Consider the following 57,671-nt stretch of genomic DNA (forward strand, 5'->3'; position numbering starts at 1 on the left):
CAGGAGTGATTGTTAATTTAGAATAATCTTTCCATTTGTCCGGATAAGCAACTTTTACAGTGAATTTATTCAACTTATTCAATGCTTTTTCCTTGGTTACAGAAGACATCCAGGCTAAATTATTGATGTGAACAACAAAACTTTTCTTTAAGTAATCGATTAGTTCGACCATCTGAGCTTTAGCTTCTGCAGGGAAATACTTTTCAACATATAATTTTCCAAAAGCTTCTCCTAGAGAACTGTTGATCAACTCATATCCTCTTTTATTCAATGCTCTTTGTTCCTGCTGACCTCTCAAATATTTACCATAGAAAGCAAATTTCATGTTTCCAAGATTTTCACTCAGATAAGATGCACTTCCACTAATCAGGTGGAACTTCAGATAATCTTTAATTATTGGAAGGTTCTGAGCACTCACCAATTTATCGAAGTTTTTATAATATCCAATTTCTCCGATGATCACCTTATCCGTATTCACTCCTACTTTTTTCAAATAAGCAGGCAGATCAACATTTTTCACCAAAGCAGAAAGTTCTGCCATTGTTTTAGGATTATACTGAAGGTTTGAATCACGGATCTGCTCATTGGTCAGATAAGTCTGAGCAACACTTTTCTCATAATCTACAATTCCTTTTGCTGCTTGATCAGCATTTTTATACCCTAATTCTTTCAGCATAGAAGCTACATACTTCTGATATTCCGCAAGAGCTTCTGTATTCTTTTCATTAACCTTTTGATAGTAATCTCTTCCCAATCCTAATGAAGCATCACCAAGGTATACGGCATTCATTTTAGAGTCTTTAAGATCAGCATCTATTCCCCAACCGTATAATGTATTTTCTCCTTCTTTCGTTACGGAAGTAAGGTAGTTTTGCAGGTCAGTCAGGTTTTTGATCGCGTCAATTTTAGTCAGGTTTTCCTGAATAGGCTTGATACCGTCTGCATTTCTCTTTTGCATATTCATGTATGTAGCATACAAATCCTGGATCTTTTTCCCTTCGCTTCCATCTGCAAACTTGTCTTTTAGAAGCGAATTTAAAATTGTCATTGAATTATTGTCTGTATCATCAGCCAATTTGTTGAAACTTCCCCAAGTTGGTTTATCAGCCGGAATTTTAGCTGTTTTCATCCACGTTCCACTCACGTAGTTATAAAAATCATCCTGTGGACGTACAGATTTATCCATCAGGCTAAGGTCTAAACCTTTATCTGTTGTATTCATTACTGTTTTGGTTGTTTTAGCCTGAGCGTTCACCGTATTTTGTGAACAAATTCCTGCTAATAAAAACAAAGAAAGCGTTAGTTTTTTCATTATAATAACAATTTATAATAATAAGTATCTGTTTTTTTTAATTCGTTACTTTTAAGAAAACAAATTTAATTAAAAGCTATATAAACTTATTAAAATTACAAAAGATATGATCCTAACGCTTAAAAAACCCTACATATCAAGTGGTTACTATTTCTTTCACATTCCCTGTTCTTTTTAAGAACCCCCAGGACTGCATTTCACCTTTTAAAGCTTTTCGCAAGCTTCTGAATAATACGATGTACATCAACCATCTGTAACCAAACCTTTGCGGAATGACGTAGATCAAATTGATCAACTTTTCTTTTTGCATCATAAACGCAATGATCGCCAGTGAAGCATCTACCAGCAGGAATAACAGATAGTAAACAAATATTTTTTCTCCGTTCCCTGACAGGATTCCAAAAAACATAATCAAATCGGCAAGAGGCGAGAAAAACGGAATAATATATTGGAATAATAAAATATTCGGCATCGCCCAAAGTCCCAATCCTTTATATTTTGGATTTAAAAACGTTTGTCTCTGCTTCCAGAACATCTGCATAATTCCGTAAGTCCATCTGAAACGCTGTTTTAAAAACTGTTTCACAGTCTCCGGAGCTTCCGTTACAGCTACGGCTCTGTTTTCATTAGCCACCGTATATCCTTCTCTTAAAATTTTCACTGTAACATCACAGTCTTCAGCCAAAGTATCGGAAGAATAGCCGCCAACCTCATCAATGACCGACTTTCTAAAAGCGCCTATAGCCCCTGGAATAACAGTTATGGCATTAATATGAGCATACGCCAATCTATCAAAATTCTGACTGGTTGTATATTCTATCGCCTGCCATTTTGTAAGCCAGTTAACCTGATTCCCTACTTTTACATTACCTGCTACTGCAGCAATTTTTTCGGAAGGGTCGGCATTTAAAAATCTTCCGATAAGATGCTTTACAGCATCCTGCTCAAGTTTTGTATCTGCATCAATACAAACAACATATTCTGCATCAGTCTGTGAAATCCCGAAATTTAAGGCTGTTGCTTTCCCGCCATTCACTTTGGTGAAAATTTTCAATTTCGGATGGTTGGAAAATGCAGCCATAGCCTTTTCATATGTTGAATCTTTGCTTCCGTCATCCACCATGATCACATCAAAATTCGGATACGTTTGTTTTAGTAGATTATTCAGGGAAGACACAATATTGACTTCCTCATTATAAGCAGGAACAATAACAGAAACTTTAGGATAGTTTTCCAAAACAGGAAATCCGCTCAACTTCTTCTCTTTTTTTCTTTCCCTGAAAGCCCAATAAGCCATTAAAAGCAATCTTATCAGACCCAATGCAATAAAAATGGTAAATAATGCAACAAGGAAATGGCTTACTCCATAGATCACTGTAGCTAAAACCAGATTAAGCTGCATAATATAATATGACTTGGTTTTAGGAACTGCCGGCATAAGTTCATTTTTACTTTTATGTAAAATACTGGCCAGATTGGTAAAGTGATATCCTTGTTTCTGCAATGTAGGAATTAAAACCTTAAGTGCTTTTATAGTTTCTTCGCGGGTATCTCCTCCTGCATCATGAAGCAGAATAATATTTCCCTTCTCCTGTTTTACTCCCTGCAAAACACGTTTTACTATTTCATCTGCTTTTATTCCCGGTTGCCAGTCTTCAGGGTCTATACTTTCTCCAATATCCAGGTAATTCTGCTGTCTTGCTAAAGCTACAGGAATAATCTCTTCCGATGTCGTAGGTTCGGAATCCGCATTATATGGGGCACGGAACAAAATTGTACTGTGTCCGGTGATGCATTCAAATAATAATCTTGTGAGTTTTAATTCCAGCAATGCTCTTTCCGGGCTTACTTTTGCAACATTTTCATGGGTAAACGTGTGATTTCCGATTTCGTGACCTTCCCTGTAAATCCGTTTTACCAGGGGAAGATTCTTTTCCGCATTTAAACCTATTAAAAAGAAAGCTGCCGGAACATGATATTTTGACAGTATATCCAGAACCTGGGGTGTATAGGTTTCATCTGGCCCGTCATCAAAAGTTAAAACCAACTCTTTTTGCGGAGCTTGCCCATATTTTTTCACCTCATAAGAGCTTGGATACGTTATATAATTTTCATCTGTAATAATCTTTTCTTTCGGATCTATTTCCAAAGCTATTTTTCCATCATGGGGAGTATTCAGCACGTCTAATACTTCTCCATCTCCGATATAATCTACCATAGTTTGCCCTTTTACATTTTCCAGCTTTTTTAAATCCAGTTTAGGTAAGCCTGCAAAGGTGAGGTCTTTATCGTAGAAATTCCAGATTCTGCTGTCTTCGCTTCCCAATCTCCAAAGTGCAGTTCCTGCCAACGGATATTCTGACGAAAAACGCATGGTATTGAAAATAGAAGCTGCATCATTGAAAAATACAGTATGCATATTATTTTTAAAGTCCTTATATGAATAATTGAGATTAAAAGTATTATCGTCAAAATTCATATTAGCCTTACTTGCACTCGCTTTTGTAATCGCCTGCATATAAGAAACGGAAACATTATCATCCGGGTTGGAACTCCAGTCATAACCATAAGCACCTAGTCCTAAAATAATTTTGTTGGCTGATGTTTTTTGTAAAATTTTTCCGGTCTGAGCTTCAATCCATTTTTGAGAAGAGATGGGGCCTGCATCTCCGGACGCAGAGTACTCATCATAAGCCATCAGTACAAAATAATCTACATATGGATCTAAATTCTGGATATTGTAATCATCATTATCCGTCATAATATCCATCGTAACCAATAAACTATTTTGCTTAAATGTTTCGGAAAGCTCTTTCATAAAGGCAATAAGGTCTACATCCGAATCCAGATTCATTTCCTCAAAGTCAATATTAATTCCCTTGAAATGAAATTTCACACATTCCTGGGTGATTTTCCGGATAAGTTGTGTTCTTTTCTTCGGATCTTTTAAAACTTTCCCCAGTCCTTCAGACCGGAACTCGCGATCAAAATTATTACTAAGGATAGGCATTGCTGCAACACCCGTCCGTTTAATCACTTTATAACCCTCGGGATCAATGTTTGTTCTCAAATCTCCCGTTTTAGGATCAAGGAAAAACCATTCCGGAAAAACCAGATTCACATGCTTGATATTTCTTTTCAGAGACATTAAAGACTGGGCATCCCAGGCAACATAAAATGCCGAACGAATCCCCCCGGGAAACTGGGACCAGTTTTTATTCTGATTTTTAAGCCTTTCTGCTCTTGCTTTTTCTATTTTAGCAAGGCTGGTATGTATTGTTTTTTCAGAAATAAAGTTTCTGAATCCTTTATATTCTTTTGAAATTTTGTTCTCCTGAAGATATGGTTTTCCTGCTGTAATGACAGCTTTATAGTCTTCATGAAAAGGTATTTTGGGACTTTTATCCAGCTTCATCATTACGCCTAATGCCAGAATCAGCAATACGCCAACGAAGATAAAAACACGAGATCCCCACTGCACATTTCTCCAACGCTTTTTATTAGTCGTTTGAAAAACCTGTTTTGAATTTTCCACTTATATCCTTTTTGTCAATGGATCTCAAAAAGTGTGAAAAACTGCTTCAAATTAAATTAAAAAAAAATTAAAAATTCAACACATTTATTGAATATTTACCAAAATACTAACTAAATCCTGAATAATTTTCTGAGACACAAAATGCATAAAATCATGTCGATCCAAATGAGGCATGTACAATTTAAATGTTTTATCCTGATCGTTGACTCTAATAGTATAGAAAACAGTGCCTATTTCCTTACCGTCTTCTCCTTTTCCAGGACCGGCAACTCCAGTCGTAGATAGCGAAATACGGGTATCAAATAATTGTTGACAACCTTTCGCCATTTCCTGAGCAACCTGCTCACTCACCACGGTAAATTCATCTACTGTTTTTTGAGAAACTTTTAGAATTTCTACTTTTTTTTCTGTAGCATAAGGGATAATTCCTCCTAAAAAGTATTTGGAGCTTCCTGAATTAGAAGTGATCATTTTAGCCAGTTCTCCGCCGGTACAACTTTCAGCAGTAGAGATGGTCAGCTTTCTTTCTGTTAAAAGCTCACCCAGTATTTTTTCAATTTTGTCTTCCGTAGTGGCAATAATATGCTCTCCTACCAAAGGAAATAACTTTTGTATTTCCTCTTCCAGCTGCTGTTTCAGTACAGACTCGTCATCACCGGATGCTGTCAATCTCAATTTCACACGGGTTCCTATAGGAAGATAAGATAAAGCAAGATTTTCAGGAAGGGCGAGCTCCCAATCTTCAATAATATCTGCTAAGACACTTTCAGGAATACCAACAACGGAAACAATTCTGGTACAAATATAATGAAGGGCAAATTTGTTTTTCAGATAAGGAATGATCTGATCTTTAACCAACGGCTTTACTTCATAGGGTACTCCAGGAAGGCTGAACGATAATTGTCCGTTTTGTTCCATCATCATACATGGTGCCGTTCCATAATGATTCTGGAAAACAGTCGATTTTGTGGGAACAAAAGCCTGCTCTTTGTTTCTTTCCAATATTTCAGATCGCCCTCTTTTCTCCATATAGCTTTTCAAATGCTCAAAAGTAACATCATCCAAAGCAATCTCATCATCAAAAAACTCAGCAAGAGCTTTTTTGGTCTTATCGTCACGTGTAGGTCCTAAACCACCAGTAGTAATGACCAGATCTCCAATTTCAAAGGCAGATTTGAGGGTTTCCTTAATCGTTTCAATTTCATCTGAAATCGTAAAAATTTGTAAAACTTTTATCCCTATGTTTTTGAGTTCGGTCGCAATAAAGTTAGAATTCGTATCCACGGTATTTCCGGAAAGGATTTCATCTCCAATAGTAATCAGAACAGCGTTTTCCATATTGTAATTCTTGAAAAAAAATCTATTACAAATGACGGGAAAATCTCCGGTTGAAGCAATATTTATGATGAAAATTATGAGTTGTCGAATTCATGAAGGGTAAAAGCAGGTTGGGCAGCTGTGAAATCGGTGAATTGTGAAATCGCAAAACTGTAAAATCGTAAAACCGTAGAATAGCGAAATGGCAAAAAGGCTAAATTGCCCGTAATCTCCTGAAAATTCCAACAAAAAAAATTACATTTAACGATTTTGCTGTTTTACGATTTTTCAATTTAGCTCCTTTAGCTTTTAGGCAAATCCACGATTTCGCCGTTCAGCCGATTTTACGGTTTTACGATTTCACAAATCATGCTTCACCCAGATCAGATCATCAGTATGATATCCTATTTTTCTTGCTTTTTCTAAGAATCGTTGTTTTATGCTTTCAGGAATGGTAGTGGAACGGGATAATATCCAAAGGTATTTTAAATTGTTTCCGGCTACCAAAGCGTATTGATAGTCATCATCAATATCTATTACATTATATCCTGCCCATATTGGCTTAAAGAAAGAAACTTTCAAGCGTGCCTCAGTCTTATCTTTGACAAATCTCGCTTCTCCAATAGACTCCTTCCATTCTTTCTTTACATAATTATATCCCTTATTATCAACACGAATACTTCCGTCAGGATTTTTAGAATAGGTAGCCGTTACGTTATCCATATCTTTCTCAAATTTATAATCGAAACGGGCAATTTCATACCATTTTCCAAGATACTTGTCTGCGTTAAAATGGTTGACGGCAACTGCACCTTTTGGGATTCTTACCGAACATGAATGAATAAGTAGGGCTCCTAAAACACCCAGAGAGATTGGTATCGCAATTTTCTGAAAATTTTTCATAATAATACAGGTTTATGGTTATTATAAAAAAGTCCAAAAATAATGCCTTTAGTCTGTTAAGGGACACTAAAATCTAAGAAAACACTTTTAGAAAAGCATCTTTAAACGTATTAGAGACTTCAATTTCTGCATCATCCGAAAGAGTAACTGTTCCGCTTTTGTGATATGATTTCACAAAATGTATATTGATAATATGGGAACGATGTACTCTGACAAATGGTGTTTCCAACAAATCATCAAAATGTTTCAGAAACCGGCAGACCATCTTTTTGGAACCATCGACAAGATAAACCTGTGTGAAATTACCATCTGCCTGCAACCTGAGAATATCTTCTGTTTTCACCACATCAAATCCCTGTAACGTAGGAAGAATCAGTTGTTGCTTTTCAGGTTTCAATTTTAAGTTTTCAAGTAAAATCTTATTCCGGTTCAGTTCTTCTTTCTTTTCCAGACTTTCCGCCACTTTATTAACTGCTAAAATAAGCTCCTGAATATCAATCGGCTTCAAAATATAATAGCTGGCCGATTTATTAAGTGCCTGTAAAGAGTATTGTGAAAAAGCAGTAATAAAAATGGTTTCATAAGAAAAGTCTTTGGTTGCTTCCAATACATCAAAGGCATTTCCATAAGGCATTTCAACATCCAGAAAAACAAGCTGCGGCTGTTTTTCAGCTATGAGAGGTACCGCATCTTTTATATTCTCAGCTTCTCCAAGAATTTCAATCTGAGGACAGTATTTTGTGAGATAGTTCCTTAGAACATCCCTGGCAATAGCCTCGTCATCTATAATAACAGCTTTTATTTTCATTGAAACAGATCCGGGTAATCTCCGGTTTTCAAGTAAAAATATGAATATTTAGTTTTTTATACAACTGAATAATGGTTGATAGTTGATAGTTGATAGTTGATAGTTGATAGTTGATAGTTGATAGTTGCAAAATTACAAACTCATAACTTATAACTTACTTCTACTGTAACCCCTTGTTTATTTTGCTTGTCAATTATTTTACAATTGATATCTTTTTTATACAAATCGTTCAGTAAGGTAATCCTTTCCAGGGTATTTTTCATTCCCCGTCCTTCTCTGGCTTTTTGATGTTGCGTCTTTAGCTTTTTGCTTTCTTCAATACCAATTCCATTATCTTCAATAATGATTTTCAAATGATCATTACTTTTTTCAAAGCGTAATTTTAAGAATCCTTTTTCTTTCCTGTACCTTAATCCATGCCAAATGGCATTTTCTAAAAACGGCTGCACGAGCATTCCGGGGATCTGAAGACTTTGCTGATTTAAATTTTCATCTACTTCAATTTCATAATCAAACTTATCCGAAAAACGTGTTTTTTCCAATGCCAGATAGTTTTGCAGCAGATCTATTTCCTGTTGAAACGGGATAAAATCCTCAGCCGAGTTTTCCATGACACCTCGCATCAGTTTTGAAAACTTGGTGAGATATTGATTTGCTTCGAGTTCATTGTTGGTTGCAATAAACTGGTTAACACTATTCAGGCTGTTAAAAATAAAATGGGGATTCATTTCCCGACGAAGCGACTGCAGCGCGATTTTCTTATTTTTAGTCTGGACTTTTCTCAGTGTCCAGAAAATAAAGCCTATTAAAGCTAATAATACCACCAATGCTCCGATGAGACTATAATTAAAAACATTTTTCTTACGGATTAATTCATCTTTGAGCTCCCTCTCCTTTTCCAGTTGAGAAATTCGTTGTTCTGTATCTTCAAGGATTTTATTATCAACCAGGCTTCTGTCTTTAGATACCAGATCCGGCAACTTTCCTAAAAAATCTCTGTACAACGTTACTGAAGCATTCGTATTACCAGAAACATTATAAAGACTGTCCAACTTCTTCACACTTTTTTGTGCTTCCATGGTATGTCCTTTTTCTATAGCGATATAATAAGCATTTTTAAACAGGCCTATAGCTTCTTCTGTGTCATTTTTTTTCAGATAAATGTCGGCTAGCTCCTGGAGCTGCTCAACCTTTTTTTGTGAATTATCTTTTACAAAATCTTCTTTTAAAACTTCTTTTTTAGCTTTAATGGCCTTATCAAATTTTTTGTTTTCTATGTAAAAATTAGTGAGTTTCTGATTAATTTCCAACGCTTGCTGAGGAGCCTGTTTTTTAGAAAGCTGAAAGGCATTATTTAGATTCTCTTCAGCTTTTGGAATGTTATTCTGCTGGATATTGACATCCGCCATCTGGCTGTAACTTGCAGCAAGCTCTCCTTTTTCACTTTCTTTCTGACTGATATCAATATTATTTTGAATAGCTTCTAATTTCACTTCCTGCGAAGGAGAAGAAAGCCTGGCTGCATCGTTTGAGTTAACCGCCTGATTTTCTTTAGAGTATCCTATTTTAGCAGCACGCCCGTAATTCATTATAGCAGGTGTTATTTTATTTTGCCTTTCCTGGGATTGTGCCAGTCTTCGGGTTACCTTTTCAAGATTTTGTTTATCATTAAGATTTTGATATAGATTTCGGGCTTTGATCAGATACTCTTCACTTTTAGGATAATTTCCCTGGTTGTAATAATCATTAGCCATTCCTACGTAGGTATCTGCAACTGCCTTATTATCATTATTATCAACTGCCTTTTGAAATTTTGAAGCCGATTTAAGGGCTTTTGAAACCCTTGTAGAATCCTGTGCGAAGGAAAAACTTCCCATCGCCAACGTCATGATCAATATAATTTTTAAAAATAGTTTCACCGGATTCAAATCTGTACTGCAAAGTAAGTAAAACTTTAAGAATCATTGATCATCATTCACCAAGTCAAAGCTCTGTTTCATCAAGTTGAAAGAAAATCAAAAATCAATACGTTCGTTTTCATATCTTTAGGAATTATACAATCAAATAAAACGAATACTCATGAAACCACATTATTATCTACTATTCACCCTATATTTTCTCATTAATAAGGCTTATGCACAAACTTATATCCAAAACGTAACGGTAGTAGATGTGATTAATAAAAAACTAATTCCTGCCCAGACTGTTGTTATTAAGGAAAACATTATTGCAGAAATCAAGTCTGCCAAAAAGATCAAAACACCACAAAATGTAACGGTTATTAATGGTACAGGTAAGTTTTTAATGCCCGGAATGACGGATGCCCATGTGCATTTTTTTCAAAGTGGTGGTCTATATACAAGACCGGATGTACTGGACCTGAGAAAACATGTTCCTTATGAAAAAGAGATCGATTTTGTCCATCATCATATGGAAGATTTTTTATTGCGTTATCTTAAAAGTGGAATTACCTCCGTAGTAGATGCCGGTGCGACTTACAATTTTCTCACTCTTCGTAATTCGTTTGCAAAGAAAGCTGATTTACCGTCAGTATATATGACCGGACCTCTTATTACGACTTATGAACCGGAGGCATTCAAAAACCTTGATAAAAATGAACCTTTTAAATTGGTTCATTCTATTGAGGAAGCCAAAAAACTGGTTCAGGAACAGCTTCCATACAAGCCGGATTTTATCAAAATATGGTACATCGTCACTGCAAAAGGAAAGGAAACCGAAACTGCAGCCCGAAAATATGAACCTATTATAAAAGCAATTATTGATGAAGCACATAAAAATAATCTTAAGGTAGCCGTACATGCTACTGAAAGAATCACTGCTCAAATTGCAGTAGAAAACGGCGCTGAATTTCTGGTTCATAATATAGAAGATGAGGTCGTACCGGACAGCTTTATAAAGCTCCTGCAATCCAAAAAAGTAATATTAAGTCCCACTTTAACAGTAATGGATAATTATTACAAAACATATGCACAGAAAAAGAATTATAATACATACGAATTAGAAAATGCAAATCCGGATGCCATCGGCTCTATGTATGATGTAAAGCATTTGTCCGGCACAGCGGATTCCATCATGCTGAACAAGCTGAAGAAACGCTTCAACCTCCCTCAGATCAATGCATACACATCAAAGGTAGATTCTATCCGGTTTATTAATTTGAAAAGACTTGCTGATGGCGGGGTAACTATTGCCGCTGGAACAGATGCCGGAAATATAGGTACCCAGCACGCTTCCTCTTTCATAGCTGAGCTTAAAGCTATGAAAGAAACTGGAATGAGCAACTGGCAGGTTTTACAATCTGCAACCATTAATCCTGCTAAAATATTTAATAAAGAAAATACTTCCGGAAGTATTGCTGCCGGCAAAACTGCAGATATGGTTCTTCTCAGCTCTGATCCCTCAAATAACTTAGACCACCTTACTCAAATAGAAATGGTCTTCAAAAACGGACGGCCCATGCAAGTTGATAAGATTGTGAAAATAATTCCCGAAACTCTTGTACAACAACAGGTAAACGGTTACAATGCCAGAAATATTGAGGCCTTTCTTGAACCTTATGCAGAAGATGTTGAGCTTTACACCTTTCCGAACAAGTTAATAAGTAAAGGAAAAGAAGCCATGAGAAAAAGTTATGACGCTATGTTCCAAAGATTACCTGATCTTCATTGTGAAATTGTAAACAGGATTATCAATGGCAATTTTGTGATCGACAAAGAAAGCGTTTCCGGATTAAACCGCCCGGGAAAAATAGAAGCAACCGCTATTTACGAAATTAAAAACAACGCAATTTCAAAGGTTTACTTTTTACCTTAAAAAGGCTTTTCATCATAGATTTTAAAAGACAACACGATAGTGCTGTCTTTTTTTATATGTTTTACCAAGTGAAAACTTCATTTCACCAAGTCTCTCCTTTTTCGGTTTTCAATCCTGCTAATTTTACTTCAGAATTTAAAACCAGAAATTATGAAATTAAGACATTTTTTATTAATCGGACTCTTTACAGCAGGTAGTTTTATCAATGCGCAGGAAGTAAAGAAAAATGCAATTGAAGTAACAGGCGTTGCTGAAATGGAAGTGGAACCGGATGAGATTATCTTCAATATCGGAATAAAAGCTGACAATAAAAATGAGCTTGCCGATAACGAAAAGAAATTATTTGAAACCTTAAAAAGTAATGGGGTAAAAAACGAAGACATCACCTTCAAATCGATGTACCAGAATATTTATTCCAAAACAACAAAATTTACTAAAAGCTTCCAGTTTAAGGTAAATGCCAAAACAAACCTCAGCAAGGTTTTTGAAGGTCTCAATCAAAAATGGGTAAGCAGTCTGAATATTGCCGAGGTAAAAAATACCAAAATTGCAGAATTCAGAAAGGTTGTAAAAATCAATGCCCTAAAAGCTGCCAAGGAAAAAGCAGATTATTTGTTGGAAAGCATGGGTAAAAAGACAGGAAGCCCTATTGAAATTGTAGAAATAGAAGATTATACAAGCGATACGGTAATGCCTATGGCTGCCTATGCCAGAAAATCCAGCAACGTACAGTTAGAAGCTGATGCAGGAGTAGATTATTCTTTTGATAATATCGAAAATATCAAATTGAAATACAGCATCAAGACAAGGTATGAAATACTTTAAGAAACTAATATAAAGACAGTTCAGAAGAGTTTTCAAGTTTCAGATTTCAAGTCTGAAAATACCAATCATTTTACTTTAGGAATTTAAAATAATAAACAATGACAACTTTTAAAATTTTAACAATAGCAGTAGGGACCCTTTTTTTGAGCTCAGGTAATATAAAAGCACATCAGCCCGGAATTAAAAACGGTTCGGCTGACCGCAAAAAAATATCGGCACAAAACACTCCTGCCGGAAGAGAAAATAAAATTCAGGTAGCCCTTTTACTGGACACGTCCAACAGCATGGATGGACTGATTGACCAGGCAAAATCCAGACTTTGGAATATCGTCAATACTTTAACCACCCTGAAGTACAACGGCCAGGCTCCACAAATAGAGATCGCTTTGTATGAATATGGAAATGATGGAATCCGTGATGAAAACTTCATCCGACAGGTAACCCCATTAACCCAGGACCTGGATCTGGTTTCAGAAAAATTATTTGCATTGAAAACCAATGGTGGTAACGAATATTGTGGAGCTGTTATCAGAGATGCGACTATGAACCTAAACTGGGATCGCAATGATAAAAGTATGAAATTGATCTACATTGCCGGCAACGAGCCTTTTGATCAGGGAAAGATTAATTACAAAGAAGTCATTTCATCTGCAAAAGCTAAAGGAATCTATACCAATACTATTTTTTGCGGTGACAGAAATGAAGGGATTCAATCTTTGTGGCAAAGTGGAGCGATTACAGGTAACGGAAAGTATTTTAATATTAATAGTGATCAGAAAGTAAGGTATATTGAAACGCCTTATGATATCCGGATTTCAGAATGTAATTCGAAGCTTAATGATACTTATATTTATTATGGAAGAAAAGGCTCTGAATATAAAAGCAATCAAATGATACAGGATAGAAATGCCGGAATGCTATCGGCTTCCAATGCTGTGGAAAGAACCGTAGCTAAAGCCCAAAAGAATGCTTATCAAAATGAGCATTGGGATTTGGTGGATAAAGCTGAAAAGGATGTCAATTTTATTGCAACAATTAAAGAGAGCGAGCTTCCGGCTGAATTAAAAGGTAAAAGCAAGGAAGAGGTAAAAAAAGCTGTTGCTCTAAAGTCCAGTGAACGTGAAAAAATCCAGAAGGAGATTGGAGAGCTTTCTAAAAAACGCCAGGATTATATTGACAGGGAAATAAAAAAACGAGGAAATACAGATTCGGATGATCTTGGGAAAGCTATTGAAAAATCAATTCTGGAACTGGCAAAAAAGAATGGATATAGCTCATAATAAATTAATGGTAACTCTTGAAGTTACCATTAATTATTTAATTCATCGCTGTCGCATATCAGCCATCAGACTTATCTTCCGAATTTAAAATATTTTGATAACGAATGTTTCTTGTTTTTCATAAATAGAGAAGCCATTTCCATTCCTGTAACTGAAAATGTGATCCCATTTCCTCCAAACCCTAACACAAAATAAGAGTTTTTAAAATCTTTATGCTCTCCAATATAAGGCAATCCGTCTTTCGTTTCTCCAAAAGTACCTGCCCAGACAAAATCCGTATAAAAATGATAATCTGGCTTTATCTTTTTTAATGTCTTCAGAATTTCTTTTTCCTTTTTATCGAGAAGCGCATCCCTTTTTTCAGCATCGAAAAAATCTTCATCCCCTCCTCCTATAAGTAGCCTGCCGTCATCGGTTGTTCTCATATACATATAAGGTTCGTCCGTATTCCAAACCAACGTATTGGAAATGTTTTTAAATTTGTCTTCCTCGATTTCAGAAACAATAGCGTAGGTACTTTTTAAATCAACAAACTTTTCTTTAATCATATCCTTGCTCTCGTAGCCTACACAGTAGATGATTTTTTTTGTCTTAATTTGAGGACCATTGGTCGTAGAAACCAGATTATACCCTTTAAAATACCCTACCGATTTCATTTCAGTTTTGTCAAATATATCAAGCCCCTTCTTACGGTTAAATTCTAATAGTTCATGGGCAAATTTAAAAGCATCAATGCTGGCACCCTGTTTTGACAGAATTCCTCCAAAAGTATTCTGGAAACTAAAATCTCTGTGAATTTCTTCCGGCTCAAGCCAGGTCACTTCAAAACCAGCATTTTTTCTTGCTTCATATTCTTTCTTCAACCAGGCAATATCTTTCTTTTTGGCAGCATAGTATAAAGATTGTTTTCTTTTAAAACCCGATTCTGTCTTTAACTTTCTGGCTAATTTTTCTATGGTATCTATCGAATCCGAACAAGCTTTATAACTTTCAACCGCCCCTTTTTCTCCAATCATGTCAATCAGTTCATAAAGGGGAAGATCTATTTCGTATTGCAGCATTGATGTAGTTGCCGAAGTACTACCATTGCAGATTTCACGTTTATCTATAAGAATTGTCTGATAACCATCCTGTACCATTTGATGGGCGATTAAACTCCCTGTAATCCCACCTCCTATAATTAATACATCACATTCTACATCAGATTTTAATGAGGGATATGATGTGATCAACCCATTTTTTATTAACCAAAATGGTTCATTAGACTTTAAATCCATATTAATATTTTAAACTAAAGTACTACTATTTATGATGATTTTAACGATTTCAAAGGCATTAATGGTGTAATTATTGTTTACTGACATTAAATCAAACCACATTTAAAAATATATACTATGATAACGATTATTCCAGAAGCCCCGGAAAATGTTGCTGCATTTAGTGCTACGGGAGAAGTAACCCGAGAAGATTTTGAAAACCTTGTTATTCCCCATGTAAAAAAGAAAGTTGATCAGTTTGAGGAACTTAATTATTTATTGTATTTGGATACGGATCTGGATAATTTTACCATGGGAGCCTGGCTACAAGATGCATTTTTAGGGTTAAAAAATCTTACAAAATGGAACCGAACAGCAATTGTTACCGATAATGAAAGTATTCAGAATTTCACGGCTATTTTCAGCGTTCTGATGCCCGGCGAATTCAAATCATTTCCAAAAGAAAATTTATACAACGCTCTTTACTGGTGTAAAAACGGTAATGAAGTTGAAGCATAAAAATACTAGCCACGAATGTACGAATCCATTTATTCGTGCATTCATGGTTAAAAAATAACCTCTTCACTTTTGGGATTTAAGCTAGTCTCTACCGAAATGATATTCTCATACATCATTTCATATTCTTCAGCCTGGAAACCTCACACTACTCAATAAGTTCAGCCAGCTCTAATGCACAGCCCCAAGCTACTGTAAAGCCTGAACCTCCGTGGCCATAATTATGAAAAACATTGGGATATTGGGGATCAAATGTAAAACGTACTTCATGACGTTTAGGCCTCAAGCCTACTACTTTTTCTAAAATCACAGGATTTTCCATAGAAATTCCCGCTTCATGAAAACGGGTTAAAATCAAATTTGTATCGTGGTCATCTGTTTCCATATTCCAGTCATTAAGATAGTCAGTACCTCCAATAATACAGTCTGTGCTTCTCCTGATAACATAGCTCAAAGCATTGTTTCGGGTAGAGTTTACACATGAATGAACATCGAACTGTTCTGTTCTTAATATCTGCCCACGCATAGGTAAAAGTTCTTCATCCTGACAAATTGATTTTGCCCCAAGTCCTGTACAATTGACAACATAGGCATCCAATTCACTTAACTGCTTCAAAGTATCTATTTCTAATTTCTCAAACATTCCTCCATTGGCAAGGAAACGTTCGAAAAGATTCGGCAAATATAACCAGGGCTCCGCTAGTGGTACGGTAGCTACATAAGCTGTTTCTGCACCAAGTGGCAATTCTTTCTCTACAGCATCACGAACAGATCCTTCAGGCAATTTTTGTGTCCAGGAAGTATCACTGGACGTATTATAAACTACCGTAAAAGGAATAAAGGAAACTCCGTTATCTGGAAGCTGCTCTTGTAAATAACGTTGGTATGATCTGCTCCCCCAGCGATTGGCATCTTCTATAGGATTAATCGCAAAAGGAAACCATATTGCTCCAACCTTTTGTGACAAAGTATCTTCGAATCGTTCTTTGGCCAGTAATCGTACTTTCCATCCCCTTTCCTGTAAAGCGATGGCACTTGTAAGACCTATGATACCGCATCCAACAACTGTTACCTGTTTCATTTCTTAAGAATTAATAACAAGCTTGAAGATACTATTTTTCGTCCTAACAAAGAATTTCATATGATCACTTCAATCTAAGAATAAAAAAAATAATGCAAACATTTATACTGACCTGAGTATTCTAAGACATATGCAAATTATATCTTGTTAAATTTACAAAAGGTTCTTCCCTTTTTACGACAGCAAATATTCTATATACAATTTTACAGCATACAGCATTGATAATAGAATTATGTGCTTTTCCCTGTTGTTTTTTTCTTTGGTAATAAGATTTTAATTCTTCATCATAAATTACGGCAGAATTAGCACCATTAAAAAGAATCGTTTTAATTCTTTTATTTCTAAGTTTACTTGTTTTAGTTTTGCCTTGAACACTTGTTCCTGATGTATGCTCAAAAGGAGCAATCCCTGCATAACAGTTGAATTTCCTTGGGTTTTGAAAACTTGTAAAATTATTCGTTAATACAATCATATAAGCTGCTGTGAGGAATCCAACCCCTTTCACTTTGGTTATTTTTTCAAAGTTTCGGTTGAGGTGTTGTTGATTATGGATTTCCTGTTTTATTTTTTCTTCAACTAATGCTATATTTTTATCCAGTTGCTGTATATGGCCCATAATATCATTAATTTCAAAACTTACATCAGCTATTTTATTGATCTGATAAAAAGCTTTTATCTCATTCTTGAACTGTGTTCTTACCTTTATCAAATGATTTCTGTAGGTAAGAAGATTTTTTATCTTAAGCAGTTCTTTACTGGGAAGGAGATAAGGTTTAAGTTCTTTGCAATATGTTTTTGCATACTTGGCAATCCTCCAGGCATCAACTCGATCATTCTTTCCTCTTTGTATTCCCTGACTTAATTTTATTTCGAGAGCCGGGACCTGATAATAGCTTATTTCTTGGCTTTCCAATATCCTGGCAAGGAGCAGCCCATAATTTCCTGTATTTTCAAAGCAATACCACAATTGAGCATTCTCTGGGATGTTTCTTGAAATCATACTTTCAATTCCTGATAGAGTATTTTCAACTTTAAAAAAAATGTCTTTCTCTTCAGAATCACTCATGATACAAACATCCAAGGTATCTTTGGAAATATCAATTCCTATAAAATAACTTTTCATAACTTTGGATTTAGGATTTATCCTGAATGAACCATTTTGAATAATGCTAAAACCTTTAATAAGCCTTAATGCTTAACATTCTAAATGGCAGATATTCAAAAGAGAAAATAAAGTCTGATACTCAGAATAGTTCTGTTCTGGAAATCTGTTTAGTTCACTTTATTTTCTCTGGTTCTTCAGAATATAATTATTATCTAATTTAATACTAATTCATTGTGTAAATCTAAAGGTAATCTGTGATGAAAAAATTAAACCGCAAAAAACTTTTAACGACTTACCAAGATCATTAAGAATCTCGACATGATCAACACTCATTAAATTCACAATTTAGCAAATCAGCGTTTTCGCGATTTTGCCCTTATAAACATAGAAGATATGGCCTTATTTATCACATGTAGCACATTCCACATGTATTTCTTCGTTGGGTTTTGATGTCCGGTACAAATACATATATCTTATGCTTATTAATAAGCCTATAAAAGTCATTCCTACTCCAACCAGCGATGGATATTTAAATGAAAAGCCATGTTCTAAAGGAATCCCACCTAAGAAAGCTCCCATTGCATTGGCAATATTAAAGGCAGCCTGCATAAAGGCGGCAGCCATCATTTCGCTTCTAGGAGCCGCTTTCATCATCATAATATTAATTGGTGAAGCCACAGACATCGATAATGCACCACAAATGAAGGTGAGTACTAAAGCGATCATTTGGTATTCCGAAAAGAAAAATACTCCTGCCAGCGAAGACATCATTAAAAATAATAAAAGTGAACAGGTCTTCTCAGGTCCTAACTTATCAGATAGAAATCCTCCCGCAAGATTTCCCACGACCATTCCCGCTCCTGCAAGAACCATCACATATGCCATCTGGCTACCCTTAATTCCGGCAATAATAGTCATCAAAGGTGTTATATAACTAAACCAGGTAAAAAGTCCTCCAAATCCGATAGCAGTAATTAACAATACCAACCAGGATTGCTTATGTTTCAGAAACTTTAATTCTTCCAAAAAATGGGTATCTTGTTTCGTTTCCATAGCAGGAAGCCAGAATTTTAAAAACAATAAAGCAAATAATCCAATAACAGCCACAATAGCAAAGTACCACCTCCAGTGGAAGGTATGTCCAATATAAGTAACCAAAGGAACCATAGCAAGGTTAGCGACCGTAAGCCCGGTAAACATCAATGAAATATAAAAGGCTCCTTTCCCTTTTCCTGCCAGCCTGGATGCAACCACTGTTCCTACTCCAAAGAAGGCACCATGGGGCAAACCCGACATGAATCTAATGATTAACATCGTAGTATAATCAGGGGCAATTGCTGATAAACCATTAAATAGGGTAAAGATCATCATTAAAACGATCAGGACTTTTTTAGGAGGAAACTTCACAGAATATCCGATCAATATCGGAGCTCCGATCACCACTCCTAATGCATACGCTGAAATCAGGTGTCCGGCCTCCGGAATACTTACCTGTAAAGAACGGGCAATATCGGGAAGCAATCCCATAATGGTAAACTCCGTAGTTCCTATCCCCAAACCACCAATAGCCAGTGGTATTATCCTTTTATCAATTACTCCCATATCGTTTAAAAGTTACTTTTAATATGATCTAATGACTGCTGTATCTAGCATTAAGATCAATTCATTATTTTGAAAGTGCAAAAATCGACAGAAATATTCAGTTTTACTTCACCTGAAATGATAAAAATTTGCTCCATATTAACCTTTTTAATTAATTTTATATCTATAAATAATCAAGATAGAACCAAATGAAGATCCAGAAAGAGAGTATTGAATTTGAAAAAGGAAAGTCTTTTAAGCTTTTTGCACCTTCTTTAAAAAATTGTTTTTTCTGGCACTATCACCCGGAAATAGAGCTGGTATATGTAGAAGCCATTAATGGAATCCGTCATGTAGGTAAGGATATTTCCGGCTTTACAGATAGTGATTTGCTTTTAATTGGTTCGAATGTACCTCATCTTAATTTTGACTACCGGATTCAAACCGAATGTAAACAACTGGTACTTCAAATGAGAGAAAATTTTCTTCAGGACATCATTAACCCCGTTCCTGAATATGCAAGTATCAGGCATTTACTGGAGCGTTCTTATCTCGGATTATCCTTTTCCGGAGAAACAAAAAGAATAGTCGTTGAAAAACTTCAGGTTATCAAAGATAAAAGCTCCTTTACATCATTAATCGGCCTTATTGAAATTCTGCAAATCCTCGCGGATTCAACGGAAGTCAAAGAGTTGAATAAAGAGGATACAAGAATAAAATGGTTTTTAAACGACAAAATAAGAATGGGAACCATCTATGATTACATCCATGAAAATTATGACCGGAAGCCCAACGTTAATGAGATTGCAAAGATTGCAAGTTTAAGTACTCCTGCATTTTGCCGATATTTTAAAAAGCAGACCAATATGACCTTTACTGATTTTGTCAATAATTACAGGATTAACCAAGCACGAATATTTTTATTAAAGGAATCCTCAATAACCGAAGTTTGTTTTCAGGTCGGCTTTGAAAGCCTTTCCTATTTTAATAAATTATTCAAACAACATGTGGGAGAAACTCCGTCTGAATTCAGAAAAAGGCATTTGGAGAAAATAGAAAATTAGCTGTGGACTAATTGCAAAAAATGAAATGGTAAATTATCAAAAGGAGATATTTTATTTTTAATTGAAAGAGTACTATATCTGAATAACCTATTTGAACTCGGTATAACTTCAAAAAAAGAGGCTGTCTCAAAAGGACAGTCTCTTTTTAGTATTTCATTGAAAAAAGATTTCGATATTTTGAATAAAAAAAATATCTTGGAAAAAAGAAGATATAAGTCAAAAAAGCAGTCTGTTTTAGGCTGCTTTTGACATTTTCTTTAGATTGTGGGCAATTGCGAGTATGCCGATTTCTACCTCGACTTTATTTTTTCCCCGAAGCATGAATCGTTTAAAATTTTTGTTGTGTTTGAGCTCTGCAAAAACAGGTTCAACATCATGGCATCTTTGTTTTCTGAGTTTGATGCCCTTGCTGGTATTAAGAAGTTTGAAAACCTTTTCTCTGATTTTTGCCAATTTAGGATTGTTTTGTGAAGTGGTTATTTGTCCCGATTTCTGATCTTTTCTGAAGTAATTATATTTAACATAAGCTTTTATTTTCTTAGATTTTAACAAGTTGTAATTTTCTTCTGAGCCATAACCAGCATCAGCAACAAGCTCTTTGGGAGCTTTATGATAGCTTTCTTCAAAACCCAGTAAATGAGTCGCTAATGTTTTGGTGTCTGTTGGGTTGGGATGAATTGAATAATGTAAAATGAATTGTCTATGGGTAGAAATTTGTAGATTGTAAGCGGGTTTTAGTTGTCCGTTTCGCATATGATCCTCCTTCATTCGCATAAAAGTAGCGTCTGTATCGGTTTTGGAATAGGAATTTCTATCTTCTAATAATTCTTGCTGTTTTTTATATTTCTCTAAATTATCTGCCCAGTTTTTCTTAGCATAATTCAGTTTCTGACGAACTTTTGAAGCTACTTTTTTATCTTTCAAAACTTCATTGATCTTTTCGATGGTTTGAGTTACTTTTTCAGAATCTACTTCTTTAAAATCAATACTTTCTGTATTTTCAAGCTCGTCTTTGGCAACTGTTTCTGCATAGTTCCAAAGCTCTTCTAATTGCTCTGCAATCCTTTCTTTGTGTTTTTTGACAGCTCTTCCCCAAACAAAAGTATAGCGATTGGCATTGGCTTCTATCTTGGTGCCATCTACAAAAGTGGTTTTCAGACTTACCAAACCTTCCTTTTCCAAAAGAAGAACAATTTGTGTGAAAATAGCTTTAATCTCACCTTTCAATCGTTCACTACGGAACCTGTTTAAGGTGTTATGATCGGGACGGCTCATTGCAGAGAGCCACATAAAATGGATGTTTTCTTTCAAGGCCTGCTCCATTTTGCGGCTTGAATAGATATTGCTTAAATAGCCATAAATCAAAACTTTCAAAAGCATTTTCGGGTGGTAGCAAGATGTTCCGCCAGGTTTGTAGGTTTTAATTAAGCTTTTGATATCCAAGCCATCAATAATGTTTGAAACAATTTTCACAGGATGTCGCTCATCAATCAACTCCGATAAATTGGGAGGAAAAAGCAGATTTTCTTTGGGGGTGTAATCTTTAAAGACTACTTTTGACGTACTTAACACAATGCAAATTAATCAATTTGCAACTATTAGGAAAGCGAAAGCTTTCCTTTTTGCATAAAAAAGGCTATCTCTTTTGAGACAGCCTCTTATATTTTAATGTATATGTTTTTCTGCGTGATAAGAGCTTCTTACAAGTGGAGAACTTTCCACATGTCTGAAACCAAGACTTCTTGCGAAGTCACCAAATTCATCAAACTCTTCGGGAGTAATGAATTTTTTCACAGGTAAATGCTTTTTGGTAGGCTGTAAATACTGACCTAATGTAATAACATCCACATTGGCATTTCTAATGTCTTCAATCGTTTGAAAGACCTCATCTTTGGTTTCACCCAATCCAAGCATCATTCCTGTTTTGGTTCTCCTTTGACCTGCTTCTTTCAGATATCTTAAAACTTCCAGACTTCTCTCATATTTAGCCTGAATTCTTACTTCTCTTGTCAAACGTTTTACGGTTTCCATATTATGAGAAATCACCTCAGGAGCTACATCGATCATTCGGTCAAGATGCTTTGTAATGCCTTGAAAGTCGGGAATCAAAGTCTCCATGGTAGTTCCCGGAGAAATTCTTCTTACGGCATTCACCGTTTCCCCCCAAAGAATAGAACCCATATCCTTCAAATCATCACGATCTACTGAAGTAAGAACCGCATGTTTGATCTTCATCAATTTGATAGAACGTGCTACTTTTTCAGGTTCATCCCAGTTAACATCCATCGGTTTTCCGGTTTTTACCCCGCAAAATCCACAGCTTCGTGTACAGATGTTCCCTAAAATCATGAAAGTTGCAGTTCCTTCCCCCCAACATTCACCCATATTCGGGCAGCTTCCACTCTGGCAAATTGTATTTAATTTATATTTATCAACCAAACTTCTCAGTTCTCTGTAATTCTTTCCGGTAGGAAGTTTTACACGAATCCACTTTGGTTTTTGAACGGTAGTGTCTTGAACTAAATTTTCCATTTCTAAAATTGAAGTTCAAAGTTAAGGAATTTTTAATGGAAACCATCTACCATTGAAATTGATGGAACGTATAATGATCTATTCCTTGGTGTTCTTCTATGTTTCTAAAGGCTAAAAGAGTGAATTGCGAAATCGCAAAATTGTTGATTTGCAAAACTGCAAACTCCTGAATTCAACATTTTGACAATAGAAGGCTCTTAATAGCTTAATGGAAATCTAACGGTTAAAGAATCTCTATTTGTTAAAATTACTCTTCATCAAACTCATTATTTTTCAGAAGCTCAGCCAAAACTTTTTTCGCTCGCATCACCCTTACTTTAGTGTTGGCTATAGAAATTCCTAGCTCTTCGGCGATTTCCTTAATGCTCTTCTCTTCAAAAAACCTCAGTTTAATAATATCCTGATAATTAGCGTCTAGCGATTCAATGGTTTTGATGATTTTCTTTTGCTCTTCATTAGAGATCATCAATTCTTCAGGGGATTTTGCAAATTGGTTTTTTACTTCATCCAGGTTTTCTGTGGGATCCTGATTTTCACGGCTCCTTTTTCTCCAAAAATCAATCACCGTATTCTGTGCAATGGTTAAAATCCAGGTTTTAAATTGAAAATGAGGATCGTACATATCCAGTTTCGATAATACCTTAGAGAAAACGTTTACGGTAATCTCATCGGTATCATTCTCGTCCTTTACCTTTTTCATGACAAAAGAAAAAACATCAACCCAGAAAACATTAATGAGCTTTGTCTGGGCTTTCTGATCCTTTTCTTTTGCTTTTTGGATGAGCAGGAATAATTGTTCGTCGTTCATTTAATAACAAATATAATTTATTTTAAGTGAAAAGGCAAGAAAAGCAAAACCGCTAAATTGTAAACTTGCAGAATCATTAATTTGAAGAAAAATTAACAATTTAGCATCCAGACAATTTTGTGATTTAACGATTTCACAGTTCAGCAATTTCGCAATTATGCCCTTCCGCCTTTTTACCTTTCAGCTTCTCTTTTTTAACCTTGAATTTATTATCTTTGCAACGTTAAATTTTAAAGAAAAATATAATAATGAATTCCTTTATAGAAGAATTACAATGGCGTGGTCTTTTTGCCGATATGATGCCCGGAACTGATGAGCAATTAAATAAAGAGGTAACGACTGCATATATCGGTTTTGATCCAACAGCCGATTCTTTGCATATTGGAAGTCTTATTCAAATAAAAATTTTAGCCCACTTTCAGCAACATGGCCACAAGCCTATTGCCCTGGTTGGAGGTGCTACGGGAATGATCGGTGATCCTTCCGGAAAATCTGCAGAGAGGAATCTTCTCGATGAAGAAACCCTTTTACATTATGTTGAATGCTTAAAAAATCAGCTTTCAAAATTTTTAAATTTTGATGGAGATGGACCTAATAAAGCTGAACTAGTGAATAACTATGACTGGATGAAGAAAATCTCATTCCTGGATTTTGCTAAAAATGTAGGAAAAAACATCACAGTAAACTACATGATGGCTAAAGATTCTGTAAAGAAAAGATTTTCAGGAGAAGCAGGAGCAGATGGAATGAGTTTCACAGAGTTTACGTATCAGCTTATTCAAGGGTATGATTTCCTTCATTTATACCAAAACAATAATGTAAAATTGCAGATGGGAGGTTCTGATCAGTGGGGAAATATTACCACAGGAACAGAATTAATCCGTAGAAAAGCTCAGGGCGAAGCTTTTGCATTGACCGTTCCTTTGATCACTAAAGCTGACGGCTCTAAATTCGGAAAGTCTGAAAGTGGTGAAAACTACTGGCTGGACAAAAAGAAAACATCCCCTTACAAATTCTACCAGTTCTGGCTGAATGCTACAGATGAAGATGCAGAACGATTTATCAAATTTTATACATTCCTGAGCAAAGAAGAAATTGAAGCTTTAGTAGCAGAACACAAAACAGCTCCACATGAGAGAAAACTTCAAAAGAAACTTGCTGAAGAAGTAACAGTTTGGGTTCATGACAGAGAAGAGTACGAAAAAGCACTGAAAGCATCTGAAATTCTTTTCGGACGTTCTACCGCTGAAGATTTGGTAAGCCTTGATGAGGAAATTTTCCTTGAAGTATTTGATGGTGTTCCTCAAAAAGAAGTTGCAAAAGCTGATGTTTTAGGAGTAAATATTATTGATCTGCTTTCTGAAAAGTCAGGTTTCCTTAAATCTAAGAGTGAGGCTCAGAGAGAAATCAAAGGAAACGCAATTTCAGTTAATAAACAAAAGGTAAATGATACTTTTACGGCTAATGAAAGTGACCTGATTGACGGTAAGTTTTTATTACTGCAAAAAGGGAAAAAAAGCTATTTTATTGTAAGAGTCATCTAATAGAAATAAATAAAAGAGTCGGTTTTATAACCGGCTCTTTTTGTAAAGGAAAGTAAGGCTTCACAGCCATTGTTCAAAATAAAAATAGGCTGCATCACTTTTGATACAGCCTATTTTTTATTGATAGTAGATTTGATTTTTATAATTCAAGGAAGCTATGGAAAACCGCAGCACTTCTAATGCCTTTTCCTACAACTGTATCACTCTTCGTCACTTCTCCGTCAACATAAATACTAACGATCAGCTTCGAATCATCATTAGGAAGATCTGCATTAGCAGCAAGGTTCAATTGTGACTGGCTCGAGTTAACAAAAAACTCTCCGCTTGCCCAAGGCAAAGTAATAGGTGTAGTAGGAGTATTATACATATTATTCTGAACAGTTCCTACCTGAGTTACAATCGTTTTTGAAATTACACCGGTAGTTCCTTTTACCTCAAACTGTACAATATGATCTTTGAATTCTTCATCGTCATCATCCTTTTTACAAGAATTCACTACAGAAATTACTGAAAATAATACGATGAATAAAAAAGAAAGTTTAAGTAAACTTTTTGATTTGTAAAATTGCTTCATTTCTCCAAATAGATTTTTTAATGTTTCAAATATAAGTTTTTTATCAATATAAAAATAACTTTTATGAAAAATTTCCAATAAAGATTTACAAACAATATCAAATCTGCAAAATGAAATTTTTCTTATATTTTAATAGTTAAATGCCATATTTATGAATCATTTAACGATCATTGCCCAAACAGATGTAAACGTTGTTATTAAGAAATAACAATATTGAACGTTTTAGGATTTATCACTTTAATTTATTAATTATCTTTGTGCTTATGAATTTAGATTACCTAGTAAGAGAACCCGAAAATATTACACCTAATACTCCGATTCTTTTTATGCTTCATGGCTATGGAAGCAATGAACAGGATCTTTTCAGCTTCAGAAAAACACTTCCTGCTGACTGGCTTATCGTAAGTTTCAGAGCACCGAAGGATACTCAATTTGAAGGATATTCATGGTACGATATCGACTTTAATAATCCTGAAGGTTTTATAGATGTTGATCAGGCAAAAGAATCCCTAAATAACGTTTTAGAAAACATGTTAAAAATAATTAATCATTATGGATTAACAGAAAGCAAAACTCATTTATGTGGATTCAGCCAGGGAGGTATTTTATGTTATGCACTAGCTTTGAAATATCCTGAGCTCTTTAATTATGTGGCATGTTTAAGCAGCTACCCTGAAGAAAAAATATTAGGCGATATTGTTAAAGACAAGAAAAAGCTGGAAAGGCTCCGATTCTTTGTATCTCATGGAACTGAGGACGTTGTTATTCCATTAGAATGGGGACGAAAGGCTGCGGATCTTTTGTATGATTTGGGCTGTTACTTCACTTTCAGAGAATATATGAGCGGACATGGAGTCAATCAAAAAAATTATATGGATTTAATGGATTTCTTTTCAAAGTAATTTACGAAATAGAAAACATTCCCTCAAATACATTACAAAATACATAAACATTATTAAAATTAAGAATGTTTTTTTACTGAATGTAATGATAAATTCACTACATTCAGTAAATGAAAATTAAGCTTTTTATATGGGTCTTTTTTTTGAGTGTTTTGATGAATGCTCAAAATTCATTTGAAATTAAAGATGCAAAAAAAACAGTCATCCCTTTTAAGCTTATCAATAATCTCATTTTCATCCCTGTTACTGTTAATGGTGTAGAGCTTACTTTTTTACTAGATACAGGAGTTGCGGAAACTTCTATTTTTAGTCTGGAAAATAAGGAGCTCAAACTGACGAGTCTGGAAAAAATTAAATTTTCAGGATTAGGAGGAAGTGCCAGTATAGATGGATTCCGGTCGGATAACAACATTGGTAAAATAGGAAAAAACTTTATTAATAATTCCCTGAGTCTGTTTATTATAGTCGATCAGGAATTTAATATTTCCTCCCATGTCGGAATTCCCGTGAATGGCATCATTGGATATCATTTCTTTAAAAACCATCCAATCTCAATAGATTATATCACTAAGAAAGTAACAGTTTATAATGACGAGAATCTTTTTAAAAAGAAGACCAGAAAATTTGAAGTATTTCCTATTTCTATTGAAAATAACAAGCCCTATATTGAAGCAGATGTAGAGATGACTAATGAAAGAAAAAGCTCTAAATTATTAATAGATTTAGGTAATAGTGATCCTATTTGGCTATTCCCTACCCTCATTAAAAATTTCGTTTACAATCGTCCGAATATTGATGACTTTCTGGGAAGAGGCTTTAATGGTGATGTCTATGGCAAGAGAAGCAGAATTCATAATTTTTATATTGGAGATTTTAAATTTGAAAAGCCTTTGACCGCCATGCCTGATGAGTTTTCCATTCAATACGTCAATCTGGTTGCAAACAGAAGAGGATCTATCGGTGGAGAAATCATGCGTCGCTTTACAGTTATTTTTGACTATCCTAATGGAAAATTATATTTACGTAAAAATAAAAATTATGACGATCCTTTCCATTTCAATATGAGCGGGCTGGATTTTAAGCAAGACGGATTACAATGGGAAAAAGATTCATTTTCCCTTGAGACCAAGAGTCCCACTAAAGCAGGAAATGAAGTTCAAGTCATTAATAATAATTTACAATATAAATTTGTTTTAAAGCCGATCTTTTCCATTGCAGGGGTTCGAAAAGATTCGCCGGCGGATAAAGCGGGTTTAAAAAGAGATGACCAGATTATTACCATCAACGGAAGAAAGACGACTGAAATGACTCTGGAACGTATTCTGGAATTAATGAAGTCTGATGAAGGACGAACCATTACCATGGTCGTTAAAAGAAAAAATGAACAACTTACTTTAAGTTTTATCTTAGAGGATCCAATCCCTTACCAAGAATAGTATGAAAACAGAAGAAACCACATTAGATAGAATAAGAACAAGACCGAGATTCAAAATGTTTACACATCTCAGTAAGGAAGAGTATGCAGAAAATCTCAGCAAATATCTCAAAGAACATAAAGATGAATTTTCAGGTAATGTCAATAAAGAAGTGGCCACCATTTGGGTTGCTACAGAATATGATAATTACTGGAAACCCAGACTAGCGCTACGTACTGAAGCAGAAGATGACGAGATCGTTATAAGAGGCGTATTTGGTCCCAGCTCAGCCGTATGGACCTTCTTCATGTTTCTTTATTTTACGTTCGCCATTTTATGGATGACATTCTTCACCATGTATTATGTGGAAGAGCAAATCAAGAGCTTTGAATTCCCATGGGCATTAAATGCGTCATTTTTGATGCTTTTTTGTATTGCCGGAACTTATGCCGCAGCCAGATTCGGGCAGAGTAAAGCAAAAGATGAAATGCAAAAATTAAGAAGGTTTGCGGAAGAGTCCACGCTTCAATTTGAGAAGAAGTCTTAAGGAGCAGGAACTTCCGGCATTTTAGCAGGTTCCTGAATCTCGACCGCTTTTGCAGCTTTGATTGAATCTGCTACTTTTTCCCTGTTGTCCTGTTCTTTGATTATTTTCTCAACATGAGGCTCAATGAGCTTATTCATTTCTTCTACTGAAATATTATTGGCGTTAGGATCTTCCAATAATTTTCTCCATGGTTTTCTTCCACCCCATTTATAATCTCCGAAAATCATCACGGCGGTTCCTTTTGCTTTTGTTGTCGCACCACCAGGATTTAAGATCCATGTATCCGCATAAGAATAGAGCCATTGTGCATCATTCTTCAACAATCTCAGACATGAGTGTGATGCAGGATAACCCGGTAAGTCATACTGGTGCCATCCTATCCCTCCGATATTAAAAATATTGAAATTATAAGGAAGCTTCCATTCACTGCTGACCGTAGAGATTGATAACTTCTTTTTCCAGTTGGCAAATGTTAGCCCTCTCGTTGTTTGCGCAGATTTTTTTCCCATACTCGTTGGTCCCCATTTTACGAGGCTTCCGTTAGAATATACTCCGTAGGCCTGGATAGGATATGAAAAAATAACAAACTTTTTCACGCCACTCAATACGTCCAATTGCATTGGAAACGGAGAGTATGACATTAATGTAGTATCCATTTTAGCCGGAACAACCAAAGTATCAGAGTTCCATTTATTTTTTGAATCCAGCCTGTTTAGTGCCAGAATAGCATATCTTTCTCTTTCCGTATATTTCTTACTGAATGCAGAATATACAGAATCTCTTAGTTTTTTATTTTTAGGAAGAGCTAATGCGTTATAGAACCCATTTTCCTGCATAGCAGGTGGGATAGATTCTTTTTTTACCACAGAATCTTTCTTCACTGAGTCTGCTTTTAGAGCCGGAGCTTCCGTATTTGTGGTATCGCTAAAAGTGTCATTTATTTTCTCGATTTCCTTTTTACATGAAACAAGAAATAAAGCCACTACCATAGTGTATAGAAAAGATTTTTTCACAAGTATGTTATTCATAAATATAAGAGGTCACTTAGTTTTGCTACTCAATACAAATATCAGACCTAAAAACCGAATAATCATAGGGATGAGAAAAAATACCGTAAAAATACGGTCGACAAAATAGTCATACTCAAAACCATTTATGGAGAAACTGCCATTTTCTGAGAGATAATCAATGCTATCCGCGACGCTTTAATTCTTGAATCCACCTCTTCTTTTTGAAGAAATTTACCTTTATACAGTCCATATTCCGGATGATCGTTAAAAACGATTTTCTCTACAGAGTAAATCTCGTTGGGAATGTTCGCCCCAAACCAGAATTCATCTGCCTTTTGCTTCCAGGTCACCTCATACAAGACAGCATCTTGCGGATATTTAGAATCAGCGTTCTGTTTTGCATAGTCAGCTGCGACCTGATTTCCATACAGAGTCGACATGCTGCTATTTTTAGGGTTTATGGATGATGTTAAAGGAATCATTAACAATGGATTCTCTGTCAGTCCGCTACTTTGCTCAAGTGAAGCATTGATATTAAGAGTTTCCTTAGGCTCCTGCCGGCATTCCAATACCAACATACAGCCAAAAATTAAATACAAAATATTGATTTTCATTTTTGTTCTATTTTTTTAAGTTGAGATATAAGGTATAAAGGGGGTGTAAAAACATAATCCTGGTTTTTCATAGGACGATGGCACTCTACGCATTCTTTATCAAAATCTGCATGATCACCATAGGGTTTAAGGTCATTTCCTTTCCACCTTCCCCAGCCCCATCCTTTTGTCTTAGAATATTTTTGGGCATCCTTCACCATAAATTCCACTTGAATGAACTCTCCTGTTGATATATTTCCATCTTCCTCAACTTCCTGTTTCCATGCCGTCTTTGCGAAAACAGTACCATTGGGCCAGGGATTCGTACGGTGCTCCTGAATAGCTTTTACCGCAGTCTCATTTCCAAAAATAATCCGCATAGTCCCATTATCAAAACGATCGGTTGTACTAATTGCTTTCCAATTTCTGTAATCGGGAATATACTGCAACCCATTCGGTGAGGGGTTTACCTGAGCGTATTTAAGATTACCATTAATCCATGCCCTATATTGTTTTTCTGCTTTATTCAACTGGACACTGTCTGTCAATTTTCTTGGAACAATGGATAACGCATATTGTTTAAGGGTCTTAATCTGCTCATTATTCAGTTTTGCTGATGAATGTATTGCAGCATAGCTCGGTAATGGCATTTCGCCTGATAATATTTTATTAACAGCATAATAAATGGTAGAATTTTGCTGTGCTTTAGGCCAGGCAGCCCATTTTGAAAAATCCAGAGATTCTCTACCTTCTTTGATATGAGACGTAACAAAGAAATTGGCAGGAGTCACCTGATCATACCATCTCAAATGAGTTTCAGAGGAATGGCAATCGAAACAAGAATTTCTCAGAATTGCATTCACTTCTTTTGGAACGCCGGCGAGATTTTGAGCAGGAGTTCCGTAATTGATTTTTTCAGGACGAAAAAACTGAATCAGAACAAATGCAATCAATAGAATTGCTATTATTTTAGAACCTTTTTTCATGACATTATTGATTAAAGTTTATTAAAATCATAACTCAAAGGTAACTGCAAACAACAGCCTATCAATCTAATTTGATCATGAAAGGGAAAAATAAGTCTTTAAAAGCGAATATATTCTTCCGAAGAATGAGTAATTTTAACAAAAGTATTTTAATATTCAACGGACCAGATCAAGTCAATGAAAAAGATCAATCTCTATACCCTCACGTTTCTTGCAGTAAGTATTATTATTTTACTTATCAGTTTCCTTTCTTTTCGTTATCTATATTCATCTTCAAAAGAAAACATTTTTAACAGTAAGATTGAAGCCGGAAAAAGAGAGTCCAGAGAGATTGGTAAATTATTGGAATTGCAGCTCAAGCAAGGGCTCTCAAAAGATGCAGTCATTCAAAATCTACAGACCAGCATTGTGAATACAGATACCCAAAGTGGATTTATCTGTATGTATAATCAAAACGGAATTGAACTTTGTCATCCTAATCCGGCTTTCATCGGTTAGAAAATTGAGAAAAATAACTCAGGATTTACCTTTGATAACAAAAACCAAACGGATTTTATTGACCTATTAAATTCAGGAAAAATCAATTCCGGCATTAGGAGCTTTCCTAATAGTATGAACCGAAGTTCAGAGATCGTAAGCGTATATCCGGTGGAAGGAAGTGATTGGATGGTAGCTTCCCATGCCAATATCAGCATTATCGAACAGCAGATCTCAGATTTATACTTTCAATTCTTAATCGTCTTTATTATAGCCACTATTATTATTTTAGCCACTAGCTTTATCCTAATCCGTTTGATCTACAGAAAATATGAAGCCCAGACCAATGAACAAATCAGTAGCCTCAATACTGAAATCAATAACCTGACAGCTTTAAATACTCAACTCCATACTCTTCAGCAAAAATATCATGAAACACCTTCCTTCATACCTGAAAGCCTGATTACAGAAAGCTTCAGGAAAAGAATCACTACTTATCATAAAGATGAATTGATCTCTATTGAAACAATAGACATCGCTTATTTTTTCCTGGAAAATAACTCTGTATTTCTAATCACATTCAAAGGCCATCAGTACTCTATCAATTCAAGCCTTGACGAACTTATAAAACTATTGGATCCACAAATGTTTTATCGCGCCAACCGACAATTTATTATTAATATCAAAGCTATTGAGAGCATCCTTATATATGGGAAAAATCAATTAAGACTAATTGTACAGCCCATAAGTGATGAAACCATTCTTATCAGTAAAAATAAAGTAGCTGATTTCAAAAAGTGGATTGAGCAGTAATTGATTAAAGCAGCTCAATACTTAGAGCCTGTTTAAAAAAGTAATAATAAAAAATAGTAAGGGTTAAAAGTTGCATAAAAATTGTCATTTTAGAGTTGCAAAAGAAAAAAACATCAATGTATCCAACAGACTTAACCCAAACTCAGTGGCAATTTATAAAAAAAGCATTAGATTTTGATGACAGAAAACGAAAATATGATTTGGTTGTCATTTGGAATGCTATCAGTTATTTAGTAAAAACAGGCTGTCAATGGAGACTTTTACCTCATGATTTTCCCAAATGGCAATTGGTTTATTACTATTATTCAAAATGGTCAAATCTGGAGATTTTCGATTTATTATTATCAAAATTGAGAGAGGAAGTACGACGAAACAGGGGTCAGAAAGCGCAGGCAAGTTTAGGAATTATTGACAGTCAAAGTGTTCGTTGGGGAAATAACCGTTCACTCAATGGCTTTGACGGAGGTAAAAAAATAAAAGGAATCAAGAGACACGTTGTGGTAGACAAAAATGGTTTTTTGTTAGCCGTAATGGTAAGTGTAGCCAATGTTCATGACAGTAAGGCTGCATTGTTACTGATCAAAACACTGCGATATTTACTAATTCCGCTTCAGGTAATCCTGGCGGACGGAGGTTATAGAGGAGAGATTATTGAGGAAATAAGAATTAAGTTTAATTATATCATTCAGATCGTAATGCGGAGTGACAAAAAAGTAAAAGGGTTTGAGCCAATTCATAAACGATGGATTATAGAGCGTACATTTGCTTGGTTTGATAACGATAGAAGATTATGCAGAAATTATGAACTCTTAATGGAATCCTCTGAAAACATGGTCAAATTATCCGCCATAAAATTATTACTGAATAAAATTTAAACAGACTCTTAATATTTTTAAAATTCGAAATTATATTTTTTAGGAAAAGATTTAAAGTATAATGCAGAATCCTGCGGGTGATAAAGGTCAAACTCCTGATTTAGGCAGTGTATATAAATATTTTGTCTCCGTAAATAGTTGAGCAGTGAATCCAAATCACTTATTATGTCGAAGTCTGAAACAATAAGGGTATCCTGAGAGGATATAATTCCCATTTCAATTAAATTAACTACTTCATGTTGATTAATTTTCCCTTCTGATAAAGCCAGATATAATATTTTATCACATCCGATATTTTTAAACTTTTCTTCCTTGATATTCTCTAAATCACGTCTTGCACTAACGTCAATCAATCCTATTTTCATGGTACTCTAATTTTCTATTAAAAAATAAAAACCAAATCCAACATTATTCTTTTTAAAATTGAAAACTCGCACTCCAAAAGAGAATGTTGGATTGGTCAACTAAAAAATACTACTGTTTTAAAATTTCACTATTGTCTTCTTTAGGGCTCTCCGTATTCAGTATAGTCTGATCTACTTTGGCCAGCTTATTCTTAGTCGGAATTTTATAATTTACTGAAATACCGAAGCTTCTACTATCAAATCGATTATCTACATAAATAGGACTTGAAGTATTAATTGCTTTAAATGACATTCTGGTACTGTTAAAAATATCGTTGGCATATAAAGTAACCTGCAATCTATCGTGGTTGAACTTCTTACTCAAAGTTAGATCAACCCTATTTACAGTAGGTTTTGTCGATTGAAAATAATAGTAATTTCCTGTGGTTGAATACATAAATACAGGGGAAAATCTGATTCCCTTTGGTAGTATAAACTGTCCTGTTGCATTAAAAATCCAGATTCCCGTCTTATCCTGGATATCTTTTACATCCTGAAACTGATAACTGGCGTAGAAGTAAATAAAGTTAATCTTATCAGGATTGAACTTAAACTTTACAATATCACTAAAAGGTTTATTGAAAATGATAAACGGTAAAGGAAGTCCCATATTGAAAGTATGCTGCGTCAGACTATGCACATTAATATTGGTCTGCGAAAGTTTATAACCATCTCTTTCCATATACATCACCACCTGATCTTTAACATGACTTACATTATAGCTAAGAAATGCATAGTTAAAGGCACTGATCTTGGCTTCAAAATTATCATATATCGTAGGTTGTACGTTCGGATTTCCCATAATATCTACATTGGGAGACTGCAGAATCGTATTGTTAGGATTTAACTGTGAAGCATTGGGCAAGGATATTTTTTTATTATAGTTTAAATTAAAGTAAACTGACCTTGCAAAATCGTACTGCATACTTGCATTCGGAAACACTTTAAATTTTTTGAACGGAGTAAGGTCATTCCATTGAGGAGTCTGAAGGTTTAATGAAGATCCTGAAATATCATAATCCTCAGCCCTCGCCCCCAAAATAAAACTGAATTTTTTCAATTTTGCATTGACCTCAGCATATGCTGAAGCAGTTTGCCTCTGATAATTAAGGTTTTCAACACCCAAGTTATCAGTGGTGAAATCCATTTTTTCATAAAGTCCGCCTAAGCTTAACTTACCTTCGTCCAATAACTTTATCGGTTGGGAATAATCTACCCGTAAATTATAAAAGTTTTGCCTTGACCCATTAAATCCGGATTGAAAAAAGAAAGCCGGTTTTGTAAAGTTATTATATTGATCAAACTCGGTTTTATAATTTGAATAAACCAATCTAAAGTCGAGCTTTTGGTTTTTATCATTAAAACGCTTTTGATACGTTGCTGCTATTTCATTTCTATAGCTTTCATTCTTACTTTTCCCTGTATTAGCATAATCCCTTACTACCTTTTCAGGATTAGTATCGCTAATAGGCTGAGACGGGTCAAAATTTTCATTCTTATAAAAAGATATTCCGCTTCCCGTTAAGAGCGCATCATTATTGTTATTATAAAAATCATAATTAAGCAATAAACGGTCTTTTCCTAAGTCAAATGTCACAGCCGCTTTTGCAAAATAACCTCTGGAATACTTATCACTGAAATTATCCAGCAAATCATCCATTTTATTACTGCTAAAGCTTTCAGCATAGGTTTGACCTGCACTAAGCTGCCATCCGAATAATTTATTTCTGGAGTTCAGTACAATACTATTACTAAACCTATTTCTGAATTTATCATAATCGGTAAAACGATAACCTCCGGAATAGGTTGCTGTTAAATAGCTTCTGGCACTTTTAGCAACAATAATATTTAAAATAGCACCTCCCGAGGTTGCAGGAAACTCTGCTCCGGGTTGCGTAATAACCTCAATCCGGTCGATTGAGCTGGCCGGAAGCCCTTCAAGGAATGCAGTTAGGTTATTCCCTGAAATGTTGAGCGGTCTGCCATCCATATAAACAGCTAGCGGCTTGCCTTGGTACATCATTCCGGCAATATCAGTAACGACCATGCCCGGAAGCTTTTTCAATCCATCTAAAGATGTCCCTGAATTAAGGCTGGGCTGTTCCGAAAAATTAAAAATTGTTCGGTCAGCTTTTTGTTCTATTGCTTTTTGCGTTTTGGTAATATTTACTCCTTCAATTTCCTTATAATCTTTCTTTTCCTGTGCAAAAATAGATAATGAGGCTAGCAAGCTGATCGTAATAGCTGTTTTATTCATAGGTTATAGTTTCTCTTGTATTAAGAACTCTCCAGATATTTTCATATCCCCGTTATCAGTAATTTTATATTGTAATGTATCTCCGGTAATTTTATTGAATTTTACATCTCCATTTTTTTGTATTTCTATTACACAATGTTGTATAGTCAGTTTCTCCCGAGATGATATATCGCCATTCCCATCCAGTTTAAAAACTGAATGATTGATTGTAAAAGGGTTTTTAAAAATAAAATCACCATTCCCTGAAAGTTTAAAATCAAATTGATTCATATCCTTAGGTAAAAACACTTTGATGACGGGATAATCTTTATTACGATCGAAAAGTTTTACATAAATATTGGCGCGGATATTTTGGTATAATAATATATTACCGTTTTCTTCTTCAATTTTGAAGTTTCCTTTGGTTTTTTCATCTATTTCATATTTAACCGTATTGTCGTCAGAATTGAAAAACAGTACAGAAGCATTGCCTTGTAAAAAGCAGCCTTTATTGTTTAAATGAAATGTATTTTTATTGACGATATGATCATTAGTAAGTAGTACTGCAGCTAATATGATTAAGCCAATAACAACAAATGTGATCACAAATAATACTTTAGACATTTTTATTGGTTTTAAAAAAGGATAATAATCTAAGAATAAGGGTATAAAGAATAAATAGGTTTAGGATGAATTTTCCTAATATTAAAAGGTAATCAAAATCCATATGGGGTATGGTATGATAGAGGTTCCCAATCTTTATAATAAAAAAGCGCAGGAAGGTAAACAGCAAATAAAAAACCATGCTAAAATGGACGATACTGTATATGAATAAAAAATTATCAAATTTCACCCGGCCTCTCCATAACTCTATTAAATAGGTATAAGATCTTCTGTACAGATTCTTTAAATTAAAGTAATCTGATAAAACCCAATATCCATCATTTTTCAAAAACGGTAATAGTGAAAAGATAATGATCGCCAGATTGGCCTTTAAAAATAACACTATAAAATTGGGATCTCTGACAACAACACATACAATCATTGCAAAAACCAGCTGGTAGTATATTCCTGCCAGATTGACTACAACTCTTTTGATTTTATCCAGCGTCCATATCTTAGTCACGTTTGAATAAAAAACAGGAAATATAAAGAAGAAGCCAAAACCAATTTCACCCGGTTGTATCCCAAATTTTTTTGCTGCAGACGCATGACCGAATTCATGAAAGATTGAAGCAAAAAAGATCGACAAGTACAAATAAAATACTTCATATTTATTTGTAATTCTTAAATGTACTTTACTCGATATTGTACTGGTCTGAATGGCCACTACTGATAAAAATAAAGTGATCAGAAATAGAAAAAGAAGAAAAAAAGTTCGTTCTTTATTAGGCAATAAAAGCTTTAGTACATTGGTTATTTTATCAACATAGTTATGCCTAAAAATAGTAAATCTAAGAAAAATACCACCATAATTTTGTTTATCTGTTAAACTTAATTTATCTTCTATATTACTTAGTACGAAATCAAATTCTTCCTGATCCAGACTAAGATTTTCATATATTTTTTCACTATTGATTTCCTTTTCTTTTTTCAGGAAACTAATGACATTAAATATGTAATCATTGATTACAAAACATTTTCCCTTATACTCCATAATAAGTTCCTGCCCATTATTTGCCAGAGAAACATTATTAAAATTAATTTTGGAATTTTCAATAGTCTCCATTTTTTACCAAAATATTATTTTCGATTAGTAATTTTATAATGTTTTCACCCTTAAGTATTTCGTATACATCTTTAAGCTTTAGTTGTATTCCATCTTTAACAGCTAAATTTAAAAATTGACGAACCCTGTCTGATGCTCTGAAAATTTTAAAAGTAGAATATGCACAAATATGTATATAACCATCTGATTCCAGTATTTCAAAATTATTGTCATCTAATCTGTAAAGAGCTTCATCTTCCAAATTAATTTCCTGATCGTCCGCATCTTCGAAAGCAAATAATTTATACACTGTGTGGTAAGATTCCCATTGCTCAGGATGTTTAACCAAATACGTGCTGACAAATCTTTTCCATAGCCTATCCGTTACTTCCTGAGGAGTGATATCATCTGAAGGATAGATAGCTTCTTCAAAATTCAGAACGGCTTTATTATCCTGCCATGTACTAAAAATAGGAACTATCGGAACTTTTAATTTGAAAGCCAGCTGAACAATAGCACTCTTGGCATATAACTTTGCATTCAAAACATCACATACCTGAGCATTATTACTACGTCTGATATCTCCCAGACCCACTCCGGTGTCAATTAGAGAGAAAATACTTCCGCCATTCCTTAGGGTTTCTATTACTTTTCTCATTCCCGTAGGAGTATCTCCCAGTAATATATTTTCTTTATTAAAATTTAAATTCTCACTGGCTATTGTATAGGAAAATCGATCTAGCTTTTCCGTAGACAGTTTAGAGGCAACAAAGTTGATATCTACCCTTTTTCTTAAAAGAGTAATTGGAATATTAAAAAAGGGACCAAAATGAAATGATACATAAACAGCATTACTAATTGGCTTGATCTCATTGTGCAGAGTCGGATTCTCAAGAAAGATATCTTTGTTGATAGAATTATACTCTAAATACTTCTTTAAAACATCTTCAAATCTATCCTTGCCAAATATTTTCATGATAGATCCTTTTATTACAAAACTTACATACTCATTCATATTGATATAATTTAATTGACTGACGCCCTATTGCCTAAGGCGCCAGTCATAAAGGTTTTTTACTTTACTGATGAAGGTTTGCAGGTTCCATCACTGCCTGTACAGCAGTAATTGTCTCCTTCTAATTGTTCCTGGTCAGTTGAAATCAACTGAACCATTTCCAATCTTTCTTCCAGTTCAACCATTTGTAGTTTTGACTTTAGGTCATCTAGTTTGCTCATAATAAAAAATTTAAGTTGTTAAAAAATGTTTTACTTTACTGATGAAGGTTTACATGATGCATCACTTCCCGTGCAGCAGTAGTTATCTCCTTCTAATTGTTCCTGCTCTGCAGAGATTAGCTGAACCATTTCTAATCTTTCTTCCAGTTCAACCATTTGTAGTTTTGACTTTAAGTCCTCTAGTTTGTTCATAATAAAAAATTTAAGTTGTTAAACAATGTTTTACTTTGTTGATGAAGGTGTACATGATGAATCACTGCCTGTACAACAGTAGTTATCTCCTTCAAGTTGTTCCTGATCGGTTGAAATCAGCTGAACCATTTCTAATCTTTCTTCTAATTCAACCATTTGTAATTTTGACTTTAAGTCCTCTAGTTTGCTCATAATAAAAAAATTAAGTTGTTTATAATATTTATTTAAAAAATGAAACTTTCTTGTTTAGGCTAGCTCCTTTGTACGAATTTTAAATTCTTTGTTTTCGTCTAAGTTGTCCTGATAAAACTGTAAAAAGATTCTATCTTCAAAATTGGTTTTCATAGATGGACATGGATACATTCCCTCTTTCCATAGTTTTGGACATGCACCACCACATATTGGTAAAAGTTTGCAATCATAGCACGGCGTCTTTTTTTCCAGTATTTCATCATTCCAATTGGCAAAAGGCCGTTCACTCTTATCAATATTAGGATGAGAATGATCACTTAGATTTCCTATTCTGTATTCGTAATTATTTTCAGCATATACCGGAACCTGAGAAACTTCGGAACAGTTATAAACGTTACCTTCCGCATCAAACAATTCTGAGTTGTCATACAAGCTCATACATACGATATCCTTTCCGCGCTTAGGAACCGTTTGAACTCTTTTATTTTTCTCTATAAGTTTTAGTGCTACCTCAAGTTCAAATTTTGCAAATTCTTCACGGTTCAAGGTTTTCTTGTGGGCATCATTTCCCCATGAATGTAAAGGTGCTAAATAGAAGTTGACATACTTAAGAATGTTTTTTTCCTCCAGAATGTTGATAAGGTTTTCAGTGTCCTTATAGTTTTCCCCATCAATATTTGATCTGATATTGATGTTCACCCCAGAATTGGCAAATCTCTTATCATTAACGATATCTTCCAGATTTTTAAGAATCAGGTTGAAAGTTCTTTTTCCACTCTTCGTATACCTTCTATCATCGTGAAATTCAGCAGTACCATCAAGAGTAACTTCAAAACTCGAAATCTTATAATTCAGAAATAGATCATAAAATATTTCTTTTTTAAGACTTAACCCGTTAGTGACCATTTTAGCTGTATAGTCAATTGACTTTGATTCAGTAAGAGCGATTAATCTTTTACTCATTTTCTTTAGCTGAGACAGCCCCATTAAAGGCTCTCCTCCAAACCATGAAATACCAAGTGTCTTGTAATCCTTCTTAGAGAGATTATGCACTATTCTATTAAATATTTTTTCGTCAACATTCTTATTGGTAATGTTTTTATTATTATGAACCTGGCCACAATAATCACAACCTAATTGGCAGTTAGCAGAAGGCTGAATTACTTGATATAAAAGATCATCATCATTTATAAAAGACTTAAATCTGTTAATAACTTCTTGTAGTTCATTAATATGAGCAGGTCTCACAAACTCATATTCGATCAATTTTTGGAAAATATCAGAATCTACATCTTCAAATTCCTCATTCTGAATTTTGATGGCCATATCCTTTTCTATAGCTAATATCTTATTAGTTATTGTAGAATATGCTAAAGTGTATTTTGAACAGATAATATTTTTTGAAAAAAATACGTACTTGGAAATTTTATAAATATCGTTCATGATAAAGTAAATTCAGTTACATTAATTTTAATTAGTAGTAAAATGTCTCAAGCGACGAGATGAAGTAATTACTATTTTCTTTGTTTAAGATTCTGGTAAAACACCTTTTTGTTTTTGTACTGTACACATACAAAAAATCTGTGCTTTTCGTTGGAACAAATATGATCATCTTCCATTTACAGGACAATTAAAGCCTATCGGAATTGATTAATTCCGAATGGTCAGCATGCGAAATTAATTAATCAAGGTTTATAAAAAACATATTAAAATACTGGATTTAAACCAATTACAAACATTTCTTTATTTTATGATAAAAATGAGCAGAAAATTGTAATATTGCAGTTCAAAAAAATTCATGCAAAGAAATTTCTTCTTTTTATTATTAAGTATATGTAGCTGCTTATGTTTTACCCAGAGTAAAAAAAAATTCCATATACCAGATTCATTAAAAACAAAAGATTTTCAGCTTCTAGAAGAGTCTTTCAACAAGACACTCAGAGTGGATAAGAAGAAAGCGGAAGTCTATGCTAATACATTTTTAATAAAAGCCAAAGAAAATAAAAATCTCTCTAGAACTTCTAATGGGTATTTAATGTTGCATAGGTCAATTAATGATAACACATCCTTATTGTACCTGGATAGTATGATGGTTATTGCCAAGAAAATAAATCGTTCCGATTATTTGTCTGATGGCTATATGTATAAGGGAAATTATTATTATTTAAAAGGAAAGTTCTCTGAATCTTTAACAAATTATCTAACAGCTAGGGACTATGCTGAAAATGATAGTGAAACTTATCACATTTTAAATTTTAATATTGGATTATTAAAACTTGAGCTTGAACAATACCAACAGGCAATTCAATTGTTTTTAAGCTATAAACAATATTTAGAAAAAAATAATTTAACTAATAAAATGGCTTACCAAAGCTGTATATATGCATTAGCTTATGCTTATAGTAAAATTAATCAGCTTAATTCTTCAGATGAATATGTTAAAATAGGATTAGAAAAGAATAACGAAGTAGACTTTGCTGAAATTAAATCTAGCTTACTGCTTGTATCAGGTATCAATGCTTATAAAAGACAAAACTATAAGAAAGCTCTAAGGGATTTAAACAATGTTTCTAAATTAATTAAAGATAATTCTTATAATCCACAGAATTTAGCTATTAGCCAATATTATATAGGAAAGATTCTATATCAAACAAATGATAACAATTTCTTAGATAAATTTAAAACTGTAGATTCAATTGTCATCAGTACCAAAAGTCTTACCTCTGAATTAAGAGATGCTTACCCCATCTTAATTGATTATTTTAAAAAAAATGGGGATAAAGAAAAACAGTTATTTTATATAGAACATTTATTGACTGTAGACAGCATTTTAAATAAAAATAATCTTTTCTTATCTGCTGAAATCCATAAAAACTACGACACTCCTAATCTACTCAAGGAAAAGGAAAGCCTGATTTCTGATTTAAATTCAAGAAGTTATACCTTATTGGGAATTATCATAGTAAGTGGTTTAATTATTATCTGCTTATTATATCTATATATAGAAAACAGGAAGAAAGTCAAATCATATCGCCGCAAGGCAGACTTACTTACCCAAGTCCCTGCAATTAGCACTATTAATGAAATTTCAGATCCAGTCATCATAGATGTAGAGATTCCAAAAGAAAAGACAAAGGCAATCTTATCGGATGATAAACTCAAACAATTAAGTATTCAATTAGAAGCATTTGAAAATGAAAATCGTTTTTTAGACAAGAAAATTAATTTGGATATTTTATCGAAAGAATTAAATACCAATAGAGTTTATCTTTCAAAATCAGTTAATGAACTAAAAGGACAAAACTTTCCTCAATATTTAAATCAACTTAGAATTGAATATATCGTTAATAATTTAAAAGAGAATAAAATACTTCGGAAGCATACAATAGCAGCAATCGCTGATGAAGCAGGATACAATAATGCAGAGTCATTTACCAATGCCTTCAAAAAAATAACAGGAACTTTACCATCTTATTTTATAAAAGCTCTACAAGAAAGCACCAACAAATAAACCTCTGAAAACAAACAGATTACTGTTAAAATAATTCGAAATTTATAAATTTCGGCATCTCTTTCTTTGAAAAAGAACACATTTCTTTCTTTCTTTGCACATCATAAAAAAGTAATTAATTATATCATGAAACAAAAAAAACAAACAGAAAAAAAGTTATCATTAAACAAATTACAAATGACAAAAGTTACAAATCTTAGGTCAATTGTAGGAGGAGCTGGTCATGAAGAACAACTCGAAGGGGGCAATGATAATACAATAACCTTCCCAACAGATAAATTAAATAAATAATGGATAAAATAAATTTAAGTTTTACCTGGGCTTTTGTTTTTATGATTGTAATGATTAATGCTCAAAAGACTAACCTGGCTCCGTCAAAATCAGAAACCAATGAATATTTTGGAATTAAAGTAGTTGACAAATATAGGAATCTGGAAAACTTAAATGATTTATCAACATCTGATTGGATGAAAGATCAAACGAATTATTCTTTATCTGTATTAAGTAATATACCCAATAGGCAATATTTTATAGACAAAAGATTAGAGTTTGATAAGAGAAAATCATTTTCTGTAACCAATATTAATGTTACGGAAAATGATCTTCATTTCTATTTAAAAGTAAAGCCGGGAGAAAAGGTAGCCAAACTATTTTACAGAAAAGCTTTTAACGGTCAGGAAATTGAAATCTTTGACCCGGAAAGCTTTAAAACTGAGCTCAAAAAAAATTATCAGATTAATTACATTAAGCCTAATTATGATGGCTCTAAAATTGCGATCGCTTTAACGGAAAATGGAAAGGAAATTTCAGAAATGATCATTTATGATTTACAGCTAAAGAAAATCCTTCCTGAGATCATTACTCATTGCTGGCCATCGGATGGGCCCGGCATTTCATGGCTTCCGGATAACAAGAGTTTTATATATCTTTATTATCCTGATATTGATCCGAAGTCTGCATACTTTTTAAAGAACATGCAATCTGTTATATTTAAAATTGGAAATGATCCTGAAAAAAGAGATGTTGTATTCTCTAAAATCAATAATCCGGAGTTGAAAATAAATTCTGAAGATTTCCCCAACGTCATTTTACCTTCAAAATATTCCAGATACCTGATTGGTCAGATATCCGGAGCATCAAGATTTAAGGACACTTACTACTTACCTCTAAATGAGGTCAGTCAAAATAAATGGGAATTATTATTCAGTAAAGAAGATAAAATAAGAGATTTCATCATCAAAGATGATAATATTATCTATATTTCTGAAAAAAATGGCAACAATTCAATTTACAGCACATCCTTAAAAAAACCTGATTTTAAAAAGCCTGTATTATTGATTCCAAGCATAGACAATGAAACGATTAATGGGGTATATGCCATTAAAGAAGGTTTTGTTTTCAATACGTCAAAAAATGGTGTGGAAGCCAAGCTATATTCCTATATCAACAATAAAACTGGATCTATAAAACTACCTATTCCTGCTGGATACATTGCTGTAACTACTCAGGATATTTTTTCAAACAACTTCTCGGTCGTTTGTAGTGGATGGAAAAATGAACCAGAAAGATTTCAGTATAATTTTAGGGAAAAAAGATTTATCGCTGAAAATCTTTCTCCCACTATCCAATATCCGGAATTTAAAGATCTTGTTGTTGAAGAGATTACAGTAAAGTCACATGATGGGCAAGATATTCCTTTATCCCTCATCTATAGAAAAGACATTAATAAAAATGGAAGTAATCCTACTTTTATAGATGCCTATGGTGCCTATGGAATAAGCTACAGACCTTACTTTTCTAAAACATATCTTCTGTGGGCATTACAAGGAGGTGTTATGGCAATCGCCCATGTAAGAGGTGGTGGAGAAAAAGGAGAAAAATGGCATGAAGGCGGATTCAAAGAAACCAAACCTAACTCATGGAAAGATCTGATTTCTTGTGCAGAATATATGATTGAGAAAGGTTTTACCTCTAAAGAAAAATTAGCGGTCTGGGGAGCAAGTGCCGGAGGAATCACGATTGGAAGAGCGATAACTGAACGTCCGGATTTATTTAAAGCTGCAGTTATCGATGCCGGTGTTGTCAACTCTATCAGAATGGAAGCTACTCCGAATGGTCTAAATAATGCTAAAGAATTTGGAACTTTAAGTATTGAATCAGAATTCAAGGCATTATTAGAAATGGATGCCTATCAGCACGTTAAAAAAGGAGAAAAATATCCTGCCACTTTAATTACTTCCGGAATCAATGATCCGAGAGTTTCTACATGGATGCCTACAAAGTTTGCAGCTAAATTATTGGAAAATAACGCTTCAACTAATCCTACCCTTTTGAAAATAGACTATGAAGGAGGCCACGGTGGAGATATTCTTATTGCGCAACAGTATGCTAATTTAGCAGATACGCTTGCTTTTGTTTTCTGGCAACTGGGACATCCAGATTACCAGCCCGTGAAAAAATAATAAGGATAGTCTTGTAATTATTAAAAGTATAATTTTGACTTTATAAAATATTAAGATGCTGTAAGACATATGTTTTACAGCATCTTTTATGAACTTGAAAATATTTTAAAAATCTGGTTGAAGAATATAACAGTACAAAATAATCCTTCTTTTTCTGGCTCATTTAAATTGGTATATCCTCCAACATATAATATTCATTCTACTCTCATTTTTTATTGCTTCAATGGATTCCCCATACGCAGACATTTCAAGAAATTTTCACCTAGTTCTATCAAAAACTTCTATGAATTCCCAGAAACTTATTTACTTTGGAACCATACTGATAACTGAAATTATGTATAGTCTTATTTTAGCTGTAAAGATCTTGTATCTAATACTTGAAATATTTAAGAACTATCCAACAGAATACTCCTGTTATTTATCAGGGAAAAAACCTATAGCAATATGGAAGCTACGTTATATTTTAATAGAATATAAAACAAGCATTCAATAAGTTCTATAGATTTGGACTTATCACCAATAATACAAGACAATTATTGAAATCCATTAAAGATAATCATTCAACAATCAAAGCCAATTAAAAAAATAAAAGTGAATAATTCCCACCGCCAGAAATATCATAAAGTATAATGGTATATTCCTTTTAAAAACTTTAATAACTACAAAAATAAAAGCGACTGCTGAAAGAAATATGGATACTTTATACAATAATAATACAAAATTCCACTTTGAGGGCAGGCCAAAAGCCAATAAATAGAAATTACTGTCAAGGGTTTGGCTGATACCAATTCCTAAAAAAGCTAGAAAAGCTAATGTTGTCGTTGACATTAGTAATAATAAAAGTGTTGAAAGATTGAATTTATTTTTCTTAGAAAAAACATTGATCAAAGTTCCAAAAAAAACTACAAATACAACGGCTATAGAAAGTATCAAAGGGATAAAATAATACCATTGCTTAGAACTCATACTTCCTGCCAGAGCTACAATTCCTTTATTTAAGGTAATTCCCGTTCTAAAATTAATCTCTTTCTGATTGAAATACTGTGTTAAAGAATCTGTTATAGGCTTATTTTCAACAAAACTATTAATAATATTAGCTCCGGATCTGGTATAGCCTAGACCATGCCCATAAGTATAACCATTGATAATTTGTACATTCTGTTTAAAGTTTTGAGCTGCTTCCTTTGCAAAATAACCCGGAGTAATTGGGTCAAGACCTCCAGATAAAATCAAAACCTTGAAAGGATTATCATTTACCAATGACAATACCGGCAGGATATGATTATCTTTTTTATTCCATTCACTACATACATTGAAATCCGATCTGTAAAAGGATAAACCTCCCGCCAATCTTTTGTATTGAGACGAAATAGAATCGTACTTTCTTAAATTATTATTAGGAATTACTTCATTACATGTAAAACAGAAATAATTACCATAATTAAGTGATAAAGTTCCTGAAAATGCCTGCACTAAACTTGCCAGAGTAGCTGTATTTCTTTCCTTAAACTGATAAATTAGTAAAGGTAATACTTCTACCAGTTTTTTATCATATAATGATTGTTGTATAGCAATTTTATAATCTTCTGCATTATAGGTAAACTTTCCGGATTGAAGAATAGATTGATCTACATTAACCGTTATTGGCTTTTTAGAAAGTTCTACAATATTATTGTAGTATACTTCTTCCAAATTGGGGTATTCTTTTTTGCAATTAGGATTTTCTTTGCAATTTTTAAAAACTTTGTTTAAACTTTGTATATAGTTTTGTGTATTATTTGTGTAATATTCTGATATATCAGGTATAGAAGAATCCAATGTGAGAGTATATACATCCTGAGTATATATTTTAGCATAATTCTGGCTGATAAAAGTACCATAAGATACTCCATAAACATTCCATTTTGAAATTTTCAGGGCATTTTTTAGGGCATGCAAATCATTAGCCACAGCTATACTATTGTATGCACCAATATCTATTCCCTGATCTATCATATCTTGTTTACAAGCCAATGAAACCTGAACTTTATCTTTCACATCTTGTTCATTAGATTGATTTTTAGACAGAATTTCAAAAAAATTCTTTCCCAAGTCCGGACATAGTTTAGGTTGTGAAAATCCTGTTCCTCTTAGATCAACCAAAATGATATCATGATTTTTCCTAAGAGGATGATTAACCCAAAACAACACTTCAGCAATAGTATTGCCCCCAGGGCCTCCCTGGATAAAAATGACAGGTTCCTGTTTGACTTGCGTTTTAGATTTCAAAACCGAAACTGCAAGAGATATCTTTCTTTCTTTTGTTTTCTCCCAGTTTTCAGGAACTAAGAAACGGTACCAATCGATATTATCATATTTTAAATCTTTTGAGTCTGGAAAAAAAGTTTTGACTTTTTCTAAATTCGTTTGCGCATTGAAAGCGCAAGAAATTAGAATTAAAATAAATGTAAAAAAACGGAATATTTTCATTTTATAATTTGTTCATATTTAAATGTTCGATACAGATTGTTTTTTGTCTTATATCTTCATAAGCCGCAACACAGCATTGATATTTTTCATCTATAAAAATTTCCTTTAAATAAAGGGTTTCATTTTCAATTATTGTTTTATTCTGATTAATTTCAAAAGATTCCAAGGGAATAAGTAATCCTTTTCCATGTGCTTTAATAACAGCTTCTTTTTCTGTCCAATACATAAAAAAAGCTTTTAATTTATCTTCCGAAAATTGGATCGCATCAAACTCTTTATCAGTCATTTGAAACTTAAATTCCTCGTAATTTGTTCCTGGATTGATATGTTCTACATCAATTCCTATAGGAAATTCATGGATACAACAAACTACCAGATTACCAGCATGGGATATATTAAAATGTAAATTCTTATTTTTTAAGAAGGGTTTATGATCCAGAGTACGCCCGATTTCAAAATTCTGGATACCAAAATAAGTATTTAACCCATATTTCAAAAGGATTCTCCCCACCAAAGACAATTGTGCATCCTGCCATCTTCTGAATTTTGAAATTCTAGCATTAAACTCATTAGAATTCATTTTTAAATATTTATCTAATAAGTACTGATGTTTTTCTTCTTCTATAAATGTATATAAAACTCTCATTAAAAGTCAAAACTAATGTCTAAGGAATTTTCCAATTCTTTTTCTTTTGCTGTTAAAACCTCAGCTCCTTCTATTGCTTTATCTGGATTTTCACAAACCCAATCTAACAAAAGAAGAAATTTATCCCAAATCAACTCTATAATTGTAAAATCAACATATTCACTATATTCTACGTCACAAATAAGTTGATTTGACTCAAAAAAATTAAATACAACAGGAAAACGAGCTTGAGTCTGATACAGATTTTCTTTTTTCAAAGAAAAAGAATTGAATTCTATCTTATCTCTTACAAGCATATCTGAGTGCTGATAGCTCAATAGAAAATCGGTCAATTCATTAAGATTATGCCCACTGAATGATTCAACATTTTCTTCCAATACATTTAATTGGTTACGGGTATTTTTAGCCTGGGAGGTAAAAGTTGAATTTTCATCAACCTGGAGATAAAGAGGTAGGGTTTTTACAAACATTCCTACAGCATGTTCTAATTGTCCCGTATTCCTTCCACTAAAAACAGTACCCATGCAAATAGTCTGTTGTTTGTATATTTTATTGAGTACAATGCCTAATAAGGTTGTAACTGAAGTAAACAAGGTTGCCTTATTCTTTTCTGAAAATCCTTTCAATCTGTTAAAAAAATCCGAAGGTAAATTAAAGCTGTTCTGTCTAACTTGTCCCAAACCGTTTTTAAAGTTTAAAACCTTTGTTTTTATACTATTGTTATGGTAAGCGGATATTTCCTGATGAGAATGTGCATTGATCCATTCAGCATAATCTTTAAATTGTAAGCTATCCGATACTTTTATTTCTCCCCCATTATTATAAAGCATAATTAGTTTATGAATGACTATATCTAAGGACATTCCATCAATAATGATATGATGGGTCAGAAAAACCAAATACTTCTTTCCGGTACTTTCATTAAAAATGGCAACTTTTATTAATTGATCAGATTTCAGATCAAAACCTTCAGAAACATATTTTTTCACCCATGGCAAAAAATCTTGTTCCTTATTAATAATCTCTAATTTAAATATTTCATTTTTACTAATAGACTGATATACTTTCCCATCTTTCTCAGTAAAGTTTGTCCTTAATATCTCATTTTCAAGAATAAGTGTACTCATTGCTTTTTCCAACAACGCAGCATCTATACTTCCCTCTATTTCAAAAACAGAATACATATTATAGGCATTGAAAAAATCTTTCTTTTGTGATGCCAGCCACATATTCATCTGATCAGGAGTTAATGAATAACAGGCCTTCTGTTTTGCTTGTGGAATTGTTACATTATCTTTTAAATTTTCTATCTCTTTTACCAGACCTTGAATAGTATGGTGTTGAAAAATATGTTTTAGAGAAACGGCCTTGTTTAGTTCCCTGGATATCATATTGGCTATTTTTCCGGCAATGAGGCTATGTCCACCCAACTCAAAGAAGTTATCCGTAATTCCTACCTTCTCAATTCCTAATACCTCTTGCCAAATCCCAGCAAGCTTAACTTCAATTTCTGTTACCGGGGCTATATATTCTCTTCTTATCACATCATCACCTATAACACTTGGCAATGCCTTACGATTGATTTTTCCATTTGGAGTCAACGGAATAGTAGTAAGTTTTACAAAAAACCCCGGAATCATATATTCCGGTAACTTATTCTGTAAATATTCACGAAGTGAGGTTTTGTCCGTCTCAGTCTCAGAGTCTTCCTGAGTATAATAGGCTACCAAAACCCTCTCCCCTCTCACTTCTTTTGCATCACAAACAACCTGGGCTATCCCGGGATATGTCTCTAACTGTGATTCTATCTCTCCGAGTTCGATCCTAAAGCCCCGAATTTTGACCTGAAAATCATTTCTACCTAAAAACTCAATTTCGCCCCCGTTTGTCCATTTCCCCAGGTCTCCTGTCTCATACATTCTGGATCCTGAAGTTTCGGAAATTGGATTGTCTGTGAACTTTTCAAGAGTAAGCAATTTATTTTTATAATATCCTTTTGCTAAACCGTCTCCGGAAATAAAGATCCGGCCAGGGGTATTAACTGGTAACAGATTCTTATACTGGTCCACAATATAGATTTGAGTATTGTGAATCGGGGCACCTATATTCGAGGCATCCGAAGCTTTCTCTATCTTTTTAATACTAGACCAAATGGTAGTTTCAGTTGGCCCATACATATTCCAGACCTCTCCGCAGTATTTCAAAAGATTCCCGGAAACAGTTTCATTCAGGCTGTCTCCCCCACATAATACTTTAAGATTCTTATCTCCCACCCAACCTGTATTAAACAGCATTTGATAAAAACTCGGAGTAGCTTGGATAATTGTTGGGCAAATCAAGATTAATTCTTCTTTCAACGCTTCTACATTTCCCAGAATTTCTTTGTCCGCTATAAAAACACTGGCACCTGCAATAAGTGGCGTAAAGAATTCCAAAATAGAAATATCAAAAGAATACGTAGTAACGGAATACAAAATATCTCTCATAGCAACGCCAGGTCTATTTTGAATACTCGTCAGAAAGTTGGTTAAAGCCTGATGACCTATTTCGACTCCTTTAGGATTTCCTGTAGAGCCGGAAGTATAAATGATATAGGCAGTATCTGCCGGGCCTGGTTTATTATAAAGTGCTGGCTTTTCATTGAATACTGATTGAAGTACATCTTCTTTTTCTATTAATTGAAAATAATTTTCGCCAATAATTCCTTGTAAATCTAAATTCTCTACGTCCTTCAAAAAAGCTTTTTCACTAATAATTACACGTATCTGGCTGTGATGAATAATATAGCTTATTCGTTCAGCAGGAAGCAATGGATCTATAGGGATGTAACTTTTCCCACATTTCAAAATTCCCAAAAGCAATACAATCAGCTCTGCTGAACGGTTAACTAGTACCCCAATTGGTTCTTTAGCTTCTCCAAAATTTGAAAGAAGATAAGCTGCAGCAGCATCCGATTTCTTATTCAACATTTCGTAAGTAAGACTTATATGTGAATCACGTACTGCTATATCATTGGGAATCTGATCAGCCTGATATCTAAATAAATCAACTACTGTTTTATCTTGGGGGTAATCTGCAACAGTAGAATTGAAATTGAGTAATAAATTGGTACGTTCCCGGTTAGTAAGAAAATTTATTTTTTTTATTTTCTGAGTTGCATCCATCAAGATATCTTTGAGGAGTTCTTGAAAATGAGTCGTAACCTGGTCAATCATATCTTTTTTAAAATAATTGATATTATAATCAAAATCTATTTTTACATCTTCCCTTTCATCAAATTCTCTAATATATATAGCGAGGGCTACTCTTTCAGACTCATGACTCAAAGGTATTACTCTGGTCTGGGTATTATTAAAATGAGATGAATAATCCTGCTTTTCATAAGATAGGGTGATATTAAAAATACGTTCTTTCTGATTGAAGGCATTTAATTCTTTTATCAATTGTCCTAGAGGAAAACGTTGATGCCTGTAATCTTGTTTAAGCTGAGTTTTTATTTTCTCAACTAATTCTAAGAATGTTTCTTCCTGATCAACTGTAATCTGTAAAGGATTTACCCCCATAAATAATCCAACAGTCTTTTTAAACCTTGCTCCCGAACGATTTAAAACGGGTAATCCGATTGAAATTGTTTCGTTTTGCGATTTTTTGGCAAAGTAGGTATAGAGAATAGCCAATATCAGGTGAAATGTTGTTGATTTTGTTTCTGAAGCCAGTTCAATCAGTTTATTATATTGGTCTCTTGGGATTAATAATTCTTTTCTGGAACTTTCATTAATTGTTTTCGATAGATCAAATTTATCAAAAATACTCTCAGGTAAAGATCTAAATTTTTGTGTCCAATACTTTTTATCACATGCAAACTCTTCCGAATTCAGATACTTTTGATCTTCAATTGCAAAGCTGTTATAGGAAAACGGATATTCTGAGATAACAACACCATTCTCCCATATTTCATTATAGTTTTTTACCAGACGTGTAAACATTAATGAAGTTCCCCATCCATCTGTGATAATATGGTGGTAAACAGAAAATAAATAATGATAGTCTTTACGTACTTTTATCAGGACAAACCGGTATAGGAACTTATCTTCTTCAAGATTAAACGGTTTTATAAACTCATTCTGCATAAAGTTGAGAACAGTCTCATCTATATCTTTTTTTATCTCTCCTTTATCGGCATCAGGAACCTCTACAATATTTCCACTATTGGATGATTTTTGAATTATACAAGCTTCATCTGAGAAATCGACAAATTCAAGTGGTCTAACAGCATCTACAGCTATCATTTTTACATTCTCAAAATCCTCCTTTATATAATTCCGATATGCGTCATGCTGTTGTATTAATTCCGTATAAGCATGTTCAAAAATTTCCTGGTTTAAAAAACCGTCAATAGATATCTTAGCACCAATATTATAAATAGGCTGATCTGGATATAAAAGTTGTTCAAAATAAATATCTTGTTGAGGTAAAGTCAGTTTCATAGTTATTAAAAATTAAAATAAAGAGACATTCAGTTCCGGACATACTTTGATATCACTTACAATTTTCCCGTAATCGAATTTAATAATTCTGTCTGCCTGTTTAAAATAGGCATCATCATGGGTTACTGCAATTATAGTTTTACCTTCTTTTTTAAATTTGGGCACCAACACTTCATAAAAATATTTTCTAAAATGAGGATCTTGATCAGCAGCCCATTCATCCAGAACCAGAACAGGTCTTTCTTCCAGCAATGCAAATATTAAGGACATTCTTTTACTCTGACCTTTTGAAAAATTACGTCTGGCTGACTCTTCTTTTGTGTTGCTTACTACTTTTTGCATCTCCATTAGTTCCAACAGAGATTCGTATTTCTTATTGTTTTCCAATTGATAATGGTCATAATTGTGGGAGAAAACATAATTGTCTGTAAATACCGGTGAAATTAAACCTTGGAGTACCTTTTTCGATTGTAGTCTCTCATCATTCAGTGTGATTTCTCCTTCTTTATGGTCATATAACCCTGTAAGAATATTAATAAAAGTACTTTTACCGCTTCCATTACCTCCGACTATAAAAATAACTTCTCCTTTTTGGATATTTAAATTAATATTACTTAAAGCAAATGATTGCTCTACTGTATTTTCATATTGAAAAGAAATATTCTTGAAATTTAAAGATTCAAAATCGGCATCTTTTGTTACATCTATCCGATCATCATCCTTCTCTCCTGAAAAATCTTTCAGGAAATTATTAATTCTCTTATTGGCGACAGAAAATCTCGTGTATATGTTCTGCATATTGATCAAATTGCTGATCGGACCAGTAATAAACAGTAAAATAACGATATATGAAATAACATCTTCTTTTACAAGTAAATTAAAATTAGGCAATACAAATAGTATTGCTCCTATGATCAGATACAAACCATACTGACTAATCAGGTTGATGGATAAAAAAACATAATTAATGTTATAATCCAATTCTTTAGCCTGATCTCGATTAGGCATTAAGTTTTGATATAACAGGTTTTGAGAAAGTGTAGCGTTTACTTTAAGATTTTTAAATCCTTTTACCACATCATTTACATAATTGTAATAATGTTCGTTGAATTTCCTTAAAATGGCAACATCTCCTTTCATTGTTGTCATTACAATAAAATAAACCGCACCAATACATACAATTAAGGCTAAAATACTTAATCCTGCATATATTGAAAGACTGAACATATATACCAGACAAAGTAACAGCATCAATAATGAATTAATTGTGTGGGTGATCACTTCAGGCAACCTGGAAAACATTCTTAAATCTTCAATAACCGTATAGAATCTTTGGGTACCATATTTTTCTAAAGTAATCAGCCTGGTTTTTAATATTTTTTTAAATATGTTTTTCTCGTTCTGATACAAAATATAGTAAGAGTGCTGATTCAGTTTCTTTTGAAAAATAATATTTAACAAGTATGTAAAAACAATAATAAGAAAAAAGCTCCAGCCCAAATAGGATTCTTCATAGTTCTTATTTCCTGATATCACCTGATTAATAATAAATAGAATTCCAAAACTTAGTATTGTATTGGGAAGCGCAAATAGTAGTAAAAAAAGAATGTTTTTTATTGAAATTTTTAGCATTTATTTTTTGTAAATTAAGTTTTCAAAATAGTTTTTAAAGTATTCCACATGATCGAAGATAAAAAAATGATTGCCCGGTAATAATGTGATGGTTACTTTCTGGGTCGACTCATCATGCCAGCCTGCCATTTCCTCTTCTGTAGCCTCTTGAGAACCATAAAAAACGTCTATCGGTATATTCAGTGGAACATTTTTTTCATATTGGTAATTTTCTACCAATTTGAAATCATGTCTTAAAATAGGAAGGTAATAATTCAAAAGCTCCGGATAGTTTTTTACTTCACTGGGAGTTCCACCTAAATCAATGATTTCGTTCCAAAAATCTTCATCAGATAGATGAGCTATTTTTTTTTCTCTAGGAATGTTTAGAGCTTTTTTTCCACTGACAATTAATTTTTGCGGTAATGGCAATTTTTCTTCCTGGAGTTTTTGACATACCAGGTAACCTAATAAAGCGCCCATACTATGTCCGTATATCGCATAAGTGGTCCCTTCTGTAAGCAGCTCCTTTAATAAGCATACAAAATCTTCCACCTCTTTCTCCAATCCATAGGTATGACGTTTCAGCTCAAAAGAAGTATAGTTCTTATAGTGCTGAAAAATTTTATTAAAAGAATATTGGTTTCCGCCAGCAAAATGGAATGATATAATCTTCATATTTTTGTTTCTTCTATTTTTTTTACATTATTTTTAAACAATACTCATATACTTGATATTTCTGTTGAAATACCTTTTATTGATAAATTGTACAACGGGTATTTTATAATGCTGTTATTCTATTTGCCATAGTGCTCCGCATTAAAAAACCACTGATCACAGTACATTTTGTAATTGTTTGTGTACCATTCATTTTTATTTATTTTTTTATATATTTATTAATATATCTTCTCCTATACCATACGTACAGCATGCTAAAGCTAATCCTTCGGCTCTTTCTTTTACAGTAGTGCAAAAGTCTGGATTTCTAACTACATTCCCTGATTCTATTCTAATAAGACAGCGTCTGCACAATCCTGATCTACATTGATTTTTGATGGGTATATTATTTTTTTCTAAGTTCTCTAAGAGGCTAAGATTCTCATCTATATCTATTGTTTCATCACTTCCCAGAATTTTTAATTTACATTTCTTATCCAAGTTATCTATAGTTTTTGTATTTTCTATACCATTCGAAAAGGCTTCTACCAGTAATCTAGAGTTGGGGTATATATCGGTGACCATTTCTACCATTTCTGTAGAAAAATTATATCCTCCACATATAATAACCAAATCGGGAGCGGGATCATTTATAAACTCTTGTCTGGTAGGTCTGCCTTGAGAAAAACAATCCATATTTACAGGTAATACATCCCTGATAATAAAACCCATGAAATCAAACCAGCTATTATTTTTGCTCATAGAATAAATTTCTTCTAAAAATGGAATTTCATTGATTTTTGCTGCAACTGAAATTAGATTTACACTATGATATTCATGAGTACCAGTAGTCATCTCACGGAGTAAAGCCACAGGTAGCGTTATCCCTATACCATTTGATATCATCAGTATCTTTTTATCTTTCTCTTTCAAAGAATTTATGTCTATACTCCCAGCTTGTCCAACTATATCAATACTGTTCCCCTCGCATAAAAAATCATGAATCGCATCAGAAACACCTCCATTTCCAGTTCTTTTCACGGATATTTCAATGATCTCGCTACCCAAATTATTGGAAATTGTGTAGGCTCTTTGTTTATATTTTCCTTCCATATCGGGATAAGATATTTCAATATATTTACCAGATAACAGACATATCTTATCACCTGGAAGAACACTGATCTTAAGACGATAAGTTTTGACTCCAATACACTCTTTTCTAACGGATATACAGATTGCTTTAACGGGAAACATAAATCTTATTTTCATTAATTCCGATACGATCAATTATCGCCTCTACAGATTCTACGTATATACTTATCTCATTGTTATCCCCTGTATCGGCTATAATATCTTTATAGTTTGGAAAATTTATTAATTTCAGGACAGTCTCCCATGCACCAAGCTCATTACTTGCAAAAACGTCTATTGTCTTTCTAAGGGTATCACGTAAATATATTTTTTCTTTTGTGTTTAAACTTTTGACAACATCAAGGGCTACATAGCTGAACACACTAGAGTGGCTCCATTCATCTATAGCATGAGCCTTTGTCACCTCATGGCAAATATTTTGTATGGACGTATCTTCGGACATAACCTTCAGATAATCAGTAATTAGAGTTTCACTGGCACACGCTATAGCAAAACGGGTAAGACGCCTTTCCCATTCAGACGTACATTCAGAAATAATTCTCCTCCTCCATTGCACTAAGTTGAAATCTGAAAAGTTTAAAGGCTCCAGATTTCTCATAGTATAAATATAATTACACGCTGATATAGACATTCTGGTGTGCAATGCTTCATCCAATAAAGCTTCAGACATCACTTCCTGAACTATCATTTTATCTTCAAAAGCACTGGATGGAGCTTTAATAATATCCTCACATGCGGGAGTTACTATATCACACTCTATATAAATAGTTTTAAGATTATATATCCCCCAAGCATATGAAAGGGTTTTTGATTTCATTTCATCTGATGCTTCCTGCCATGCTCCATGCTTGGAAAAAGGAAGCAAATCTTCACTAAAATCTTTCTTTAGTGGATCAAAGTAACTGGATTCATAATCCAATTGTTCATTATTTATTGCGGCTCTATGCTTCCATAAACTAGATAATTTCTTTAACATATTCGCTACACTATCGCTATGTAGATTATTTTCACAGTTATTTTCCATTTCTCTATATATAAAATATCATATTTTAAGATAAATTCTATTGGGGTACTACCCCATTATTTGTAAATTCTATTGCTTAATCTTTTGTAAACTACTTATCGTTATCACTATAAATTAAAGTACCAGAAAAGGAAAGGTTCTCACGAGGAACAGGTCTTTGGATAAATTCATTAAAGCTTCTTGCTGTTCAT

At 33.7% G+C, this 57,671-nt stretch carries 48 protein-coding genes (1 of these 48 running past the window's edge); 15 read left to right on the top strand and 33 right to left on the bottom strand.

The window, feature by feature from the left end; translation table 11 throughout:
• From CJF12_RS08525 to CJF12_RS08550, 6 genes are all read right to left on the bottom strand, one after another.
• A protein-coding gene (locus CJF12_RS08525) for a M13 family metallopeptidase (protein ID WP_034683406.1) crosses the window boundary here: on the bottom strand, positions 1 to 1,312 show its 5' portion. Its footprint begins 746 nt before the window's first position; the window shows 1,312 of its 2,058 coding nt (coding positions 1–1,312); its start codon is at positions 1,310 to 1,312; the stop codon falls past the left edge of the window.
• Positions 1,313 to 1,448: 136 nt separating this feature from the next.
• Positions 1,449 to 4,847, bottom strand: a complete 3,399-nt coding sequence (locus CJF12_RS08530) for a polysaccharide deacetylase family protein (protein WP_034683404.1) — start codon at positions 4,845 to 4,847, stop codon at positions 1,449 to 1,451.
• Between the two features lie 84 nt (positions 4,848 to 4,931).
• The gene (locus CJF12_RS08535; RefSeq protein ID WP_034683402.1) at positions 4,932 to 6,185 is read right to left on the bottom strand and encodes a CinA family nicotinamide mononucleotide deamidase-related protein; all 1,254 of its coding nucleotides are present in this window, start codon (positions 6,183 to 6,185) and stop codon (positions 4,932 to 4,934) included.
• Between the two features lie 339 nt (positions 6,186 to 6,524).
• A complete protein-coding gene (locus tag CJF12_RS08540) occupies positions 6,525 to 7,067 on the bottom strand; it encodes a lipocalin family protein (protein WP_034683400.1) in 543 nt (180 codons plus the stop codon).
• Positions 7,068 to 7,140: 73 nt separating this feature from the next.
• Positions 7,141 to 7,875 (bottom strand): LytR/AlgR family response regulator transcription factor, encoded by a 735-nt coding sequence (locus tag CJF12_RS08545; protein WP_034683397.1) that lies wholly within the window; start codon positions 7,873 to 7,875, stop codon positions 7,141 to 7,143.
• Between the two features lie 140 nt (positions 7,876 to 8,015).
• A complete protein-coding gene (locus CJF12_RS08550) occupies positions 8,016 to 9,794 on the bottom strand; it encodes a tetratricopeptide repeat-containing sensor histidine kinase (protein ID WP_228423540.1) in 1,779 nt (592 codons plus the stop codon).
• Positions 9,795 to 9,954: 160 nt separating this feature from the next.
• Here CJF12_RS08550 and CJF12_RS08555 point away from each other — a divergent pair, with 160 nt between their 5' ends.
• From CJF12_RS08555 to CJF12_RS08565, 3 genes are all read left to right on the top strand, one after another.
• Entirely contained in the window at positions 9,955 to 11,709 is a 1,755-nt protein-coding gene (locus CJF12_RS08555; protein WP_034683396.1) for an amidohydrolase family protein, read from the top strand.
• Between the two features lie 150 nt (positions 11,710 to 11,859).
• Positions 11,860 to 12,534, top strand: a complete 675-nt coding sequence (locus CJF12_RS08560) for an SIMPL domain-containing protein (RefSeq protein WP_034683395.1) — start codon at positions 11,860 to 11,862, stop codon at positions 12,532 to 12,534.
• A gap of 98 nt (positions 12,535 to 12,632) precedes the next feature.
• Positions 12,633 to 13,814, top strand: a complete 1,182-nt coding sequence (locus tag CJF12_RS08565) for a VWA domain-containing protein (protein WP_034683394.1) — start codon at positions 12,633 to 12,635, stop codon at positions 13,812 to 13,814.
• A gap of 71 nt (positions 13,815 to 13,885) precedes the next feature.
• On the opposite strand, the gene CJF12_RS08570 is transcribed toward CJF12_RS08565, so the two are convergent.
• On the bottom strand, positions 13,886 to 15,091 hold the full coding sequence (locus CJF12_RS08570) for an NAD(P)/FAD-dependent oxidoreductase (protein ID WP_034683393.1): 1,206 nt from the start codon (positions 15,089 to 15,091) through the stop codon (positions 13,886 to 13,888).
• 117 nt (positions 15,092 to 15,208) lie between these two features.
• On the opposite strand from CJF12_RS08570, the gene CJF12_RS08575 reads away from it, so the two are divergent.
• A complete protein-coding gene (locus CJF12_RS08575; protein ID WP_034683391.1) occupies positions 15,209 to 15,589 on the top strand; it encodes a SpoIIAA family protein in 381 nt (126 codons plus the stop codon).
• Positions 15,590 to 15,734: 145 nt separating this feature from the next.
• Here CJF12_RS08575 and CJF12_RS08580 read toward each other — a convergent pair whose 3' ends face one another.
• From CJF12_RS08580 to CJF12_RS08590, 3 genes are all read right to left on the bottom strand, one after another.
• Positions 15,735 to 16,667, bottom strand: coding sequence for an FAD-dependent oxidoreductase (locus CJF12_RS08580; RefSeq protein ID WP_034683388.1), 933 nt, complete (start codon positions 16,665 to 16,667; stop codon positions 15,735 to 15,737).
• A 121-nt stretch (positions 16,668 to 16,788) separates the two neighbouring features.
• On the bottom strand, positions 16,789 to 17,790 hold the full coding sequence (locus CJF12_RS08585; RefSeq protein ID WP_034683537.1) for an IS110 family RNA-guided transposase: 1,002 nt from the start codon (positions 17,788 to 17,790) through the stop codon (positions 16,789 to 16,791).
• A gap of 381 nt (positions 17,791 to 18,171) precedes the next feature.
• Positions 18,172 to 19,374, bottom strand: coding sequence for an MFS transporter (locus CJF12_RS08590; protein WP_185117388.1), 1,203 nt, complete (start codon positions 19,372 to 19,374; stop codon positions 18,172 to 18,174).
• Between the two features lie 188 nt (positions 19,375 to 19,562).
• Between CJF12_RS08590 and CJF12_RS08595 the strand changes: the two genes are divergently transcribed.
• A complete protein-coding gene (locus tag CJF12_RS08595; protein ID WP_095591100.1) occupies positions 19,563 to 20,417 on the top strand; it encodes an AraC family transcriptional regulator in 855 nt (284 codons plus the stop codon).
• A 234-nt stretch (positions 20,418 to 20,651) separates the two neighbouring features.
• Here CJF12_RS08595 and CJF12_RS08600 read toward each other — a convergent pair whose 3' ends face one another.
• From CJF12_RS08600 to CJF12_RS08610, 3 genes are all read right to left on the bottom strand, one after another.
• Positions 20,652 to 21,989, bottom strand: a complete 1,338-nt coding sequence (locus CJF12_RS08600) for an IS1182 family transposase (RefSeq protein WP_095591034.1) — start codon at positions 21,987 to 21,989, stop codon at positions 20,652 to 20,654.
• 93 nt (positions 21,990 to 22,082) lie between these two features.
• Positions 22,083 to 22,949 (bottom strand): lipoyl synthase, encoded by an 867-nt coding sequence (gene lipA, locus CJF12_RS08605; RefSeq protein ID WP_034688011.1) that lies wholly within the window; start codon positions 22,947 to 22,949, stop codon positions 22,083 to 22,085.
• Between the two features lie 247 nt (positions 22,950 to 23,196).
• A complete protein-coding gene (locus tag CJF12_RS08610) occupies positions 23,197 to 23,757 on the bottom strand; it encodes an RNA polymerase sigma factor (RefSeq protein ID WP_034688009.1) in 561 nt (186 codons plus the stop codon).
• Between the two features lie 248 nt (positions 23,758 to 24,005).
• Between CJF12_RS08610 and tyrS the strand changes: the two genes are divergently transcribed.
• Positions 24,006 to 25,301, top strand: a complete 1,296-nt coding sequence (tyrS, locus tag CJF12_RS08615; protein WP_034688007.1) for a tyrosine--tRNA ligase — start codon at positions 24,006 to 24,008, stop codon at positions 25,299 to 25,301.
• Between the two features lie 139 nt (positions 25,302 to 25,440).
• On the opposite strand, the gene CJF12_RS08620 is transcribed toward tyrS, so the two are convergent.
• Entirely contained in the window at positions 25,441 to 25,875 is a 435-nt protein-coding gene (locus CJF12_RS08620) for a hypothetical protein (RefSeq protein ID WP_034688015.1), read from the bottom strand.
• 263 nt (positions 25,876 to 26,138) lie between these two features.
• On the opposite strand from CJF12_RS08620, the gene CJF12_RS08625 reads away from it, so the two are divergent.
• The 3 genes from CJF12_RS08625 (at position 26,139) to CJF12_RS08635 (ending at position 28,739) form a co-directional block, all read left to right on the top strand.
• Positions 26,139 to 26,777 (top strand): alpha/beta hydrolase, encoded by a 639-nt coding sequence (locus CJF12_RS08625; RefSeq protein ID WP_034688005.1) that lies wholly within the window; start codon positions 26,139 to 26,141, stop codon positions 26,775 to 26,777.
• A gap of 110 nt (positions 26,778 to 26,887) precedes the next feature.
• Positions 26,888 to 28,213, top strand: a complete 1,326-nt coding sequence (locus tag CJF12_RS08630; RefSeq protein ID WP_034688002.1) for a PDZ domain-containing protein — start codon at positions 26,888 to 26,890, stop codon at positions 28,211 to 28,213.
• 1 nt (position 28,214) lies between these two features.
• The gene (locus CJF12_RS08635; RefSeq protein ID WP_034688000.1) at positions 28,215 to 28,739 is read left to right on the top strand and encodes a hypothetical protein; all 525 of its coding nucleotides are present in this window, start codon (positions 28,215 to 28,217) and stop codon (positions 28,737 to 28,739) included.
• Here CJF12_RS08635 and CJF12_RS08640 read toward each other — a convergent pair.
• The 3 genes from CJF12_RS08640 to CJF12_RS08650 all read right to left on the bottom strand — a co-directional run bounded on the left by CJF12_RS08640 (position 28,736) and on the right by CJF12_RS08650 (position 31,328).
• On the bottom strand, positions 28,736 to 29,767 hold the full coding sequence (locus CJF12_RS08640) for a L,D-transpeptidase (RefSeq protein WP_051887410.1): 1,032 nt from the start codon (positions 29,765 to 29,767) through the stop codon (positions 28,736 to 28,738). The genes CJF12_RS08635 and CJF12_RS08640 overlap by 4 nt on opposite strands.
• A gap of 125 nt (positions 29,768 to 29,892) precedes the next feature.
• Entirely contained in the window at positions 29,893 to 30,363 is a 471-nt protein-coding gene (locus CJF12_RS08645) for a hypothetical protein (protein WP_034687997.1), read from the bottom strand.
• Positions 30,360 to 31,328, bottom strand: coding sequence for a heme-binding domain-containing protein (locus tag CJF12_RS08650; protein ID WP_034687995.1), 969 nt, complete (start codon positions 31,326 to 31,328; stop codon positions 30,360 to 30,362). Before CJF12_RS08650 ends, CJF12_RS08645 begins: the two co-directional genes overlap by 4 nt.
• A 177-nt stretch (positions 31,329 to 31,505) precedes the next feature.
• Between CJF12_RS08650 and CJF12_RS20170 the strand changes: the two genes are divergently transcribed.
• The 3 genes from CJF12_RS20170 (at position 31,506) to CJF12_RS08660 (ending at position 33,493) form a co-directional block, all read left to right on the top strand.
• Positions 31,506 to 31,826: a hypothetical protein gene (locus CJF12_RS20170; RefSeq protein WP_228379135.1), complete on the top strand. Its 321-nt coding sequence runs from the start codon at positions 31,506 to 31,508 to the stop codon at positions 31,824 to 31,826.
• Positions 31,827 to 31,940: 114 nt separating this feature from the next.
• The gene (locus tag CJF12_RS20175) at positions 31,941 to 32,618 is read left to right on the top strand and encodes a LytR/AlgR family response regulator transcription factor (RefSeq protein WP_228379134.1); all 678 of its coding nucleotides are present in this window, start codon (positions 31,941 to 31,943) and stop codon (positions 32,616 to 32,618) included.
• A 116-nt stretch (positions 32,619 to 32,734) separates the two neighbouring features.
• Positions 32,735 to 33,493: an IS5 family transposase gene (locus CJF12_RS08660; protein WP_095591055.1), complete on the top strand. Its 759-nt coding sequence runs from the start codon at positions 32,735 to 32,737 to the stop codon at positions 33,491 to 33,493.
• Positions 33,494 to 33,510: 17 nt separating this feature from the next.
• Here the strand turns inward: CJF12_RS08660 and CJF12_RS08665 are convergent, their stop codons facing one another.
• The 9 genes from CJF12_RS08665 to CJF12_RS08690 all read right to left on the bottom strand — a co-directional run bounded on the left by CJF12_RS08665 (position 33,511) and on the right by CJF12_RS08690 (position 40,904).
• Positions 33,511 to 33,858, bottom strand: a complete 348-nt coding sequence (locus CJF12_RS08665) for a recombinase family protein (RefSeq protein WP_034682239.1) — start codon at positions 33,856 to 33,858, stop codon at positions 33,511 to 33,513.
• Positions 33,859 to 33,967: 109 nt separating this feature from the next.
• Entirely contained in the window at positions 33,968 to 36,154 is a 2,187-nt protein-coding gene (locus tag CJF12_RS08670) for an outer membrane beta-barrel protein (protein WP_034682240.1), read from the bottom strand.
• Between the two features lie 3 nt (positions 36,155 to 36,157).
• The gene (locus tag CJF12_RS08675; RefSeq protein ID WP_034682241.1) at positions 36,158 to 36,757 is read right to left on the bottom strand and encodes a DUF2807 domain-containing protein; all 600 of its coding nucleotides are present in this window, start codon (positions 36,755 to 36,757) and stop codon (positions 36,158 to 36,160) included.
• A complete protein-coding gene (locus CJF12_RS08680; RefSeq protein ID WP_051887197.1) occupies positions 36,750 to 37,862 on the bottom strand; it encodes a zinc metalloprotease in 1,113 nt (370 codons plus the stop codon). The genes CJF12_RS08675 and CJF12_RS08680 overlap by 8 nt, the downstream gene beginning before the upstream one ends.
• Entirely contained in the window at positions 37,849 to 38,856 is a 1,008-nt protein-coding gene (locus tag CJF12_RS08685; RefSeq protein WP_131329501.1) for an LpxL/LpxP family acyltransferase, read from the bottom strand. The genes CJF12_RS08680 and CJF12_RS08685 overlap by 14 nt, the downstream gene beginning before the upstream one ends.
• A 59-nt stretch (positions 38,857 to 38,915) precedes the next feature.
• Entirely contained in the window at positions 38,916 to 39,077 is a 162-nt protein-coding gene (locus CJF12_RS19895; protein WP_157759848.1) for a hypothetical protein, read from the bottom strand.
• Positions 39,078 to 39,107: 30 nt separating this feature from the next.
• Entirely contained in the window at positions 39,108 to 39,269 is a 162-nt protein-coding gene (locus CJF12_RS19900) for a hypothetical protein (protein ID WP_157759849.1), read from the bottom strand.
• 30 nt (positions 39,270 to 39,299) lie between these two features.
• The gene (locus CJF12_RS19905) at positions 39,300 to 39,461 is read right to left on the bottom strand and encodes a hypothetical protein (protein WP_157759850.1); all 162 of its coding nucleotides are present in this window, start codon (positions 39,459 to 39,461) and stop codon (positions 39,300 to 39,302) included.
• Positions 39,462 to 39,515: 54 nt separating this feature from the next.
• The gene (locus CJF12_RS08690; protein WP_051887198.1) at positions 39,516 to 40,904 is read right to left on the bottom strand and encodes a radical SAM/SPASM domain-containing protein; all 1,389 of its coding nucleotides are present in this window, start codon (positions 40,902 to 40,904) and stop codon (positions 39,516 to 39,518) included.
• A gap of 355 nt (positions 40,905 to 41,259) precedes the next feature.
• Here CJF12_RS08690 and CJF12_RS08695 point away from each other — a divergent pair, with 355 nt between their 5' ends.
• The 3 genes from CJF12_RS08695 to CJF12_RS08700 all read left to right on the top strand — a co-directional run bounded on the left by CJF12_RS08695 (position 41,260) and on the right by CJF12_RS08700 (position 45,434).
• Entirely contained in the window at positions 41,260 to 42,972 is a 1,713-nt protein-coding gene (locus CJF12_RS08695; RefSeq protein ID WP_034682245.1) for a helix-turn-helix domain-containing protein, read from the top strand.
• Positions 42,973 to 43,098: 126 nt separating this feature from the next.
• The gene (locus CJF12_RS19910; protein ID WP_157759851.1) at positions 43,099 to 43,263 is read left to right on the top strand and encodes a hypothetical protein; all 165 of its coding nucleotides are present in this window, start codon (positions 43,099 to 43,101) and stop codon (positions 43,261 to 43,263) included.
• Positions 43,263 to 45,434 carry a prolyl oligopeptidase family serine peptidase gene (locus tag CJF12_RS08700; protein WP_034682247.1) on the top strand — a complete coding sequence of 724 codons (2,172 nt, stop codon included), beginning with the start codon at positions 43,263 to 43,265 and terminating at the stop codon, positions 45,432 to 45,434. Before CJF12_RS19910 ends, CJF12_RS08700 begins: the two co-directional genes overlap by 1 nt.
• Before the next feature lie 567 nt (positions 45,435 to 46,001).
• Here CJF12_RS08700 and CJF12_RS08710 read toward each other — a convergent pair.
• The 7 genes from CJF12_RS08710 to CJF12_RS08740 all read right to left on the bottom strand — a co-directional run bounded on the left by CJF12_RS08710 (position 46,002) and on the right by CJF12_RS08740 (position 57,480).
• Positions 46,002 to 47,903 (bottom strand): alpha/beta fold hydrolase, encoded by a 1,902-nt coding sequence (locus tag CJF12_RS08710; protein ID WP_034682252.1) that lies wholly within the window; start codon positions 47,901 to 47,903, stop codon positions 46,002 to 46,004.
• 1 nt (position 47,904) lies between these two features.
• Entirely contained in the window at positions 47,905 to 48,483 is a 579-nt protein-coding gene (locus CJF12_RS08715; RefSeq protein ID WP_157759852.1) for a 4'-phosphopantetheinyl transferase family protein, read from the bottom strand.
• A 65-nt stretch (positions 48,484 to 48,548) separates the two neighbouring features.
• Positions 48,549 to 53,036 (bottom strand): non-ribosomal peptide synthetase, encoded by a 4,488-nt coding sequence (locus CJF12_RS08720; protein ID WP_034682255.1) that lies wholly within the window; start codon positions 53,034 to 53,036, stop codon positions 48,549 to 48,551.
• 12 nt (positions 53,037 to 53,048) lie between these two features.
• Positions 53,049 to 54,668: a cyclic peptide export ABC transporter gene (locus tag CJF12_RS08725; RefSeq protein WP_034682257.1), complete on the bottom strand. Its 1,620-nt coding sequence runs from the start codon at positions 54,666 to 54,668 to the stop codon at positions 53,049 to 53,051.
• Positions 54,669 to 55,325: a thioesterase II family protein gene (locus CJF12_RS08730; protein WP_034682259.1), complete on the bottom strand. Its 657-nt coding sequence runs from the start codon at positions 55,323 to 55,325 to the stop codon at positions 54,669 to 54,671.
• A gap of 207 nt (positions 55,326 to 55,532) precedes the next feature.
• Positions 55,533 to 56,558, bottom strand: coding sequence for an iron-sulfur cluster-binding domain-containing protein (locus CJF12_RS08735; protein WP_165569112.1), 1,026 nt, complete (start codon positions 56,556 to 56,558; stop codon positions 55,533 to 55,535).
• On the bottom strand, positions 56,545 to 57,480 hold the full coding sequence (locus CJF12_RS08740) for a diiron oxygenase (RefSeq protein ID WP_034682264.1): 936 nt from the start codon (positions 57,478 to 57,480) through the stop codon (positions 56,545 to 56,547). Before CJF12_RS08740 ends, CJF12_RS08735 begins: the two co-directional genes overlap by 14 nt.
• Positions 57,481 to 57,671: the final 191 nt, after the last annotated feature.

Origin of the sequence: Chryseobacterium piperi (assembly GCF_002285635.2) — a bacterium.
Taxonomy (GTDB): Bacteria; Bacteroidota; Bacteroidia; order Flavobacteriales; family Weeksellaceae; genus Chryseobacterium; species Chryseobacterium piperi.

Excerpts from the sequence above, each read along its gene's own strand:
- CJF12_RS08570 (WP_034683393.1), bottom strand. The coding sequence starts at position 15,091 with ATGGATTTAAAGTCTAATGAACCATTTTGGTTAATAAAAAATGGGTTG.
- CJF12_RS08740 (WP_034682264.1), bottom strand. The coding sequence starts at position 57,480 with ATGGAAAATAACTGTGAAAATAATCTACATAGCGATAGTGTAGCGAAT.
- CJF12_RS08670 (WP_034682240.1), bottom strand. The coding sequence starts at position 36,154 with ATGAATAAAACAGCTATTACGATCAGCTTGCTAGCCTCATTATCTATT.
- CJF12_RS08635 (WP_034688000.1), top strand. The coding sequence starts at position 28,215 with ATGAAAACAGAAGAAACCACATTAGATAGAATAAGAACAAGACCGAGA.
- CJF12_RS08665 (WP_034682239.1), bottom strand. The coding sequence starts at position 33,858 with ATGAAAATAGGATTGATTGACGTTAGTGCAAGACGTGATTTAGAGAAT.
- CJF12_RS08675 (WP_034682241.1), bottom strand. The coding sequence starts at position 36,757 with ATGTCTAAAGTATTATTTGTGATCACATTTGTTGTTATTGGCTTAATC.
- CJF12_RS19905 (WP_157759850.1), bottom strand. The coding sequence starts at position 39,461 with ATGAGCAAACTAGAGGACTTAAAGTCAAAATTACAAATGGTTGAATTA.
- CJF12_RS20170 (WP_228379135.1), top strand. The coding sequence starts at position 31,506 with ATGAAAAAGATCAATCTCTATACCCTCACGTTTCTTGCAGTAAGTATT.
- CJF12_RS08730 (WP_034682259.1), bottom strand. The coding sequence starts at position 55,325 with ATGAAGATTATATCATTCCATTTTGCTGGCGGAAACCAATATTCTTTT.
- CJF12_RS08555 (WP_034683396.1), top strand. The coding sequence starts at position 9,955 with ATGAAACCACATTATTATCTACTATTCACCCTATATTTTCTCATTAAT.
- CJF12_RS08695 (WP_034682245.1), top strand. The coding sequence starts at position 41,260 with ATGCAAAGAAATTTCTTCTTTTTATTATTAAGTATATGTAGCTGCTTA.
- CJF12_RS08540 (WP_034683400.1), bottom strand. The coding sequence starts at position 7,067 with ATGAAAAATTTTCAGAAAATTGCGATACCAATCTCTCTGGGTGTTTTA.
- CJF12_RS08660 (WP_095591055.1), top strand. The coding sequence starts at position 32,735 with ATGTATCCAACAGACTTAACCCAAACTCAGTGGCAATTTATAAAAAAA.
- CJF12_RS08625 (WP_034688005.1), top strand. The coding sequence starts at position 26,139 with ATGAATTTAGATTACCTAGTAAGAGAACCCGAAAATATTACACCTAAT.
- CJF12_RS08715 (WP_157759852.1), bottom strand. The coding sequence starts at position 48,483 with ATGAATTCTAATGAGTTTAATGCTAGAATTTCAAAATTCAGAAGATGG.
- CJF12_RS20175 (WP_228379134.1), top strand. The coding sequence starts at position 31,941 with ATGAACCGAAGTTCAGAGATCGTAAGCGTATATCCGGTGGAAGGAAGT.
- CJF12_RS08575 (WP_034683391.1), top strand. The coding sequence starts at position 15,209 with ATGATAACGATTATTCCAGAAGCCCCGGAAAATGTTGCTGCATTTAGT.
- CJF12_RS08680 (WP_051887197.1), bottom strand. The coding sequence starts at position 37,862 with ATGGAGACTATTGAAAATTCCAAAATTAATTTTAATAATGTTTCTCTG.
- CJF12_RS08630 (WP_034688002.1), top strand. The coding sequence starts at position 26,888 with ATGAAAATTAAGCTTTTTATATGGGTCTTTTTTTTGAGTGTTTTGATG.
- CJF12_RS08725 (WP_034682257.1), bottom strand. The coding sequence starts at position 54,668 with ATGCTAAAAATTTCAATAAAAAACATTCTTTTTTTACTACTATTTGCG.
- CJF12_RS08560 (WP_034683395.1), top strand. The coding sequence starts at position 11,860 with ATGAAATTAAGACATTTTTTATTAATCGGACTCTTTACAGCAGGTAGT.
- CJF12_RS08700 (WP_034682247.1), top strand. The coding sequence starts at position 43,263 with ATGGATAAAATAAATTTAAGTTTTACCTGGGCTTTTGTTTTTATGATT.
- CJF12_RS08590 (WP_185117388.1), bottom strand. The coding sequence starts at position 19,374 with ATGGGAGTAATTGATAAAAGGATAATACCACTGGCTATTGGTGGTTTG.
- CJF12_RS08645 (WP_034687997.1), bottom strand. The coding sequence starts at position 30,363 with ATGAAAATCAATATTTTGTATTTAATTTTTGGCTGTATGTTGGTATTG.
- CJF12_RS08650 (WP_034687995.1), bottom strand. The coding sequence starts at position 31,328 with ATGAAAAAAGGTTCTAAAATAATAGCAATTCTATTGATTGCATTTGTT.
- CJF12_RS08565 (WP_034683394.1), top strand. The coding sequence starts at position 12,633 with ATGACAACTTTTAAAATTTTAACAATAGCAGTAGGGACCCTTTTTTTG.
- CJF12_RS19910 (WP_157759851.1), top strand. The coding sequence starts at position 43,099 with ATGAAACAAAAAAAACAAACAGAAAAAAAGTTATCATTAAACAAATTA.
- CJF12_RS08685 (WP_131329501.1), bottom strand. The coding sequence starts at position 38,856 with ATGAATGAGTATGTAAGTTTTGTAATAAAAGGATCTATCATGAAAATA.
- CJF12_RS08620 (WP_034688015.1), bottom strand. The coding sequence starts at position 25,875 with ATGAAGCAATTTTACAAATCAAAAAGTTTACTTAAACTTTCTTTTTTA.
- CJF12_RS08690 (WP_051887198.1), bottom strand. The coding sequence starts at position 40,904 with ATGAACGATATTTATAAAATTTCCAAGTACGTATTTTTTTCAAAAAAT.
- CJF12_RS08585 (WP_034683537.1), bottom strand. The coding sequence starts at position 17,790 with ATGAAAAGTTATTTTATAGGAATTGATATTTCCAAAGATACCTTGGAT.
- CJF12_RS08610 (WP_034688009.1), bottom strand. The coding sequence starts at position 23,757 with ATGAACGACGAACAATTATTCCTGCTCATCCAAAAAGCAAAAGAAAAG.
- CJF12_RS08735 (WP_165569112.1), bottom strand. The coding sequence starts at position 56,558 with ATGTTTCCCGTTAAAGCAATCTGTATATCCGTTAGAAAAGAGTGTATT.
- CJF12_RS19895 (WP_157759848.1), bottom strand. The coding sequence starts at position 39,077 with ATGAGCAAACTAGATGACCTAAAGTCAAAACTACAAATGGTTGAACTG.
- CJF12_RS08640 (WP_051887410.1), bottom strand. The coding sequence starts at position 29,767 with ATGAATAACATACTTGTGAAAAAATCTTTTCTATACACTATGGTAGTG.
- CJF12_RS08720 (WP_034682255.1), bottom strand. The coding sequence starts at position 53,036 with ATGAAACTGACTTTACCTCAACAAGATATTTATTTTGAACAACTTTTA.
- CJF12_RS08580 (WP_034683388.1), bottom strand. The coding sequence starts at position 16,667 with ATGAAACAGGTAACAGTTGTTGGATGCGGTATCATAGGTCTTACAAGT.
- tyrS (WP_034688007.1), top strand. The coding sequence starts at position 24,006 with ATGAATTCCTTTATAGAAGAATTACAATGGCGTGGTCTTTTTGCCGAT.
- CJF12_RS08595 (WP_095591100.1), top strand. The coding sequence starts at position 19,563 with ATGAAGATCCAGAAAGAGAGTATTGAATTTGAAAAAGGAAAGTCTTTT.
- CJF12_RS19900 (WP_157759849.1), bottom strand. The coding sequence starts at position 39,269 with ATGAACAAACTAGAGGACTTAAAGTCAAAACTACAAATGGTTGAACTG.
- CJF12_RS08710 (WP_034682252.1), bottom strand. The coding sequence starts at position 47,903 with ATGAAAATATTCCGTTTTTTTACATTTATTTTAATTCTAATTTCTTGC.
- CJF12_RS08535 (WP_034683402.1), bottom strand. The coding sequence starts at position 6,185 with ATGGAAAACGCTGTTCTGATTACTATTGGAGATGAAATCCTTTCCGGA.
- CJF12_RS08545 (WP_034683397.1), bottom strand. The coding sequence starts at position 7,875 with ATGAAAATAAAAGCTGTTATTATAGATGACGAGGCTATTGCCAGGGAT.
- lipA (WP_034688011.1), bottom strand. The coding sequence starts at position 22,949 with ATGGAAAATTTAGTTCAAGACACTACCGTTCAAAAACCAAAGTGGATT.